The following is a 56,686-nucleotide window of genomic DNA, read 5'->3' as shown; positions in this document are numbered from 1 at the left end:
TCCGGCGGTGAGCTGTCCCGCGTGATGCTCGCCGTCGAGGTGGTCTTCGCGGGCGCCGACCCCGTGCCGACCTACCTCTTCGACGAGGTGGACGCGGGCGTCGGCGGCAAGGCCGCGGTCGAGATCGGCCGCCGGCTGGCCAAACTGGCCGAATCCGCCCAAGTTGTGGTGGTCACCCACCTCCCGCAGGTCGCCGCGTTCGCGGACCGGCACCTCGTGGTGGAGAAGACCAACGACGGCACCGTCACCCGCAGTGGTGTCAAGGTGCTGAACGACGAGGAGCGGGTGCGCGAACTCTCCCGGATGCTGGCCGGCCTGGAGGACTCGGAACTGGGCCGCGCCCACGCCGAGGAACTGCTGGCCGCAGCCCGGGCCCCCCGCCGCTCCTAGCGTCGGGAGGCGGCCCTCGGGCCTGTTCGGAACGCCCCGGGACGGCGACGCGCCCCGGGTCGCGCCGACTGTCCAAGAGGGCCGCCGACCTGGCATGGTGGCGGCTGGACACTGGCTTTCCAGTCCCGAGCGCCGCCGGCGAGCGATCCTCGCGAAGCGGTGCGCGAACCTGATCGAGTCGGATGCGAGACGACGTGGACCATTCCGCCGCCCGGGCCACCGCGGCCGCCCCCGAACCGGGGCAGCTGCACGTGGTTCTCGTCCTGGCCGCCAGCACCGGCGGCATCGGCGCGCACGTGCGCTCCCTGGCGCAGGGCCTGGTCGCGCACGGCGTGCTCGTCACGGTCTGCGCACCGGCCGGCACCGACGCGCTGTTCGGCTTCTCCCGCACCGGCGCGCGGTTCCACACCGTCGACATCACCCCCACCGCGGGCGCCCGCAGCGACGCCACCGCGATCGGCGAGCTGCGCCGCGCCTTCACCGGCGCCGACGTGGTGCACGCCCACGGACTGCGCGCCGGGCTGCTCTCCGACCTCGCGCTGCGCACCGCCGGCCGCTTCCCCGGCCTGCGCCCGCAGACCCCGCTGGTGGTCACCTCGCACCACGCGCTGCTCGCCACCGGCATGGAACGGCGGCTGCAGCGGCTGATGGAGCGCCGGGTCGCCCGCGCCGCCGACCTCGTCCTCGGCGCCTCCTCCGACCTGGTCGCCCGGGCCCGCGAGCTGGGCGCCACCGACGCCCGGCTGGGCCCGGTGGCCGCCCCGCCGATGCCCGAGGGCCGGCTCGGCCGAGCCGAGGCCCGCGCCGCGCTGCTTGGCGACGGCCCGGACCGTCCGTTGGTGCTCGGCGTCGGCCGGCTCGTCCCGCAGAAGGCCTTCGGACTGCTGCTGGACGCCACCCGCGACCTGGGCGCCCCGGCCCCCGGGCCGCTGGTGCTGCTCGCCGGGGACGGCCCGGAGGCGGGCCCGCTGCGCGAGCGGGTGGCCGCCGAGCAGCTGCCCGTGCGGCTGCTCGGCTACCGCACGGACGTGCCCGACCTGCTGGCCGCCGCCGACGTGGTGGTGGTCTCCAGCCGCTGGGAGGCCCGCTCGCTGGTGGTGCAGGAGGCGATGCGGGCCGGTGTGCCGGTGGTCGCCACCGCGGTCGGCGGCATCCCCGAACTGGTCGGCGACGCCGCCGTGCTGGTGCCCTCCGGCGACGCGGCCGCGCTCGGCCGGGCGCTGCGCGAGCTGCTCGCCGACCCGGCCCGCCGGGAGCGCCTGGCGGCGGCCGGCCGGCAGCAGGCCGAGACCTGGCCGGACGAGGCCGCCACCGTCGCCCAGGTGCTCAGCACCTACGACGAGTTGGTGCAGAGGTCCTAGACCGTCGCCCGCTCGGCCCGGTCGGCGGCCAGGCCGTCCGGCTGGGCCGACAGGTAGGCGGCGCCGCAGGCGGTCAGCCGCAGGGCGGTGTCGATCAGCGGGACGTGGCTGAAGGCCTGCGGGAAGTTGCCGACCTGGCGCTTGAGCCGCGGGTCCCACTCCTCGGCGAGCAGCCCGAGGTCGTTGCGCAGCGCCAGCAGCCGGTCGAACAGCTCGCGGGCCTCCTGCACCCGGCCGATCATCGCCAGGTCGTCGGCGAGCCAGAACGAGCAGGCCAGGAAGGCGCCTTCGTGGCCGGACAGGCCGTCGACGTTGTTGCCGCTCTCGTCGTGGGTGGGGTAGCGCAGCACGAAGCCGTCCTCGGTGGACAGTTCGCGCTGGATCGCCTCGATGGTGCCGATCACCCGCTTGTCGTCCGGCGGCAGGAAGCCGACCTGCGGGATGAGCAGCAGCGAGGCGTCCAGCTCCTTGCCGCCGTAGTACTGGGTGAAGGTGTTGCGCTCCGGGTCGTAGCCCCTCTCGCAGACGTCCCGGTGGATGGTGTCGCGCAGTTCGCGCCAGCGCTCCAGGTGGCCGCCGGCGGGCGCGTCCTCGGGGGTCTGCTCCAGCAGCTTGATGGTGCGGTCGACGGCGACCCAGGCCATCACCTTGGAGTGGACGAAGTGCCGGCGCGGGCCGCGGACCTCCCAGATGCCCTCGTCCGGGTTCTGCCAGTGGTCCTCCAGGTACTCGATCAGGCGCAGCTGGAGGTGGTGGGCGTGGTCGTTGCGGACCAGGCCGGTCATGTGGGCCAGGTGCAGGGCCTCCACCACCTCGCCGTAGACGTCGAGTTGGAGCTGCCCGGCGGCGCCGTTGCCGATCCGGACGGGCTGGGAGCCCTCGTAGCCGGGCAGCCAGTCCAGCGAGGACTCGGTGAGCTCGCGCTCGCCGGCGATGCCGTACATGATCTGCAGGTTCTCCGGGTCCCCGGCGACGGCCCGCAGCAGCCACTCGCGCCAGGCGCGGGCCTCCTCGCGGTAGCCGGTGCGCAGCAGCGAGGAGAGGGTGATCGCGGCGTCGCGCAGCCAGGTGTAGCGGTAGTCCCAGTTGCGCTCGCCGCCGATGTCCTCGGGCAGCGAGGTGGTGGGGGCGGCGACGATGCCGCCGGTGGGGGCGTAGGTGAGGCCCTTGAGGGTGATCAGCGAGCGGATCACGGCCTCGCGGTAGGGGCCCTGGTAGGTGCACTGGGCGGCCCACTCGTGCCAGAAGTCCGCGGTGGCGTCGAGCATCTCCTCGGCGTCCGGGACGGCCGGCGGGTCGAGGTGGGAGGCCTGCCAGGTGAGGGCGAAGGCGATCCGCTCGCCGGCGGTGACGGTGAAGTCGGCGTAGGTGGTGAGGTCGCGCCCGTAGGTCTCGGCCTCGCCGTCCAGCCAGACCGAGTCGGGCCCGGCGACGGCCACGGTGCGGTGGCCGCCGTCCGCCTGCTCGACCCGGTGCACCCAGGGCACCACCCGGCCGTAGGAGAAGCGCATCCGCAGCGCCGAGCGCATCCGGACGGTGCCGGCCACGCCCTCGACGATCCGGATCACCTGCGGGACGGCGTCCCGGCCGGCCAGCGGGCGCGGCGGCATGAAGTCGATCACCCGGACGGTGCCGCCCTGGGAGTCCCACTCCTGCTCCAGGATCAGCGAGTCGCCCCGGTAGCGGCGGCGGTCGGCGGGGACGGCGGGGGCGGCGGCGGTGGGCGGCGGGACGCGCAGCTCGACGGTGTCGGCGAGGCGGACCCGGCCGGCGGCCGCGGCGGGTGCGTCGGCGGCCGCGGTTGCGGCGGCCGGGACGTCGCTCAGGACGGCTTCGGCCGGGCCGATCCGCCAGAAGCCGTGTTCATCGGTGCCGAGGAGGCCGGCGAACACGGCCGGTGAGTCGAAGCGGGGAAGGCAGAGCCAGTCCACCGCCCCGTCCCTGCTGACCAGGGCAGCGGTCTGCATGTCCCCGATGAGTGCGTAGTCCTCGATACGGCCGGCCACGTGGATCTCCAGTTCGCAATGTGGTCAGGACGCATCGGCGATCCGGGGGAGCGAGCGGTCTGCGGGGCCGGAGATCCACCCCGGGACGTCCGGCCCGCCGGAGGGTGGTGGCGGGCCTTGCTGGAGTGTCCGCGCGGGGCTCGGTGGGCCCCTGAGGTGGGTGGGGAGGAGCTGGAATACGGGGAGGTCCGGTCGCGCATCGGGGACCGGGAGCGCCTGACCCTCCCACGCCCTCCGCGTGCTCGTGCTGTCGGCGATGCGTCCGTGCAGCTTACGACGGACGAAAGGGGCGAAGCACGCGGGCGCAGCCTCGTGTGGCCCCGCAATTCGGCGGAAATGCCGTGCATCGCGGGCCCGGCCGCCAGGATGGCCCGGAAGGATCACCTCCGGGTGGTCCCCTAGGAGGGGGCACCATGGCCCGTACGGAGTGCCATCCGGGGCCGCGGAGTGGCCCGGTCCGACCGGAGTGCGACCGGTGGGACGGGTGCGGCCGGTGGTGCGCCGGTGGTGCGCCCCGCGCGCGCCGGTGGTGCGGGCCGGGCGGGCCGGAAGGCGACCATGCCGAGGCACTGTTACCCTGGTATCCCGTGGACCGGTGGGATCAAACGCCCCGGACCAGCCGAACCGACGACCCCCCGAGCGCCGTGCACACCGCAACGGCCTCCCGTCGCCCGGCGACCCCGTGAGCCTCCCACCACGTCACCTTCGACACGCGACCCACGGGAGCCCCCTCTTGGCACAGCCCCATTCCGGCAAGGCAGCGAACGGCCGCGCCGTGACGACCAAGCACCTCTTCGTCACCGGGGGTGTCGCCTCTTCGCTCGGCAAGGGGCTGACCGCCTCCAGCCTCGGCGCGCTGCTCAAGGCCCGCGGCCTGCGCGTGACGATGCAGAAGCTCGACCCGTACCTCAACGTGGACCCGGGCACCATGAACCCGTTCCAGCACGGTGAGGTCTTCGTCACGGACGACGGCGCCGAGACCGACCTGGACATCGGTCACTACGAGCGCTTCCTCGACACCAACCTGCACGGCTCGGCGAACGTCACCACCGGCCAGGTGTACTCGACGGTCATCGCCAAGGAGCGCCGCGGCGAGTACCTGGGCGACACCGTCCAGGTCATCCCGCACATCACCAACGAGATCAAGTCCCGGATCCGCCGGATGGCGACCGAGGACGTCGACGTGGTGATCACCGAGGTCGGCGGCACCGTCGGCGACATCGAGTCGCTGCCGTTCCTGGAGGCCGTCCGCCAGGTCCGCCACGAGGTCGGCCGGGACAACGTCTTCTTCGTGCACGTCTCCCTGCTGCCGTACATCGGCCCCTCGGGCGAGCTGAAGACCAAGCCCACCCAGCACTCGGTGGCCGCCCTGCGCAACATCGGCATCCAGCCGGACGCCATCGTGCTGCGCGCCGACCGCGAGGTCCCGCAGGCGATCAAGCGCAAGATCTCGATGATGTGCGACGTGGACGAGGAGGCCGTGGTCGCGGCCATCGACGCCAAGTCGATCTACGACATCCCGAAGGTGCTGCACGGCGAGGGCCTGGACGCCTACGTGGTGCGCCGCCTCGACCTGCCGTTCCGTGACGTGGACTGGACCACCTGGGACGACCTGCTGCGCCGCGTCCACGAGCCGCAGCACATCGTCAAGGTCGCCCTGGTCGGCAAGTACATCGACCTGCCGGACGCCTACCTGTCGGTGACCGAGGCGCTGCGCGCCGGCGGCTTCGCCAACAACGCCCGGGTCGAGATCAAGTGGGTCACCTCGGACGACTGCGAGACCCCCGAGGGCGCCCAGGCGCAGCTCGGCGACGTCGACGCGATCTGCATCCCCGGCGGCTTCGGCGACCGCGGTGTCAACGGCAAGGTCGGCGCGATCACCTACGCCCGCGAGAACAAGGTCCCGCTGCTCGGCCTGTGCCTGGGCCTGCAGTGCGTGGTCATCGAGGCCGCCCGCAACCTGGCCGGCCTGCCCGAGGCGAACTCCACCGAGTTCGACGCCGCCGCCAAGCACCCGGTCGTCTCCACCATGGCCGAGCAGCTGGCCATCGTCGACGGCAAGGGCGACCTGGGCGGCACCATGCGCCTGGGCCTGTACCCGGCCAAGCTCGCCGAGGGCTCGATCGTCCGTGAGGTCTACGGCGGCGAGCAGTACGTCGAGGAGCGCCACCGCCACCGCTACGAGGTCAACAACGCCTACCGCGCGGACCTGGAGAAGACCGGCCTGCAGTTCTCCGGCCTCTCTCCCAAGGGCGACCTGGTCGAGTACGTCGAGTACCCGCGCGAGGTGCACCCCTACCTGGTGGCCACCCAGGCCCACCCGGAGCTGAAGTCCCGCCCGACCCGCCCGCACCCGCTGTTCGCGGGCCTGGTCAAGGCGGCCATCGAGATCAAGACCTCGGCCGCCGAGTAGCAGCCGCCCTTCTTCTCGGCCCCCGGTCGTTCACCGTACGGCGGCCCCGCGATTCCCGCGGGGCCGCCGTTCGGCGTTAGATTGTGTCGTACTGACGAAAAGGGGAGTGCGATGGACGAGCAGAGCGGCCAGGGGATCGCCGACGCGGCCGAGGAGTGGGAGGTCCGCGACAGCCGGACGCCGTTCCAGGGCAAGGTCACGGGTGTGCGCAGCGAGGAGGTCCTGATGCCGGACGGCAGCTGGGCCCGCCGCGACTACCAGACCCACCCGGGCTCGGTCTCGGTGCTCGCCCTCGACGAGGAGCAGCGGGTGCTGGTGCTGCGCCAGTACCGCCACCCCGTCCGCCAGCGGCTGTGGGAGCTGCCGGCCGGCCTGCTCGACGTGCCCGGCGAGAACCCGTGGCACGCCGCCCAGCGGGAGCTGTACGAGGAGGCGCACTGCAAGGCCGACAGCTGGCGGATCCTCGCCGACTACTACACCTCCCCGGGCGGCACCGACGAGGCGCTGCGGATGTTCCTGGCCACCGACCTGTCGGCCGCCGAGGGCGAGCGCTACCAGGCCGAGGGCGAGGAGCAGCAGATCGAGCTCGCCTGGGTGCCGGTGCCGGAGCTGATCCGGCTGATCCACGCCGGGCGGCTGCACAACCCCACGCTGATCACCGGCACCCTCGCGGTGCACGCCGCGCTCACCTCCCCGGCCGGTCTGGACGGGCTGCGCCCGGCCGACGCGCCGTGGCCGGCCCGGCCCTTCACCGCCTGATCCGGGGGCACTCCCTCCGGCCCGTTGATTCGCCCGGGTGATTCGCCGGTTCGTACGACCGGATGGCACCTCGGCTGATCGGCCGGTCGAACTACGCTTCGCAGACAGGGCGCCCGTTCCGGGCCGCCCGCGCCGAGCGCGGTGAGCGCCGGATGCCGAGCGCCGGAGGACAGCGGGAGTGGCACGGGTGGCGAGGAAGACCGCGACGATGGACCCCGGCTCCGACGCGCCCGCCGGGCTCGCCCCCGGACTGGAACGGCTGCCCGCCGGGCCGACGCTGTTCGTCGGGCGGCGCTCCGAGCTCGCCGCGCTGCGGGCCGCCGCCGCCCGTCCGGCCAGCGGGCGCTGCCCGGTGCTGGTGCTGGCCGGGCGGCCCGGCTCCGGCCGCACGGCGCTCGCCGTCCGCTTCGCCCGTACCACCGCCGCCGACTACCCGGACGGCGTGCTGTTCGCCCGGCTGTCCGCCCCGGACGGCTCCCGGGTGCCGCCCGCCCGGGCCGCGCGGCTGCTGCTGGAGCAGCTGGACCCGGAGGCGGCCGTGCCGCTGCCCGGCGCCGCCGAGGACGGGCGGGACGAGCCCGGCTGCGTCGCGCTGCGCGCGGCGCTGGCCGGGCGGCGGGTGCTGCTGCTGCTCGACGACGTCCGGGACGCCGGGCAGCTGTGGCCGCTGCTCGCCGAGGAGCCGGGCTGCCTGGTGCTCGCCACCACGGCCGGGCCGCTCACCGGGATCGAGGACATCGATCCGGTGATCCTCGGCGGGCTGGACCGGCGGGCCGCCGGCGAGCTGCTGGCCGACCTGGTCGGCGGCACCCGGATCTCCTGCGACCCGGTCGGCGGCGCCGACCTGGCCGAGGCCTGCGCGTCCCGCCCGGCCGCGCTGCGGCTGATGGCGGGCTGGCTGCGGGCCAGCCCGAAGAGCGCGGTGACGGAGGCGGCGCGGGAGCTGCACCGGGCGGTGGCGGAGGAGGCGGCGCCGCCGGTGAAGGGGGACGCCGGCCCGGCCGGGCCGACCGTCGAGTCCGCGCCGGCGGCCGAGGCCAGGACGGCGCCGAAGCCCGTCAAGCCCGTCAAGGCGGTGAAGGCGGAGAAGGCCGAGAAGCCGCCGACGCCGCAGGAGGCGCAGGAGGCGGCGGGTAAGGAGGGGAAGGGGCAGCAGGAGGCCGGGGCCGCCGGGCCGGCCGGCTGGGTGAAGCCCGCGCCGGAGCCGGCCGAGCCGGTGCCCGTCCCCGACACCGACCCGCTGATCGGCGCCTTCACCCTGCTCTACCGCACGCTGCCGCCCGCCCGGGCCCGGATGCTGCGCGCCCTGACGCTGGCCCCGGCGCAGACCGCCGACCCCCGGACCGCCTCCGCCCTGGTCGGCTGCCCGGCGCCGGAGGCGGCCGCGACACTGGCCGCGCTCGCCGAGCGGGAGCTGCTCGGCGAGGAGGCGCCCGCCGAGGACGGCACCCCGCGCTACCGGGTGCCCGGGCGGCTCTACCCGCGGCTGGTGCGGCTGCGCGAGCGGGAGGACCGGCCCGCCGAGACCGAGCTGGCCCGAGCCCGGCTGCTGGAGCGGCTGGTCCGGCTCACCGACACCGCCCGTGCCCTGCTCGACCCGGCCTCCGGCCCGGCCCCGGAGCCGCTGCCCGCCGCGCTGCGGCTGCACTCGGCCGCGCACGCCCGGCAGTGGCTGCTCGGCGAGCGGGAGCTGCTGCTGGGCGCGGTGGCCGACGCGATCGGCCAGGGCGATCTGGACGGCTCGGCCGGGCGGCTGGTCACCGCGCTGCTGCGGGCGCTGCCGCTGACCGGCGCCGCCGCCCCCGCGGACCTGTACCGGCTGCACGAGCTGGTGCTGACCGTCGCCGAGCGCAACGGCCGGCCGCGCCGGGCCTCGGCCGCGCTGCTCAACCTGGGCGACCTGCAGGTGGCGGCGGGCCGCTGGGAGCAGGCCGCCGGGCACTACCGGGCCGCGCTGGAGCACGCCCGTGCGGTCGGGGACGAACCGCTCTGCGCCCGGGCCCTGGAGGGTGCGGCCGGCTGCCACCGGGCGCTCGGCGACGCGGTGCGCGCCGCGGACTGGTACGGGCGGGCGCTCGGCCTGCGGCAGTCGCTCGGCGACCAGGCGGCGGAGGCCCGGCTGCTGGCCCGGGTGGCCGAGGCGCACACCGCCCAGCGCCGTTTCGAGGAGGCCGACCGGGAGTACCGGGCGGCGCTCGCGGTGCTGCGCCGGCTCGGCGACGAGCGCGGCCGGGAGGCGGTCGGGGCGGCCCTCGCAGACCTGCGGGAACGGGTCGGCAGCGGGTGGTGAGGGGTATTTCGGGAGTATCGTCGTAGTTGTCGGGTTGGCGCGTATTGAGTGGGTAAGCGGTAGGGGAAGCCTACGAACCTGCCAATGCATCCGGAAAATTTATTCACTTTGGAAGGCTGACAGGCCGACTGGGCTTCATTACACTCGAAGTCAGTCGCGCAGCGATCCCTGCCACGGGCATGCCCGGAGGCTTCCCCACGCGCGCGCCGCCCGCCGGTCTTCTCCGGTAGGTCCCCCATGGCAAGAGGACGTGTTCAGTCGTGAAGGTCGGCATCCCCCGCGAGGTCAAGAACCACGAGTACCGCGTGGCCATCACGCCCGCCGGCGTGCATGAGCTGGTCCGCAACGGACACGAGGTCTACATCGAGGACAACGCCGGTGTCGGCTCCTCGATCCCGAACGAGGAGTACGTGGCCGCCGGCGCCACCATCCTCCCCACCGCCGACGAGGTGTGGGCCACCGCCGACCTGCTGCTGAAGGTCAAGGAGCCCATCGCCTCCGAGTACCACCGGCTGCGCAAGGGTCAGACCCTCTTCACCTACCTGCACCTGGCGGCCGACCGGGCCGGCACCGACGCGCTGGTCGCCTCCGGCACCACCGCCATCGCCTACGAGACCGTGCAGCTGGCCAACGGCGCGCTGCCGCTGCTCGCCCCGATGTCCGAGGTCGCGGGCCGGCTGGCCCCGCAGGTCGGCTCGTACCACCTGATGCGCCCGGCCGGCGGCCGCGGCGTGCTGCCCGGCGGCGTGCCCGGCACCCACCCGGCCAAGGCCGTCGTCATCGGCGGTGGCGTCTCCGGCTGGCACGCGGCCACCATCGCCATCGGCATGGGCTACGACGTGACCCTGCTCGACCGCGACATCAACAAGCTGCGCGAGGCCGACCGCATCTTCGGCACGAAGATCAAGGCCATCATGTCCAACTCCTTCGAGCTGGAGAAGGCCGTCATCGAGGCCGACCTGGTCATCGGCGCCGTGCTGATCCCGGGCGCCAAGGCCCCGAAGCTGGTCACCAACGAGCTGGTCTCCCGGATGAAGCCGGGCTCCGTGCTCGTCGACATCGCCATCGACCAGGGCGGCTGCTTCGAGGACTCGCACCCGACCACGCACGCCGAGCCGACCTTCCAGGTCCACAACTCCGTGTTCTACTGCGTGGCGAACATGCCGGGCGCCGTCCCGAACACCTCCACCTACGCGCTGACCAACGCGACGCTGCCGTACGTCGTCGAGCTGGCCAACCGCGGGTGGAAGGAGGCGCTGCGCCGCGACGCCGCGCTCGCCAAGGGCCTGAACGTGCACGAGGGTCAGATCACCTTCCCGGCCGTCGCCGAGGCCTTCGGCCTGGAGTCGGTCACGCTGGAGAGCGTGCTCGCCTGAACCCCCTGACCGCACGGCGGTCGTTCGCCCCCGATCCGATCCCCTCGGGTCGGGGGCTTCGCCGTGCCCGCGAACGGCGGGTGGCCCGGGCGGGTCGCTCTGTCGTCAATTTCGGTCGGTCGTGTCACCCGACCGCACCCGCGTGCGGGAACCTCGGGCTCGATGACCCGCTGATCCCTTGACAGCAGCCCGGCCGAGAGTCGACACATACGGCCCTCTACCGTGGATTGTGTTGCTGCGAACGCCTGAAACGGCCTAGAGTCGCAAACCGTCGGCATGCTGCCACGCTGACGAATCGACATAGAGTCCTGGAATCCCAAGGAGGTAAGACGACTTGTGAATGAGTCGACAATTGCTCCCGGGGGTGGTCAGCCAGGACTGGCGGAACTCACCGCCGGCCAGCCGAGTGAGGAGCCCGGGGCCCGGCAGCCCTCCGTGGGCTCGGCCGAGGTCGGCTCGGTCGCACTCCGTACCTTCGAAGCTCGCCAGAACACAGCGCAGGTGACCACGGTGACCGATCACGACGCCGACCTGGCGGCCTACGGCCTGGCCTACGGCGAGTTCGCCTACGGCGCCTACGACGACCCGGACGCCGAGTACGAGCCGGACCCGGAGTACGCCGCCACACTGGCCCCGGACGCCGCGCGCCAGCGCCGCGAGCGGATCGGCCCCACCGGTCGTCCGCAGCCGTACTTCCCGATCCCCGCGCCGGTCGCCGAGCACGGCCCCGCCCAGATCATCGCCATGTGCAACCAGAAGGGCGGCGTCGGCAAGACCACGTCGACCATCAACCTGGGCGCGGCGCTGGCCGAGTACGGCCGCCGGGTGCTGCTCGTCGACTTCGACCCGCAGGGCGCGCTCTCGGTCGGACTGGGCGTCAACCCGATGGAGCTGGACGTCACCGTCTACAACCTGCTCATGGAGCGGGGCCTGACGGCCGACGAGGTGCTGCTCAAGACGGCCGTGCCCGGCATGGACCTGCTGCCCTCCAACATCGACCTCTCCGCCGCCGAGGTGCAGCTGGTCAGCGAGGTGGCCCGGGAGTCCGCGCTGGCGCGCGCCCTGAAGCCGCTGCTGCCCGACTACGACTACGTCATCATCGACTGCCAGCCCTCGCTGGGCCTGCTGACGGTCAATGCGCTGACGGCCGCTCACAGCGTGATCGTGCCGCTGGAGTGCGAGTTCTTCGCGCTGCGCGGTGTCGCGCTGCTGACCGAGACCATCGAGAAGGTGTGCGAACGGCTCAACCCCGAGCTGCGCCTGGACGGCATCCTCGCGACCATGTACGACTCGCGCACCGTGCACAGCCGCGAGGTGCTGGCGCGCGTCGTCGAGGCGTTCGGCGAGCACGTCTTCCACACCGTCATCGGGCGGACCGTGCGCTTCCCGGAGACCACCGTCGCCGGCGAGCCGATCACCACGTACGCCACCAACTCGGTGGGTGCCGCCGCCTACCGCCAGCTCGCCAGGGAGGTGCTCGACCGGTGCCGCCCCGCCGAGTGAGTCTCCCGGGTGCCGACGAGCTGTTCCGGACCACCGGCGGGATGGCGCTGTCGCCGTCCCTCGCGCCGCGTCCGGCCGTCGAGGCATCCAGACCGGAGACCGCGCGGACCGTCAACGGCGCCGAGGGCGCCGAGGGCGCCGGGGCCGTCCCGGGCGCCCAGGGGCCCCAGGACGACCGTCAGCAGCCCTCCGAGCAGCAGCAGGCCGCCGGGGTGCCGGCGCCCGCGCAGCGGCCCGCCACGGCGGCCGCAGGGGGCCAGGGTGCCCGCCAGCACCCCGGCGGGGCCGAGGAGCAGCCCGGCACCGCCGCCGGGCGCGCCCGCCCGCGCGCCCGCGCGCCGCGCCGCCCGAGCGGGCGCGAGCGGCACGACGAGAAGATCACCGTGTACGTGTCCGCCGAGGAACTGATGGACCTCGAACACGCCCGGCTGGTGCTGCGCGGCGAGCACGGCCTGGCCGTGGACCGCGGGCGGATCGTCCGGGAGGCCATCGCGGTCGTCCTGGCCGACCTGGAGCAGCGCGGCGAGGCCTCGATCCTGGTCCGGCGGCTGCGCGGGCGCTGACCCGCCGGGCGCGGCGGCGCGCCGACCGGGCGTGCGCCGGGCAACCGCCGGGCATCCGCCGGGCGGCGTGTCGGCGGCCCCGGGGCGGGGCCGGTGGCCGGTCCGGGTGAAGATGGACCGCCATGCCGAGCACCACCGAACCAGCCGCCAGCACCGCGAACGCGACCGAGGACCCGTCGCGGGGCGGCTTCCGGGTGCGGCTGGACAACTTCGAAGGCCCCTTCGACCTGCTGCTGAGCCTGATCGCCAAGCACAAGCTGGACGTCACCGAGGTGGCGCTGGCCACCGTGACGGACGACTTCATGGCGCACATCCGGGCGATGGGGCCGGACTGGGACCTCGACGCCGCCACCGAGTTCCTGGTCGTCGCCGCCACCCTGCTCGACCTCAAGGCCGCCCGGCTGCTGCCCGTCGCCGAGGTCGAGGACGAGGCGGACCTCGCCCTGTTGGAAGCCCGGGACCTGCTGTTCGCCCGGCTGCTGCAGTACCGGGCCTACAAGCGGGCCGCGGCGCTGTTCGGCGAGCGCTGGGCCGCCGAGCTGCTGCGCCGGCCGCGCTCCGCGGCCCTGGAGCCCCGGCACGCCGCGCTGCTGCCCGAGGTCGTCCTCACCATCGGGCCGCAGCGGCTGGCCGAACTCGCGGCCAAGGCGATGGAGCCCAGGCCGCGGCCGGTGGTGTACGTGGACCACATCCACACCCCGCCGGTCAGCGTCCGCGAGCAGGCCGGGCTGGTGGTGCGGCTGCTGACCGAGCTGGGCGAGGCTTCCTTCCAACAGCTGGTGGCGGACGCGCCGGACACCCTGGTGGTGGTCGCCCGCTTCCTGGCGCTGCTGGAGCTGTACCGGGAGAAGGCGCTCGACTTCGCGCAGCCGGAGGCGCTCGGCGAGCTGCGGGTGCGCTGGGTCGCCGAGCCGGGCCGGGGCCCGGTCGAGGTGACGGACGAGTTCGACGGCCCGGCGGGCGGGACCGGGAAGAGCCAGGAGGACGGACGCGGATGAGCGGTGCGAGCGACGGGGGCGGGCGGCCGGTGCGGCGCCCGCTCGGGCTGCCCGGGCAGCCGCGGGACGGCGAGTGGCTGGAGCCGGCCTTCGAGCTGCTGCCGGAGGCGCCCGCCGCGGACGCTCCGGAGGGCGGCGAGGCCCGGGTCGGGCACCAGAAGTCGGCCCCGCCGACCTCCGACGCACCGCGGGCCGCGGACCCGGAGCTGCGGGCCGCGCTGGAGGCGATCCTGATGGTCGTCGACGAGCCCGCCGGGGAGGAACGGCTGGCCGGCGTGCTGGAGTGCCCCCGGGCCGAGGTGGCGGCCGCGCTGCGCGACCTGTCCGCCGAGTACACCGCCCAGGGGCGGGGCTTCGACCTGCGGCTGGTCGCCGGCGGCTGGCGCTTCTACAGCCGGGAGGGCTGCGCGCCGGCCGTCGACCGCTACCTGCTGGACGGCCAGCAGGCCCGGCTCACCCAGGCCGCATTGGAGACCCTGGCGGTGGTCGCCTACCGGCAGCCGGTGTCCAGATCCCGGGTTTCCGCCGTCCGCGGTGTGAACTGTGACGGCGTGATGCGTACCCTGGTACAGCGAGGACTGGTGGAAGAGGCCGGATCCGAGCCCGAAACAGGTGCGATCCTGTATCGGACGACGAACTACTTCCTGGAACGGATGGGGCTCCGCGGCCTGGACGAGCTGCCGGAACTCGCACCCTTCCTGCCCGAGGTCGACGACGTGGAAGCGGAGTCCCTGGAGGGCACGATGATCGCGGAGGCGGTCGCCGCCGCTGCCGCGCAGGCCGCGGACGGCAGTGGCGAGGCCGATCGGGCTGCGCCCGATCGGTAGGGGGCGGTGAGGTCGGCCGAGACGACCGCACGGCCCAGACGGAAAACGACGTACGGACATTTTGATGCGCAGCAGTGGCAACGGCAGGAACGGCAGTGGCGGCGGCAGCGGCCGCGGCGGACAGGGCGGGGGCGGCCGGGGCGGCTCCTACGGCGGCAGTGGCGGCGGCCGCGGCGGCTCGGGCTCGCGCGGAGGTTCGTACGGCGGTGGCTCGGGCGGCGGCTCCTCGTACGGGGGCTCGCGCGGCGGGTCCTCCTCCTCCGGCGGCGGCTCGCGGGGCGGCTCCTCGTACGGCGGCGGCTCCGGCGGCGGCTCGCGGGGTGGCTCCTCGTACGGAGGCGGCTCCGGCTCGTACGGGCGGGACGACCGTCGTCGGGACGACCGGCGCGACGACCGCCGCTACCCGGACCGCCCGCTGCGGCCCGAGGAGCGCAAGTACGACCGCCCCGAGTACGGCGGCGGCCCGAACGCCACCCCCGCCCGCGGCGGCTTCAGCGGCCGGCGCCCCGGCCCGGCCCCGCGCCCGCGCCGCGAGGGCCAGGGCGCCCCGGGCGACCCGCGCCGCCAGCCGCAGCGCTCCCGCGAGCTGCAGGCCAAGATCGAGGACGCCGTCCTCGCCCGGCACGACAAGCCGGCCGTCAAGCTGCCGAAGACCTTCGGCGAGCCCGAGGGCGAGCGCCTGCAGAAGGTGCTGGCCCGGGCCGGCATGGGCAGCCGTCGCGCCTGCGAGGAGCTGATCGAGCAGGGCCGCGTCGAGGTCAACGGCAAGCTCGTCACCGAGCAGGGCAAGCGGGTCGACCCGGCCAACGACGAGATCAAGGTGGACGGCCTGACCGTCGCCACCCAGTCGTACCTGTTCTTCGCGCTGAACAAGCCGGCCGGCGTGGTCTCCACCATGGAGGACCCGGACGGCCGCCAGTGCCTCGGCGACTACGTGACCAACCGGGAGACCCGGCTGTTCCACGTCGGCCGCCTGGACACCGAGACCGAGGGCATCATCCTGCTCACCAACCACGGCGAGCTGGCCCACCGCCTCACCCACCCGCGGTACGGCGTCACCAAGACCTACCTGGCCGCCATCCAGGGCCCGATCCCGCGCGACCTGGGCAAGCAGCTGGCCCAGGGCATCGAGCTGGAGGACGGCTTCGCCCGCGCCGACAGCTTCAAGGTGGTCTCCAACGTCGGCAAGAACTACCTCGTCGAGGTGACCCTGCACGAGGGCCGCAAGCACATCGTCCGCCGGATGCTGGCCGAGGCCGGCTTCCCGGTCGAGAAGCTGGTCCGCACGCACTTCGGGCCGATCGCGCTCGGCGACCAGAAGTCGGGCTGGCTGCGCCGCCTGACCAACCCGGAGGTCGGCCAGCTGATGCGCGAGGTCGGCCTGTAGGCCCCGGTCCTCACGCGTTGTTCGTCGGAGGGTCCCCCGCCCGTGGTGGCGGGGGACCCTCCGCGTCGTGTGTGAGCCGGGACGCAACCGCTGGTCACGGCCTTGTCAGCGGGTGATCCGTGGCAGAGGATGGCCACCGGGCCGCCACCGGGCCGCGTGGCGGGGTTGCGCCAGCGCCGTCGTCGGTGGGGGCGATCAGGGGCGAACAGGGGGAGACGGCGTCGTGTCCGAAGCACCGCTCAGCGCACTGGGACTGGCCGAGCCGGACGGGCAGGTCTACGCGGCGCTGGTGGCCAGCCCGCAGTCCACCGCGGAGGAGCTGGCGGCCGGCTGCGGCCTGACGCTGCAGCAGAGCGTGCGCGCGCTGGACCGGCTGGCGCAGCAGGGCATGGCCACCCGCGCGCCGGTGGACCGGCAGCGCTACCTGCCCGTCGCCCCCGACGTCGCGATCGGCACCCTGATCGGCCACCGGGAGTCCGAGCTGCGGCAGGCCCGGGCCGAGATGCACCGGCTGATGGACGCCTTCCGGGAGGCCTCGCGGTACACCGACCCGGCGCACTCGGTGGAGGTGCTGACCGGCGGCGAGGCGATCGCCCAGCGGCTGGAGCACATGACCGAGACCAGCCAGTACCAGGTGCGCGGCTTCGACCGGCCGCCGTACATCCAGGACCCGGTGGCGCCGATGCCGCTGCAGCGGCGGCGGCTGCGCGAGGGGCTGAAGGTCCGGACGGTCTACGACCGGGAGGCGGTGGCCTGGCCCGGGCGGCTGGAGCGGAACATCCTGGTCGGCGTCGCGGACGGCGAGGAGGCGCGGGTGCGGCCGAGCCTGCCGATGAAGATGATCATGTCGGACGACCGGATGGCGATCATCCCGATCAGCGTCGGCGACAGCGTGCTGGACGCCGCGTACGTCATCCACCCCTCCGCGCTGCTGCAGGCGCTGGACACGCTGTTCGAGGCGGAGTGGGAGCGGGCCGTCCAGCTGCAGGCCGCGATCGGCACCGGGGAGGCCTCGCTGGAGCCCGAGGCCGACCACCGCAAGCTGCTCGGCCTGCTCGCGGCCGGCCTCACCGACGAGTCGATCGCCCGCTCGCTGGGCTGGAGCGCCCGCACCACCCAGCGGCGGCTGCAGAGCCTGATGCGCTCGCTCGGTGCCACCACCCGCTTCCAGGCCGGGATGGCGGCCCGGGAGCGGGGGTGGCTGTAGTCGGCGCGCCCGGCTCCGGGGCTCCCGGTCGGGGGCTCCGGCGCTGGGGGGTTCAGCTCTGGGGGGTTCAGCTCCGGGGTTTCGGCGCTGGGCTTCAGCTCCAGGGGCTGAGGGAGGCCCAGCGGCCGTCCGGGCCGCGCTCGACCTTCTGCAGGCCGACCACGGCGGAGCGGTTCAGCCGGCCGTAGACGTGCGGGAAGGTCACGCCGGGGGTGGCCCCGGGCGGCGGGGCGCCGTGCGGGGCCTCCCACTTGACCATCGGCTCCACCAGCGACTCCTCGATCAGCAGCACCATCAGCGGGTCGGGGGTGTCGGCGAAGAAGGCGTTGGCCACGGCGAGCGCGGTCTGCTCGTCCGGCGAGCAGTGGATGAACCCGTCGGTGAGCAGCGAGGCGGCGGCGTACGGGCGGCCGGGGTCGGCCAGCCAGTCGTCCAGGGGGGCGAGGTGGAGGATCATGTTCCTTTTGTACCCGGTTCGTTCTCGTTGTTCCTGAGCGGCCGTCACGGACCCCGCCGGGTGGTCCCCGGCGGGGCCGGTCAGAGCCCGGCCACCTTGGCGGCGGCGGAGACCTCGTACACCAGCGTGAGCGTGCGGTGGGCGCCCGGCCCGAGCGGGACGTCCCAGCGGACGATGCCCTCGGCGTCGAAGGCGTCCGGCGCGGGCACGCACTCCTCCTTGCGCAGCCGGACCTCGACCGCCGACACCTCGGACACCGGCACCCGCTCGCGGACCGCCACGACCCGCTCGTCGCGCTCCTCCGGGCCGGAGAAGCGGGACAGGTGCAGCCGGACGGTGCGGGTGGTGGTCTGCCGGCCGGACAGCGCGGTGGTGGCCCGGCGCTCCTCGGCCTCGCGGACCACCCGGTAGTCGTCCGAGCTGCCGAAGGACAGCTCCGCCTCGGCGCCGGGCGCGGTGAAGCGCAGCTCGCCGCGCCCGGTGAAGCCGCTGCCGCGGACCAGCTCGACCGGGCCGGCCAGCAGCGGGTGCCCGGCCGTGCTGCGGAACCGGACCACCTGGGTGACCAGCGGGGACAGCTCCGGCGCGCAGGCGTACTCGCTGCTCGCCGGGGCGGTGAAGCCGCCCAGCGGCACCCGGTGCGCCCGGCCGTCCGGGGGGACGGTGGCCGGGGCGGGTGCGGGCAGCACCCGCACCTCGCCGCCGTCGTCCACGCCCGGGACGGCGGTCGCCGGGCTCGGGGTCGCCGGGCCGAGCGTGTTGACCGCCTCCTCGCGCAGCTCCACCTCGACCTTGCGGCGCTCCTCGTCGGTGCGCTCGCGCAGCACCAGCACGTCCTCGACGAGGGCGGGCGGGTCGGTGGCCAGGGCCGAGCGGGCGGTGGAGAAGGTGAGGCGGACGTCCGTCCAGTCCTCGCCGGTGCGCTGCCAGACCACCGCCTCGGACTCCAGGTGGACGGTGGGGCCCCCGGCGCCGCCGCGGAGGGTGGCGCGGTAGGAGGGGCGCCACAGCGCGCAGGGCACCAGGTGGGCGACGGTCAGTTCGGCCGGGCCGGGGGCGTCCGCCTCGACCGTCAGCTCCAGGTGGGCGACCAGCTCGGCCGGCTCCTCCTCGGCCAGGTCGATGGCGGTCAGCGTCTGCGAGCGCTCCTGGTCCAGCCGGCGCAGCCGGGAGTGGGTGGCGCGCAGCTCCTCGCCGTAGCGCTCGCGCTCGGCGTCGACGCGCTCCAACTCCCTTGCCCAGCGGGTTCGTTCGATCTCGCCGACGCCGGCGCCCTCGCCGATCTCGCGCAGCAGGTCGGCGCAGAGCTGGGCCAGCAGGGCCAGCCGGGCGTCCAGCCGGGCGCGGGTCTGGTCGGCCTGCCGGTAGGCCGCCTCCAGCTCGTGCAGGCGGTGGCGCAGCGCCGAGTCCTCCGGGCCGGGCGGCAGCGGGGCGCGCGGCGTCCAGCTGCGCACCAGGCGGGCCTCCAGCACCCGGGTGCCGGGCGTCGCGGTCTCGGCCCGCAGGGTGTGGTCGACGGCCAGCGCCGTCACCGGGCCGAACCGCAACCGCTGGACGCCGGCGGCGAGTTCGACCGTGGTCGTGCGCTCGACCTGGCTGCGGTCCTCCAGACAGGTGACGGCGGTGACGGGGAGGGGGGTGGTGGCTCCGGTCATCTCTCAGTTCCTCCGGTTTCCGCCGGCGATGGCCTTTCCGGCCGGGATCTTGATCTGGTAGCCGCCGTCCAGCTCGACGCGGCCGCCCGGCGGCAGTTCCACCCGCCAGAGCCGGGTGCTGGGCGGGCACTCGCGGGTGGACACGGCCGCGGCGTGCCAGTCGGCCCGCTCCTCGATCCGGATCTCGGCGTCGGAGCTGACCGGTACGCGCTCGCGGACCTCCACGGTGACGGCGCGGCCGAGCCGGTTGGCGACCTGGACGTGCACCCGGTGGTCGAGCACGGTGCTGTTGCCCTTCAGCATGCCCGTGGCGGACTCGCGCAGCTCGGTGCGGCGCGCCACCTCGACGCCCTCGGCGACGCCGGCGCCCAGGACGCGCAGCTCGCCCGGGGCGAGCGTGGGCAGGGCGGCGGTCAGCAGGTACTCGTCGTCCACGGTGAGCTCCACCGGGCCCGCCAGTACGGCGCGGTCGGTGCGGTTGGCCAGCACCAGCGTCGCGTACACCTTCTCCTCGACGGCCGGGACGGTGACGTACTCCGGGGTGACCGCGAGCCGGATCTCGTCCACGGTGACGGTGTGCCAGGTGCCGTCGGACGGGATGTCGGCGGGGGCGGCCGCGTCGAAGCGGTGGTCGAAGGAGCCGGCCGACTCGCGGGGCGGGACGGCGTGCCGGGGGAGGGTGAGGTAGCGGACGTGCTCGCCGCCGCTGCCGCCCGGGGTCACCCGCGCCAACTCCTCGTGGGTGAGCCGGTCGGGCAGCGGGCTCAGGGTGCCGCGCTCGGCGTGCGGCGCGTCCGGGCCGGCCAGGACGAGGTCGGGGTAGTCGAGCAGCAGGGCGCCCGGGTCGAAGCCGGGCGGCGGGGGCGGGGCGGGGTGGTCGTCCCGGCGGTACGCCCGGCGGGCCTCCAGCGGGGCGCCGGGGGCGATGCCGGGCGGCGGGGCTCCGTAGGCCGGGGCGGGGGCGCCGGGGGAGGGCGGGGTGGTCGGGGTGATCGGCGCGCTCGGGGCCGGCGGGCCGGCGAACGCGGCCGGGGCGGCGGGCTCCGGGGGGAGGGCGTCGGCCTGCACCGCGGAGCCGTAACCGAACACCTGGGGCGCCGGGGGCGCGGACTGCGGCGGCAGCGGCGGCTCGTCGGCGGCCAGGGAGCCGCTGCGGGCCATCGGGCGGGCGCCGCCGAGGACGGCCGGGCGGGGGCCGGTGGGGCCGGCGCCCCGGTGCCCCCGGTGGCGGCGCCGCGGGCCGCGGGCCTCGGCGTCGTAGCCGGCGAAGAGGTCGGACAGGCCGGCCGGGGGCTCGCGCCAGCCGGAGGGCGGCGGGGCGGGCTGGCTGCGGCCGATCCGCAGCGAGTTGAGCCGGGGCAGGTCGGTGCGGCGGTCCAGGTCGGCGGTGGACAGGGCGAGCCGGACGCCGGTCCAGTCCTCGCCGGTCTGCTGGGCGAGGCAGGCGCGCAGGACCAGGCGGCCGGTGTCGTCGCCGGTGCGGTAGCTCAGCCGGTAGGCGGGTACCCAGCGGGCGGCCGGGACGCCGTACTCCAGTTCCAGTTCGAGTTCCCGGTCGGGGGCTGTGGTGGTGGCGGCGTCGGGTGCGGGTACGGGGGTGGTGCCGGTGAGGGTGATCAGCACGGTGGCGTCCGTGCCGACCGCTCGGGTGTGCTCGGCGGTGGAGGCGCGCTCCAGTCTGTCGGCAGCCAACTGGCGCTCGTGTTCGGCGAGTTCGCTCTCTCGGGTGAGCTCCTCGGCGCGCTGCTGGAGCCCGGACAGTCGCTCGTCGACGAACTCGGCCAGCTCCAGCCAGGCCTCGGCCGGAGTGCGGCGCAGCGGCTCGTCCGCCCGGCGCTGCGGAGGGACGGCGCGCAGGGCGGCGGTCTCGTCGATCGCGGTCAGGACCAGCCGGCGGCGCTCGGCGAGCGCGCTGCAGCGCTCGGCGGCCTCGTCGAACTCGCGCTGCAGGGCGGGGAGTTCGGCGGTGTCGTGGAGCTCGGGGAGGAAGTCCAGGCGGGCCTCGGCGACGGCCGCGCCGGCCGGGCCGGCGAGCACCCGGGCGCGCAGCGTCCGGCCGTCCAGGGAGTCGGGCAGGCCGGTCAGTCGCAGCCGCCCGTCCGGGGGGACGGGCACGACGGCCCGGCGGCGGCACACCGCGCCCTCGGCGTACACCACGACGGAGTCCAGGACGGACCGGTGCGCCGGTACCTCCGGCGGCGCGGCCTCGCCGATCCGCTGATCGTCCACCTGATCATCCATGCGCAACCCCTCTCGTTCGCCTGGCCGCCGGGCGGCGGTCGGTGTGCCGCGCCCCGCGGGCCGCCGCGCGCCGTCCCCGGGCGGCCAGTGTGCCCCGCTCCGGGGCGGGCGTCGCCGGATTTCCCGGGCGCGGCGTGTGCACTGTGTGGGACGGGGGTGGGGGCGCGGTGGTTGCCGGCGCGGGGGCGGGGGTGTGGCCGTGCGGGGGCGGGGCTGTGCGGTGGTGCGGCGGGTGGCGGTGTGGCGACGCGGCGGCCCGGCGGTGTCGGTGAGGGCGTGGACGTCGGGGCGGGACGGATGCGAGAGGATGGGGCCCGGAAGACCTCGGCCGGCCCCCGGCGCCCGCCGAGCACCCGTTGCGGCCTGATGAGGAGAGCGACCCGCCATGCGCACAGCAGTCGTCGTCGGCACCGGACTGATCGGCACCTCCGCCGCACTCGCACTGGCGGCGCGCGGGCTGACCGTCCACCTGGAGGACGCCGACCCGGACGCCGCGCGCACCGCGTCCTCGCTCGGCGCGGGCACCACCGAGCCGGCCGACGGCCCCGTCGACCTGGCGATCATCGCCGTCCCGCCGGCCCTGGTCGGCAAGGTGCTCGCCGACTGCCAGCGCCGCGACCTGGCCCGCTGGTACACCGACGTGGCCAGCGTGAAGGCCGGCCCGCGCAGCGAGGTCCTCGCGCTCGGCTGCGACACCACGCACTACATCGGCAGCCACCCGATGGCCGGCCGCGAGCGCTCCGGCCCGCTGGCCGCGCGCGCCGACCTGTTCGAGGGCCGCCCCTGGGTGCTCACCCCGACCACGGACACCGACACCGAGACGCTCAACGCCGCCCTGGAGCTCGTCGCGCTCTGCGGCGCGATGCCGATCGTGATGGACGCCGCCGAGCACGACCGGGCCGTCGCCCTGGTCTCGCACGCGCCGCAGCTGGTGTCCTCGCTGGTCGCCGCGCGGCTGGAGCACGCCGACGAGACGGCCATAAGGCTCTCCGGCCAGGGCGTCCGGGACGTCACCAGGATCGCCGCCTCCAACCCCGGGATGTGGGTCGACATCCTGTCCGCCAACGCGGGCGCCGTCGCCGACGTCCTGGAGGAGGTCGCCGCCGACCTCGGCGAGACCGTCACCGCGCTGCGCGCCCTGGACGCCGCCCCGGAGGGCGAGCGCCGGGCCGGCGCGGCCGGGATCGAGGCGGTCATGCGGCGCGGCAACAACGGCCAGTCCCGCATCCCCGGCAAGCACGGCTCGCCGCACACCCGGTACGAGACCGTCGCGGTCGTGCTCGGCGACCAGCCGGGCGAGCTGGGCCGGCTGTTCGGCGAGGTCGGCGCGGCCGGGGTCAACATCGAGGACGTCGCCATCGAGCACTCGACCGGCCAGCAGGTCGGGTTCGTGCAGCTGTCGGTGGCGCCCGGGGCGGTCGCGCCGCTGACGACGGCGCTGCGAGCGGGCGGGTGGAGCGTGCGGGACTGACGTCCGCCGGGGGGGGGGATGGCTGATCCGGTGGTCGGGCGGGTGCGGTTGGGGGCGGGATGATCATCGAGTTGCCGCTGGGCCCGGAGGCCCGGCACGGGTCCGCCGGAGAGCCGGTGGACCTCGGGAACGAGCGGTTCCTGCGGGCGGTGGCGGGCCCGGACGTCCGGATCCACCACCGCAGTGTGCGGGCGATGGTCGAGCCGCCGCGGCGGGAGCCGGAGTCCTCGGAGTCCTCGGAGTCCTCGGAGTCCCCGGGCTTCGGGGAGTCGGAGCCGGAGCCGGAGCCGCTCTGGAGCCTGCTGCTGCGCGCGGCGCACACCGCCTTCGCCGAGCACGTGCCGCTCAGCCTGTCACCGGACGTGCTCTGGTACGCGGTGGTGCACGAGGTCGCGGTGCACGTGCGGATGTACGCACCGCGCTACCGGGCGCTGTTCGGGGCCGGCCCGGGCGGGCAGGCCTTGATCACCGTCCGGGACGACGGCCTGGCCGGCCCGGACCCGGACTGGGCGGCCTCGATCCGGCTGGTGCGGGAGCCGCTGGCGGCGGCGGTCGGCGAGGAGGTCGCCGAGCTGTTCCGGCCCGGCTTCTCCACCACGACCCCGGCGGACGAGGCCTCGGCGCTGGTCGCGCTGATGGGCGCCGTCAGCCCGTACTACGCCTTCCGCTGGGAGACCCGCTGCGGGATCCCGCGCGTCCGACTGGAGGGCACCGCCGAGGACTGGGCACTGCTCGCCCGGCGGGTCGACGAGCTGGCCGGGCACTTCGACTGGCTCGCGCCGTGGTTCGCCGGGCTGCGGCCGGTGGTCGTCGAGATCGCGGCGACGGCGGCCGGCGGGCCGGTGGACGAGTGGTTCTGGCGCTCGCTGTACAAGTGGCGCTCGCTGTCCGGCGGGCCGCGGGTCACCGGCTGGCTCACCGCCTTCTTCGCCCACACCCAGACCCCGGACGGGCCGCGGCTGCGCAGTTCCTTCGACTGGCGGGCGGCGGCGGGCAGCGACTACCACCGGGACGCCTTCGAGGTGAACGACTTCCCCTCGCACCTCTCGGTGGTGCCCTTCGACTGGGACTGCCTCGGCACCGAGCGGCCGATGGCCTTCGTGGCCGGGGTGCTCGGTGTCGAGCGGGACGGTGACTTCCTGCGGCCCCGGCTGGGGCACGCGGTGCTGGAGACGGGGTCGACGGGGGACCGGTGAGGATCGTTGATGTACCGCTCGGCGAAGGTCGATGGCCGGGGCGAGGTTGGTGCGGGTGACCGGGCGGGATCGGGAGTCGGCGGCGGTCCATTAACCTTGAGGGAGACAATCCCCGGCCGTCCGCCCTCGCAGGCGTCCGGTTTCCGTGCTCAGAGAGAGGTTCGCGCCGTGGACACTGCCGACCGAGCGCACGCCCCGGTCGTCGTCGCCATCGACGGACCCTCCGGCTCCGGCAAGTCGACCGTCTCGCGGGCGGTCGCCGCCCGGCTGGGCCTGAGCTTCCTGGACACCGGCGCCATGTACCGGGCGATGACCTGGTGGATGCTCGCCAACGAGGTCGACGTCGAGGACGCCGAGGCGGTGGCCGTCGCGTGCGGCAAGCCGGTGATCGTGTCCGGCACGGACGCGGACGGCCCCACCATCACGGTGGACGGCCAGGACGTCTCCGGCCCGATCCGTGGCCCCGAGGTGACCGCGAAGGTCAGCGCCGTCGCCGCGGTGCCGGCCGTCCGGTCCCGGCTGGTGGAGCTGCAGCGCGGCTGCGCCGAGGTCGCCGAGCGCGGCATCGTCGCCGAGGGCCGGGACATGGGCACGGTGGTGTTCCCGGACGCCACCGTCAAGGTCTTCCTGACCGCCTCCGAGCGGGCCCGGGCCGAGCGCCGGGCCGCCGAGCTGCGCGCCAAGGGCGTCGACGAGGCGACCATCACCGCGATGGCCGCCGACCTCGCCCGCCGGGACGCCGCCGACTCCTCCCGGGAGACGGCCCCGCTGGCGCAGGCCGCGGACGCCGTGCTGGTGGACACCAGCGACCTCACGCTGGAGCAGGTGATCGACCGGATCGCCGCGCTGGTGGAGGAGCGGGCCGGGCTGTCGTCGGTCTGACCCGACCGTCCGGTCATCCGGGTACCTGGTCATCCGGGTATCGGGGTACCTGGTCATCCGACCATCCGGCCGTCTGACCATCCGGTCATCCGGCCATCGAATGAACCGCGGGCCGCCGAGGCGCCGCGGACGAAACCATCGCGCTGCCCCTGGTGGGGCGGGTACGCACGGCGCGCCCCTGGGAAGGGCCGGGCCGGGAAACGGAACAGACGAACATGACCGCAGAGCACTCCGCCACCGACCACGGTGGGCTGGACGCCGCAGACTACGCCGAGTTCATGGCCCTCGCCGCCGAGGAGGGCTTCGACGTCGACGGCTACGACGCCGTGGACGGCGAGGAGCACGTCCGGCTGCCCGTGCTGGCCGTCGTCGGCCGCCCGAACGTCGGCAAGTCGACCCTGGTGAACCGCATCATCGGCCGCCGCGAGGCCGTCGTCGAGGACAAGCCGGGCGTCACCCGCGACCGGGTCACCTACGAGGCCAGCTGGAACGGCCGCCGCTTCAAGGTGGTCGACACCGGTGGCTGGGAGATCGACGTCCTGGGCATCGACGCCATGGTCGCCGCCCAGGCCGAGCTGGGCATCGAGCAGGCCGACGCGGTGATGTTCGTCGTGGACGCCACGGTCGGCGCCACCGACACCGACGAGGCCCTGATCAAGCTCATCCGCCGGGCCGGCAAGCCGACCGTCCTGTGCGCCAACAAGGTCGACGGCCCGTCCACCGAGGCCGAGGCCGCCTACCTGTGGTCGCTGGGCCTCGGCGAGCCGTACCCCGTCTCCGCCCTGCACGGCCGCGGCTCCGGCGACCTGCTCGACGCCGTCATGGACGCGCTGCCCGAGGCCCCGCCGCAGACCTTCGGCGACGCCGCCCCCGGCGGCCCGCGCCGCATCGCGCTGATCGGCCGGCCGAACGTCGGCAAGTCCAGCCTGCTCAACAAGGTCGCCGGCGAGGAGCGCGTCGTCGTCAACGAGCTGGCCGGCACCACCCGTGACCCGGTCGACGAGATGATCGAACTCGGCGGCAAGACCTGGAAGTTCGTCGACACGGCCGGCATCCGCCGCCGCGTCCACCTGACTGCCGGGGCCGACTTCTACGCCTCGCTGCGCACCTCCGCCGCGCTGGATAAGGCCGAGGTCGCGGTCGTCCTGATCGACGCCAGCGAGACCCTGGCCGAGCAGGACACCCGGATCATCTCGATGGCCGTCGAGGCCGGGCGCGCCGTCGTCATCGCCTACAACAAGTGGGACCAGCTCGACGAGGAGCGCCGCTACTACCTGGAGCGCGAGATCGAGCGCGACCTCGTCCAGGTGCAGTGGGCCCCGCGCGTCAACGTCTCGGCCAAGACCGGCCGGCACATGGAGAAGCTCGTCCCGGCGATCGAGACCGCGCTGGAGGGCTGGGAGACCCGCATCCCGACCGCGCGCCTGAACGCCTTCCTCGGTGAGCTGGTGGCCGCTCACCCGCACCCGATCCGCGGTGGCAAGCAGCCGCGCATCCTGTTCGGCACCCAGGCGGGCACCCGTCCGCCGCGCTTCGTGCTGTTCGCCTCGGGCTTCCTGGAGGCCGGTTACCGGCGCTTCATCGAGCGCCGGCTGCGTGAGGAGTTCGGCTTCGTCGGGACGCCGATCTCGATCTCGGTGCGGGTCCGCGAGAAGCGCAAGAAGAAGTAGTAGTAGGTGAAGCGGTAGGTGTGGCCGAGGGGCCTCGTCGCGGTGGCGGCGGGGCCCTTCTGCTTGCCCGGTCGGGTCAGTGGTGGTCGACGGCGCGGCCCGGGGGGAGGGAGAGCATCTGGCGGTGGCGGCCGCCGGCGGGCTGGGCGGCGACCGGGCCGGTGACCGTGCCCAGGACGGGGGACGGCGGCGGGGGCGGGGCGGGCACCATGTGCGGCACCGGGTGCGGGGTCGGGTGCGGGGTCGCGTTCGGCGTCGCGTTCGGCGTCGGGTTGGGGAGGACGCCGAGGTAGCCGGTGGCGACCCAGCCCTGGCCGTTGGTGAACTGCGGCGACGGCGGTGCGGCCGGTGCGCCGTGGGCGCCTTGGCCCGGGCCGCCGTAGGTGTGGAAGGCCTGCTGCTGGTGCTGCTGGTGGAGCTGCTGGTGCTGGGGCGGCGGGTACGGGAACGCTCCGCCCGACAGCGGGTGGCCGTCGCGGATGGCGAAGGCGGTGAAGCCGAGGTCCTCCTCGCCGGTGCGGTCGCCGGGCAGGGCACGGAACAGCCGCCGGTACTCGGAGTACAGCTCGTCGTAGATCGGGGTGGTGGAGGCGGTCTGGGTCGTCACGTACGGGTGCTCCGCGTCGTACGACGGGCGCATGCCCGGGATTGAGAGGTGTCCGGTGGCGGACCGTCCGGGGGACGCGGCGACGTCGTAGCTGTACACGTAGGGGCCAACGAGTGAGGGGGCGGGGGGATGCGGGCGCGGCCACCGCGGGGCGGGGGCGGCCGCCTGGATCGATCGGCGGCGGCCGCCTCGCGGCGGGGTGGTGCCGGCTCGCGGTGCCCGGGCGGGCGGCTCCGTCCGGTGGACGGCTCCGCCGGGTACGGCTCAGGTCCCGGCGAGCGGCAGCGAGGCGGCGACGACCTGGCCCAGCGACACCGCGCGCTCCAGCGCCTGGCGCAGCAGGTCCTCGCGCGGCTGGCGGCCGACCATGCCGGCCGGGACGGCGTACATGGTCACCTCGGAGAGCTGGCTGGCGGCCATCCGCCACGCCTCGGTGACCTGGAGCGGCTGGTGCGCCTGCCACCAGCCGGTGCTGCCGCCGGCCGCGGCGGGCTGCAGGATCGCGTGCAGCTTGCCCATCGCGACCAGCACCGACCAGCCGGCCAGGTGGTCCGGGGTCTCGTTGAGGTCGCTGACGGGCTGGAAGCCGGCGTCCTGGAGCAGGTCGAGGAACTCGTCCTCGCCGGAGGTGCTGCCGGGGCGGCCGACCGGGCCGGTGGGCTCGACCACCAGCGAGGCGTGCCCGACCTTGTCGTGCAGGACGAGCCCGCAGGTGATGCCGAGGATGGCGGCCTGGCCGGGGGCGCTCGGCTGGGCGCCCGGGTCCGGGGCGGCACCGGCGGGGGAGCCGGGGGCGGTGTGGGCGGCGGGGACGGTGGGGGTGCCCGGCGAACCGAGGCCGGGCGCGCCGGTCTGGGCCTGGCTGATGCTGCGGACGGCGCCGGCCAGCTGCTCCTCGGACACCGGCACCACCTGGGAGGGGATGCAGCGGGCGTGGGCGAAGGCGAGCACCGCGGTCTCGTCGGCGACGAAGAGCACCGTGCTGGTGGCCTCGATGTCGGTGTCGCCAGGGGTGCGGCAGGAGGTGCACTCGTAGCTGGCGGGGGCGCGGTCGCCGGCGAGGAGGCGGTCGGCCTCGTCGTCGCCGATCTCGGACCGGACCTCGTCGCTGACGTCGAGCATGCGCGGCACTGGGTCTCCTCGGGGTGGGTGCGGATGGGTGGGTGCGGGTGAGTGCGGATGGGTGCGGGTGGGCTTCGGGGGCGGTTGAGGGGAGGTCGCCATGCCCAACGGGCCCCTGTGTCAGGCGTCACGGGTGCCGGTCGAGGTCGACGGGAATTGCCCGCGATCCGATCGCGCGGGGTGTTCTCGTGGTCGCAATCTGTCGATGTCGGTGGCGAGACTGCCGGAATGAAACCGTGAGGTGGGTCACGGTGTCCCGATGTTTGATCTAGGAATCGACGGTTAAATCGGACATTTCAGGCATGAATGGCAGGTTGTTACGGCCGGTAACCCCTTGCTGAGCTGGGCAGACAGCCGAGGTTTTGGAATCCCCGCCGACCGGCTCGTAGCTTCTTCAGCGGCGCAACGAGCGCCACCCGGGCTCACCCCCGACGCACAGCCCCCCGGCCCGCCGGGCGCGGCAGGTGCCCGCCGACGCGATCGCTCGAACAGGTCGCCGGCGAGTGGCTGGGTGGCCGGGGCGGCAGCGGCACGTCCGACACGTGCACGGCCGCCCCACGGACGCGGCAAGCGAACGCGGCCCTCTCCAGGGCTTGGTTCCGCCTGCCCGCCCGGGGCTGTCGAGAGGAACCTCATGACCTTCCGTAACGAGAACGCCGCTGCCACCACCTCCACCGTCACCAAGCGCAACCGCGTGCGGATGGCGGTCGTCGCGGGTGCCGCCGTCGCGGCCCTGCCGGTGGCCGGCCTCGTCACGGCCACCTCGGCCTCCGCCGCCTCCGTCTCCACCTGGGACGCCGTCGCCCAGTGCGAGAGCGGCGGCAACTGGTCGATCAACACCGGCAACGGCTTCTACGGTGGGCTGCAGTTCACCTCCAGCACCTGGGCCGCCTACGGTGGCACCGCGTACGCCGCGCAGGCCAACCAGGCCACCAAGGCGCAGCAGATCGCCGTCGCGGAGAAGGTCCTCGCCTCGCAGGGCCCAGGCGCCTGGCCCGTCTGCTCCGTCAAGGCCGGCCTGACCCAGGGCGGCGCCCCGGCCGCCGTCGACACCTCGGCCGGTTCGGCCGCCGGTTCGTCCGCTGCCAAGCCGGCGCAGACCCCGGCGCCGAAGACCGCCACCCCGAAGGCCGCCGCCGCGCCGAAGGCCGACATCGCGCCGAAGTCCGCCCCGAAGCAGGACGCCGCGCCGAAGCAGGACGCCGCCAAGGGCGCCCAGTCCTGGACCGGCTCGAACGACGCCAAGCCCGCTCAGCCGGCCCAGCCGGCCAAGGGCGACTACACCGTCAAGTCCGGTGACACCCTGAGCTCCATCGCTGCCGCGCAGGGCCTGGACTGGCACGACCTGTACAAGAACAACGCCAAGGTCGTCGGCGGCAACCCCGACCTGATCTTCCCGGGCCAGGTCCTGAGCATCTGAGCTTGAGCCTCTGGGCTTGAGCGTCTGGGCTTGAGCGTCTGGGCTTGAGCCTGCGTGCCTGATCAGCTGGGCTTGAGCCGGTGCGCTTGCGCAGCCGAGTGCGAGTTCGGGTGCCGGTGCGGGCTCGTCGCCGAGCGCGTGACCTCGAAGGCCGCTCCTCCGTGTGGGGGAGCGGCCTTCGGCGTGTCCGGTGTGTCGGGGTGGTGGTGCGGTGGCGGCGCGGCGGCGGTGCCTAGGGTCGGGCGCCATGCTGCATTCGCATGACGCACGATCCGATGATCGGCATGGTGGGTGGTTCGGTGATCGGCGCCCGGACGGGCGCCCGGACGGGCGGGCAGGTCGGGCGGCGCTGCGGCTGAGCGTCGCGGTGGCGGTGGTGGCGGCCGTGGTCTCGGGCGGCGCCGGAGGTCCCGGGGGCGGCCGGGCCGGTGCGGCGGTGCGCGTCGCGGACATGGTGTGGGACGAACTCGCCGACTGCGAGAGCGGCGGCGACTGGCGGGCCGACACCGGCAACGGATACTACGGCGGTCTGCAGATCTGGCCGCCCACCTGGGCCGACGCCGGTGGCCTGCGCTACGCCGACCGGCCGGACCACGCGAGCCGGCGGGAGCAGACCACCGTCGCCGAGGAGATCCTCCGGCGGGAGGGGTGGGAGGCCTGGTCGGGCTGTGCGCGGGAGCTGGGGCTGATCGGCGGGCCGAAGGGCGGCGCCGGGAGTTCGCACGAGCAGTGGTCGGCCGCCCGGGGCGAGGGCGGTGCAGGAGGATGGTGGGGTGATTCAGGGTGAGCTGTTCGGCGATCCGGCGGGTCCCGCGGGCGGGTCCGGTGAGCGGGGCGGGCGCTGCGAGCCCGCCCCCGGGGCCGTGCTGCTCCCCGGCTGGCTGGACCTCGACGCGCAGCTGCGCCTGGTCGCGGCCTGCCGGGAGTGGGCCCGCCCGCCGGCCGGCCTGCACGAGGTGCGGATGCCCACCGGCGGCGTGATGTCGGTCCGGATGGTGAGCCTCGGCCTGCACTGGTACCCGTACGGCTACCGGCGGCTCGCCGAGGACGGCGCACCGGTCAAGCCGTTCCCGCCGGAGCTCGGCCGGCTCGCCCGCCGGGCCGTCGCCGCGGCGTACGGGGACGGCCGGGGCACGGGGGCTGCCGGCGCACCGGTCGCCGGCGCGGCGGCGTACGAGCCGGACATCGCGATCGTCAACCACTACCCGCACGGCGCGAAGATGGGCCTCCACCAGGACCGCGACGAGCGGGTGGACGCGCCGGTGGTGTCGCTGTCGCTCGGCGACTCGTGCGTCTTCCGGCTAGGGAACACCGAGACCAGGACCAGGCCGTGGACCGATCTGGAGCTGCGCAGCGGGGACCTGCTGGTGTTCGGCGGCCCGGCCCGGTTCGCGTACCACGGGGTGGTCCGGACGCTGCCGGGGACGGCGGACCCGGCGCTGGGGCTGATCGGGCGGCTCAACATCACCGTGCGGCAGTCGGGCCTGGACCGGTAGGGCCCGCCTCGGTCACTCCCCGTACTGCCGCTCACACGTTCGTGTGAACTGGTCGCTTCGGCCCGATGAGCGGGAATGACCCGGGTCGCCGGAGAATTCGAGTGAGCGGAAGAATTCGATGCGGAGCGGGCACCGCCGGCCGGTGCGAACGCCCCGTCGCCCGGAGAGGGAGCGCGCATGGGTACCCCCGTCGACGACCTTGTCGACCTGCTCGACCTGGAGCAGATCGAACTGAACATCTTCCGCGGGCGCAGCCCCGAGGAGGCGCTGCAGCGGACGTTCGGCGGCCAGGTCGCCGGGCAGGCGCTGGTCGCGGCAGGGCGCACGGTGGACGGCGAGCGCCCCGTCCACTCGCTGCACGCCTACTTCCTGCGCCCCGGGGTGCCCGGAGTGCCGATCGTCTACCAGGTCGACCGGATCCGCGACGGCCGCTCGTTCACCACCCGGCGGGTGCTCGCGATCCAGGGCGGCCGGTCGATCTTCGCGCTCACCGCCGACTTCCACCTCCCCGAGGAGGGCGGCATCGAGCACCAGTACCCGGCGCCGACCGTCCCCGCCCCCGAGGACCTGCCCAGCGCACTGGAGGAAGTCGGCTCCAGACTCGGCGAACTGCCCCCGTTCATCAGCCGCCGCCAGCCCTTCGACATCCGGTACGTCGACCGGCTGCGCTGGACCAAGGAGGAGTTGGAGGGCGTCGAGGCCCGCAGTGGCGTCTGGCTGCGCACCAACGGCCCGCTGCCCGACGATCCGCTGATACACGTCTGCGCCCTCACCTACGCCAGCGACATGACCCTGCTGGACGCCGTGCGCGCGCCCGTGGAACCACTGTGGGGCACGCGGCACTTCGACATGGCCTCGTTGGACCACGCGATGTGGTTCCACCGGCCGTTCCGGACGGACGACTGGCTGCTGTACCAGCAGGAGTCCCCGATCGCCCACGGCTCGCGCGGCCTCGCACGCGGGCAGATCTACGACCGGGAGGGGCGGCTGGTGGTGTCCGTGGTCCAGGAGGGGCTGTTCCGGCCACTGGGTGGGTGAGTGAGCTGCTGCGGCACCGTGTCGCCGGGGTGTGTCGGCGTGTTGCCGGGCGTCACGGTTCCCGGTCGTTCCCCGGCGGGCGGGAATGGCCCGGGGCGGTCGGCGGTGTTGTCGTGGTCGTCGACGCCGCGGTGTTCGGCGCCGCGGTGTTCGGCGTCGGGACGGTCGGTGTCGGGGCGGTCGCGACGTTCGGGGCGATCGACCGAGATGATCGACCGAGGTGACGGCCCGAGCGGCGGGCCGTCCACGAACCTGAGCGGGAGGGTGAACCGATGACGGCGACAGCCGCGGAGGACTGGAAGCACTGGAGCGAGCAGCGGGCCGCATCGGTGAGTGCGCCGCACGGCCAGCTCGCACTCACCGGCACGCACTGGCTGGCCCCGGAGCCCGGTGAGGTCCCCGGCCTGCCCGGCCGCTGGTGGGCGGACGGCGAAGGCGTCCGGGTCCGGGCGGCAGCCGCAGACGGCATCACGGTCGGCGGTCGGCCCGTCGACGGCGAGGTGCTGCTGCGCCCGGACACCGACCCGGCCGCCGACACCGCGGCCCTCGGCGACCTGCTGCTCGTCCCGATCGAACGCGAGGGTGAAATCGCCCTGCGCGTCCTCGACCCGGCCGCACCCCGCCGGACCGCCTTCGCGGGCATCTCCAGCTACCCGTACGCGCCGGAATGGGCGGTCCCCGCCGTCTTCACCCCCTTCGAGGGCGAGCCGCAGGCCGTCGTCGTCCCCAACGCGGACGGACGGGAACGCCCGCTCGCCGTCTCCGGGCGGATCGAGTTCACCGTCGCCGGCGAGCACCGCACCCTCACCGTCAGCAGCGCCGGCGGCCGGCTCAGCGGGGTGATCTCCGACGCGACCAGCGGCGCCGACACCTACCGGTTCCGCTTCATCACGCTGCCCGCACCCGACGCGGACGGGAACACCGTGCTCGACCTCAACCGGGCCTACCTGCCGCCGTGCGCCTTCTCGGACCACTTCATCTGCCCGTTCCCGCCGCCGGGCAACCGGCTGGACTTCGCGGTCGAGGCGGGGGAGCGGCAGGTCCTCAGCCGGTAGCCGGTAGGCGGTAGGCGGTAGGCGGTAGCCAGTGCGGCGCTGCGCCGTTACCGCCCCGCTGCGCCGCCCCCGGTGTCGGGCGGCGCAGCGGCCGGGGCCAGCATGGACGACTGTGCCGACCAACCAGCCTCCCGACGCCGTCTCCCCGCCCACCCCGCCCACCCCGTCGTCCCCTTCTTCCCCTTCCTCTCCTTCCTCCCCTTCCTCTCCGCCCTGGTACCGGCGGGCCGCCCGAGGGGCGTTCGCCGACCTCAGCCCGCTGCGCGAGAACGCCGACTACCGCCGGGTGTGGTTCGGCCAGGCGGTGTCCTCCATAGGCCAGCAGATGACGGCCGTCGCCGTGTCCGTCCAGGTCTACGCCCTGACCGGCTCCTCCTTCGCCACCGGCCTGGTGGGCCTCTTCTCGCTCGTCCCGCTGGTCGCCTTCGGCCTCTACGGCGGAGCCATCGCCGACACCGTCGACCGGCGCCGGCTCGGCCTGATCGGCGCCGCCGGCCTCGCCGCCGTCTCCGCCGTCCTCGCCGTCCAGGCCACCGCCGACATCGGCCAGGTCGCCGTCCTCTACGCCGCCGTCGCCCTCCAGGCCGCGTTCTTCGCGATCAGCTCGCCCGCCCGCTCCGCGATGATCCCCAGGCTCGTCCCCAGCCACCAACTCCCGGCCGCCAACGCCCTGAACACCATCAGCATGAACCTCGGCCTCACCGTGGGCCCCATGCTCGGCGGCGTCCTCATCGGCGCCTACGGAAGCCAGGCCGCCTACCTCGTCGACACCGTCGCCTTCTCCGGCACCCTCTACGCGATGTGGCGCCTGCCCGCCCTCCGCCCGCTCGGCGACCGCAAGGGCCGGGCCTCCGTCCTCGACGGCCTGCGCTTCCTGCGCGAGCAGCCCAACCTGCGCACCAGCTTCCTCGCTGACCTCGCCGCGATGATCTTCGGCATGCCGCGCGCCCTCTTCCCGGCCATCGCGGTCACCTTCTACGGCGGCGAAGCCCGCACCGTCGGGCTGCTCGTCTCCGCCCCCGCGGTCGGCGCCCTGATCGGCGCCCTCTTCTCCGGCTGGGTCGGCCGCATCCACCGCCAGGGCGCCGCCGTCCTCGCCGCCGTCTGCGCCTGGGGCCTCGCCATCGCCGCCTTCGGCGCCCTCCACAACCTCTGGCTCGGCCTCCTCCTGCTCGCGGTCGCCGGCTGCGCCGACACCGTCAGCATGATCTTCCGCAACACGATGATGCAGGTCGCCGCCCCCGACGAGATGCGCGGCCGCCTTCAGGGCATCTTCATCGTCGTCGTCGCCGGCGGCCCCCGCCTCGGCGACTTCGAATCCGGCGCCGTCGCCTCCCTCACCAACCCCGCCACCTCCGTCATCACCGGCGGCCTCGCCTGCGTCGCCGCCGTCCTCCTCCTCGCCGCCCGCCGCCCCGCCTTCCTCACCTACGACGCCCGCCACCCGACCCCCTGACCCACCCCTCCTCCACCCCACCCCCTCACCCGAAACCTGGCAGCGAGCACCCCCCGACGTGCTGTATTGTTTTCCATGTCGCCGGGACAGCCCGGAGACAAGGTCGAGAAGCCCACAGCAGAGCCCCCCAGGCCCCGCTACCGGGCACCGAGACCACGGGACGTGGCGCAGCTTGGTAGCGCACTTGACTGGGGGTCAAGGGGTCGCAGGTTCAAATCCTGTCGTCCCGACTGGAGTTCAACTCCATAGTCGCAGGTCAGAAGCCCTGGCTCACTTCGGTGAGTCGGGGCTTCTGCTGTTGCGTTCGGACAGCGTGTCACATTTTGTCACAATCCCCTTCCGCTCCTCAGGCGAGCAACTGTCCGAGCTTGTCCGAACCGGCCTTGAGACTCTGCGGGTCGGGGTGCACGTACACCCGCTTGGTGAAGGACAAGTCCGTGTGCCCGGCCCAGGCGGAGACCACGGTGTCAGGTACCCCGTTGTTCGCCATCCAGGACAGGACAGCGTGGCGCGCGAGGTAGAGGCGCACCTGCCGTACTCCGGCCAGCTTCATGAGCCGGTAGGCCTCGCGCCGGAGCTTGTCCGTCTTGAGCGGGTTCCCCAGTTCGTCCACCACGACGTAGCCGCTGTCGTTGTAGGCCGGGCCGGCAGCGAGCTTCTCTTTGGCCTGCTGGGCGTGCATGCGCAGCAGCGCCCGGTAGACGGGTTCAGGCAGCGGAAGCACTCGGTCTCCAGCTTCTGACTTGGGTCCTTTCTCAACGACTTTGTTGCGCTGTCCCCGCTCCTGCGTCCGGTCATAGACGATGGTGCGGGTGTTCCCCGTGGCAATCGTCCCGCCATCCTCACCAAGCCGAACATCCTCAGCCCACCGGGCCCCACACACCTCGGCCGGCCGCTCGGCGATCAAGGAGAGCATCATGCCTCCGCAGAGATGGTCCTCCTGGATGGCCTTGATGAACGCGCGGACCTCCGTCTCGTCCCACGGCCGCTCGGTGGGGGTCACAGCCTTTGCCTGCTGCTTCACCTCACGGGAGATGGTCACGTACTGGGCGACGTTGCGGGTTACCCAGCCGCGGCGAACAGCCAAGGTGAGGGCTGAGCGAAATCGGCCGAGGGTGAGGCGGATTGAGCGAAGCCCCAATCCTGAGCCCACCTTCCCACCACGCTGACGACCTTTGGTTGCCATCCAGTCGACCAGGGCCTCAACATCCTCCTCGGTGAGCTGTTGGAGTCGCTTCTGCCCAAGGAACAGGCGCACGGGACGGATGGCGTTGTCGTAGTTGGTGGCGGTCGCTTCCTCGACGTCTCGGGTCGCGTTCGCGAGCCAGATATCCAGGAGCTCGTCAACGGTCATCGTGGACGGGGCGACGTAGCTGCCGGTTGCCCGTTGGTGGCGGATGCGGGCGTACTCGTCGCGTGCCTCCTTCTTCGTGTCGAACGTCCGGCGGATCTGCCGGCGCCGACCGGTCGCGTCAGGTGGCGCATCGATGACAAAACGGTAGCGAACCGTTCCGTCCTTAAGGACGACTTTATAAATGGGGTCAGCCACAGGAACACCTGCCGTGGTACGAGATCCCCCCTGGGAGAAACGAGAACCTGGCCAAGCGCTAGATGGCTTCCAGGTACGCAACAAGCGAGGCAGTCACCACGCGGTAGCGGGTGCCGAACTGGACGACCCGAAAGGGCGCGTGTCCCCGCTTGATCAAGGCATACAGGTGGGACTTGGAGATCCCCAGCGCCTCGGCCGCACGGGGCACGTCGATGGTCGCTGCCCAGGACCGGATCTCATCGAGTGTGGGTTGCATCAGCACCCTCAGGAGCTAGACGGAGCGCTCAACCGCCGCTGAGACGACGCGGGTACGGGAGCTTTTCTTGAGTAGAAATGCCCGAAATAAACAGATATGGAGCAAAAAACGGAGGGAAGAACGGGAAGCACACCCACTCCCCGCCCTCCCCTCTCCTGCACGTGGCACTCATCGCCCAACGAGTTGCCGGCGAATCAGTGCCCACCAGGACACCCGAGGTAGCACCGAAACCTTCTCGCCCCGGACACTGGTGCGGACCAGGAACAGCCCCGCATTCCCCTGCTCCCGGGCAAGCATGAGCTCGTCCGTCGCCTCGACCTGACTGCGGGCCGACACAACATAGACCTGCGTGATCGTGTACTGCATAACGGCGTTCCTCCTTTCTGCCGCCTTCCCGCGGCGCACGCAAAGCGCACACACGGTGCACTGGCGCGTCAGGGCCGAAGCCGCCGCAGCGGGACCGAAGGGAGCCTTGACGCGACTGTGGAAGCCGTGTGGCATCGTGCGAAAGACGCGGCGGAAGCGGCATACCCCAAGCAGCTAAACCCGGCAGGCCATCACCCGCCGGCTCTCGTGGAACCAACCCAGGCGCGAATGCCACCACTCGGTCATCCGTACGGATCCACTCTTCCCCGTCAGGGGCTCCTTGCTGGCACGGCGGAAGGAAGGTCTGGAAGGAAAGCCGCCGAGCCAGCCACTGTGTCCCCCCTTGGGGGTGGCCTCGGAGCCTGCATCACCCGAAGGGTCATGTGCGAAGCCATATGTGCAGGCGAAGAGGACGGGGGGAGTCAGCCGCGCCGTCGACCGCAGGGAGCTGGGATGCACCCCTGAGGGGCGGCTGACTCCCCCCGTCTTGGCACCCCTCGAACCCGCTGGCCAGCGGGCTGTTCCTTCCAGCTACTGATCGCCCACAGGGCGCTCAACTGCTTCCACTGGGTGTACCGGCTCATGTACCGGCCTGAGACGGTACGGCACCCGACCGGGTACAGAACCTGCTCGAACACGTCCCCTACTCGGTCACGACTGCTGCACAGCGTCATAGATCGATCCACTAGTTTGCGGATTGAGCCGGTTTGATAGTCCAAAGACACAACGACCCCTCCCCCTAGAACCCCCGGGGGTTACGATCATTGGTAGCCCTGGCCGCTTTTCTCCCCGTTGCCAAGCAACGAAAATAAAGTGTTGGCGTGTTGTTTAAAACGGGATCAGTGTCTCATGCTCTCTCGGGAGTGAACCGAGTGCCTTATAGCCAACGTGCGTCAGTAATCCAGCTGTGAAATCTCACTACCGCTGGAGCTCCAGTTATGAGTGAAACAAATAATGAGGACTTCCACCAGACCGGGTCCGGGCCCGGTACGGGCCTAGTCCCGGCCTGGTCCGGGCCGGGGGCCTATGGGCCGGGCCGGTTATAGAGTTCTTTCCTTCTCCCCTTCTCGAACAAGATATCGCGGCTGCCCTGCGCGTCAAGGGCTTCGCATGCCCGTACCCGGCCCTTGACCCGAGAGGGCCACCCGCAGAAGTCTTCCTGTAAGGGAAGAGGGGAAAGGGATTAGGTCGAATCGAATTAAATTCGAGTTTGCGAGGAAGCCTTGCGGTCGCGCAGGTACACATCGAGGGCTTCGCGTACCATGGCACTCATGCTGCCGGGTTGCCCGTTAGGACCACGTTGTTCTTCGGCAATCTGCCTTAAAGCGTCGTACTGATCTTCATAAATATCGAACTTGTGGCGCTGCCTGATTGCCCTGTGTTCGATAGGGGGCCGGGCCTCGGCCTGGGGGCCGGGCCTATCGGCCGGGTGGCTGTGTGCTTGTTCCGATGGAGGCATTGCAGGCCTCGTGTTTGGTTCGGGCCTACGAGAAAAGAAGACCGAGCCTTCAAGTTCATTAGTGATCGTGCTGGTATCAAGCTTCTTGGTCATAGGTTAAACAACTCGGCGATCAGTTTCGTGTAAGCAAACGCCGCCGGCGACTTAGGGCTAAACGAAAAGACGTCGCGCTTCTGAAAGTGAGCATCGCGCAAATCGGTGTTGCGAGGAATAACCGTATTAAGTACCGAGCTGGTATAGGTCTGGCGCAAAATCTGAAGGGACGTCTTGCTGTTGACGGTGGGATCGCTCATGGTGAACAGGAACCCTGCAAGCTCCAAGGAAGGATTGAAGAGCTCGCGCACCTCCTTGATGGTCTTACTGATCTGAACGATTGAGTCAAGCTCAAAGTATCCAGGGGCTACCACGACTAGTGCCTTATCCGCCGCGGTGAACGCGTTGATGGTTAACCAAGAAAGCGTCGGTGGGCAATCGATGAAAACGTAGTCGTAGCTGGCCTTGAGGGCATCGAGCTCGCGTTTGAGGCGTTCCTCGCGATGGTCAATCGCGGTCGTCAGTTCAACGTCGGTGGTCGACAGGAGGATGTGCGAGGGGACGATCGTCAGGTTCTCGACGTTTGTTTGGTGCACCGGCAGGGGGCTGCGATCAAGGATTGTCGCGATGACCGTCTGGTGCTTTTCGATCTTGGGATAGTCAGGCAGCAGAACCTTGCTGCTGTTGGCCTGGGAGTCAATGTCGATGAGGAGAACACGCTTACCCTTATAGGCAAGCCCTGCGGCAAGTGAGATGGCTGATGATGTTTTTCCGACGCCTCCTTTCTGTGAGGCAATTGCAATAACCATAAATTAAGTTAAACCCACCAAGGCCCTGGACAGGTTCGCTTCGGTGGCATTTCTTTGATCTAATGACAGAATAGCGAATTCCGCACCATTATGTCAATATGACAATAAAGTCTGGTGGGCTTTTATTTCATACGCAAAGCCCCGCCCGGGAGTGGGGTGCCCGGACGGGGTCTCGGTGGTGCTTGGTGTGGTTCTCAGCCGGCGGAGAAGAGGGCCGTGGCCTCCTGGATCTGAATGATGGCGTGGGCGAAGGCCTCGGGCTCTTTGCCCCAGGGATCGGTGATGCCGGTGCCAAGGATGCGGACCGGCCGGGCCGGTCCGACGAGGGTCTCCACGGCGTGGGCTGTCTCCTCGTCCACGGCCACCAGGTCATCGGCCCAGGAGAGCCCGTCCTCGTCCAACAGAACGCCTCGGTGGGCAGTGAGGTCGTAGCCGAAGGCTGCAGCGGCCTCGATCATGCGGGGATGCGCGGGCTTGCCGACGTGCCAGTCGCGGGTGCCGGCCGAACGGACGGCAAGCGTTCCGCCGGAGCGCTCAGCGATGATGAGCGCAGCGATGGGGGAGCGGCAGTGGTTGCCCTTGCAGATCACCAGGACCCGCCGTTGCCTGCTACTCATCGGCCTTCACCAGCTCGATCTCGAAGGTGATGACGCCCAGGGATTCCTTCTCGGGCGGGAAGATCGAGTGAATCGCCCGAAGCTGTTCCTCTTCCGTGGCGTGCGGGTTCACAGCCACCGGGTCCTCGGTGCCGAACATCTCCCGGAAGCTGCGGTACGTGCCGATCCGGGTAACCCGGGTGAGGCACTCCTCCTGCCGGCAGGTGAAGAGGAGCAGATCGCCGACCCGGACACGCTTGAGGGAGTCGTACTGGACACGCACCTCGACGGTCTTCTCGCCGCGGGCGATCATGTCGAAGTACTGCTTGAAGATGCGCAGGGGCCGGGGACGTCCCTGCGGCCTGGACTGGCGCCGGGCAGGCTGGCGGGTGGTCATGAGCGTTTCCAATGCGGTTGTGGTGTACGAGCGGTAGAAGTGCCTGGGGTCTGAGAGCAGGACCTCGCCGAGGCCAGTGAGCGCGTCCACGTAGTCCGAGTGGGTTCCGGGCCAGGACAGCGGATCAAGGAGCCATCCGGAGGGGGTCTCGGCGGTGTCGGCCGTGGCCGTCTCGCGAAGCAGGGACTTGGAGAGCTTCCCGCCGTCGCTGCCGAGCACCTGGGGCGTGAAGATGCGGACCGGTGCCGAATCCGGCAGACCGATCGCAGCGTGGGCGCCGTCCACGAGGGTGCAGCCGAAGGCCCAGTCGCCACCCTTGACCATGACGTGAAGGGTGCGCTCGCTTGCGCGGTAGGTGCGTTCCTTGACGACGTTGCGGTACAGCGTTGCCAGGTCGATGTAGCCTCCGCCCAGGGGCGTCAGGTCGGCTTCGTACCTGCCGTGCTCGTGGCAGAACGCCTCAAACAGCGCTCCCGAGTCGTCCAGGTCGAGCAGTCGGGTGGTGCCGGCGTACTTCTCCGCGAAGCCGCAGTCCGGACAGGGGAGCCGGATGTGCGCGGTGCCCGTCGCGGGCGAGAGCCAGTAGCGGATTTCGTCCAGGTGCTCCAGGGTGCGCAGGAACTCGGCCCGAAACTCCGGGCTGTCCTGCTGCTGGGTGTAGGTGGTGAGGGTGTAGGGCACCCCGGTGCGCCGAGTTAGGGCATTGAACAGCGGGGTGTAGTGCTCGGCGACCAGCGCGTTGATCTGGTCCTGCCCGAGCTGGTGGTAGTACGTCTGCTGGTACGTACGGCCCGCAGCCTTGAGGGTGTGGCCCGGGGAGTTGTCCAGGGCGCAGAAGTCGACCGACGTCTCGATGCCGAACGCGTTGCCGGCCTGTTCGGCGAGGAGGAAGGCGAGGCTCTGGACGAGGTGGGTGCCAAGGTGGGGACGACCGTTGACCTGGGTACCCACGCTGAAGCGAATCTGCTCGACGTCGGAGGCCCACAAGCGGGGCCTGAGCACGTCGATGGTTTCGTGAACTGCGTTGGCGAGCACGGTGTTTGGCGAGATGAGCGGTGGTGTACTCAACTGATCCTCCCCTGGGTGGATGAATCGGGTCGGTACGCAAGATCGGCATACACGGTCTTGCCGAAGGAATCGGGGGTAACGCCCCAGCGGCCCGCGGTGAGCATGTGGACCAAGGCCAGGCCCCTGTGGCACTCGTCGTCCTCTCCTGCGGCAAGCAGGACCGGGAGGATTCGTGACCCGTCGCGAACGGCGAGGCGGACGGACGTTTGCAAGCGGTGGACTCGGACAACCATGAAGGCCTGGCAGCCGGTCTTCACGGCGTTGCCGACGAGCTCGCTGATGATGAGCGTCGCGGGGTCCACCAGCTCGGGCAGTTCCCACGCGGTGAGCTTCTGGCGGATAAGCCGGCGGGCCACACCGGCGGCCTCGGGACGGTAGGGGAGTACTACAGCGCCAAGCGCGCGATAGCCGCTCGTTCGGCGAGCAAGCAGGATGGCACGGCGTCGGGCGTAGGCAAGAGGGTCCGGTCCGGCCACGGTGAGAAGGTGCGCTTGCTCCTGTTGCGCCGTGCTGCGGTGCATGCCGCCCCCTGCCCGTGTGTGCGATTAAGCAACGAGCCTTGACCGTAGGAGTGGGCAACCTCCGGGCTCCACGAGCTTGCAGATACTTGCGGGAGGTTCACTCCAAGGCGTTGATGGCCTGGGTGATGAGGAGACGTGCCGGGGCGCCGTAGACCGCTTGTTGTGCAAGCAGGGCAAACGTCTGCTCGTACATGCGGATCTCATGGGGCTGCGTAATGGTCAGATGCGCTGAGACCAGCTCGACGCTTGCTTGCACGTCGTCGAAGATGAAGAAGCCTTCGACAGGCCGCAGTTGGGAGCGGTCAGCATCCTGGGGAATGATTCCCAGGCTCACCGAGGGCAGGGCGCCGGCCCAGAGGAGGTGCCCGAGCTGGCCCACCATGGTGGGCACACTTCCTAGGCGGTAGCGAAGCGTGCTCTCCTCAAGGAGGACGGCGAAGCGGTGGTTGCCCTCTTGGAGCACGGTCTGCTTCTCCAGGCGTACCTGGACGGCTTCCTCGACATCATCGAGCAGGTTGCGCCTGGCACGAGCGGACTCAAGAAGTGCACGGATGTAGTCGGCGGTCTGCAAGGGCCCGGGGATGAGCCAGGAGGAGTAGATCCGGAAGCGCTCCGTGCGCTCCCACAGGGGAAGCACCGACTCTTGGACGCGCTTGAGCCCGGAGCGTTCGAGGCGACGCCATTCGACGTACATTCCCTCGATGCCCCGGGCAACAGCGATCAGGTCCTCGGCCTGGTCCGGCACACCACAGTGGGTCGCCCAGGCTCGAAGATCCGCATCAGTCGGTGTTGCGGTGCCGTGTTCAAGGCGCGAGCACTTGGATTCGTGCCAGCCGGCAAGGTGAGCCAGCGCCCGGCCGGTCAGTCCGGCATCCTTACGGATCTCACGCAGGCGCTGGCCCAGAGACTGCTTGGCCTTCTCGACGCTGGATGAAGGGGAGGTGGGTGCCACGAGCCAGATCAGTTCAGCTTGTACTGGTCGTGGGGCGTGGCACGCTCCCAAACGGCCTCAAACGCCGTGGCGCAGAGGGAGGTTACCGCCGGGTCGTCGATGACTTCCCGGTCCGTGACATCACCGTCTCCTGAGAAGTGGATGACGAGCAGGGTCTTGCCGTCCAGGAGCCAAAAGTCGTTGCCGGGCAACGCCAGGTCGGTGGCGAGCCGACGAGGAAGCCACCGGACCTCCTCACCGGCCGCGACGTTGGTGAAGGTGATGTCGTGCTCGAAGCGGATGTAGTCGCTCACCGGCTCGGAGACGATCCGGGCCCGGCGGACAGCGACTCCGCGGTCAACGGTCTGGCGGATCAGCTCCAGCCACGGGCGCCACCACGACGCGCGGTCCGCGGGGTCGTCACGGTGGCCGGCCTGCCATGCGATGAACATGGGGTCGTCCCGCATGTACCCGTCGCGCATCTCAAGATGCAGCGCTGACTCCTGGCACTGGGCGAGGAGTTCCTTAAGCGTGGGCGTCTGGCCCACCATTCACCTCCGGGAAGAACTGCATCATCCGCTTGGGGAACTCGACGACGTCCTCGTGCCCCGGCAGGTTGAGCTGCGAGCGGCGCTCCTGGTCCGGGACCTTCCAGCCCTGGATCAGGTAGTTGTCCGTCTCGTCGTCGTAGTACAGGGTCGGGGAGTCACCGTCGGGGCTGTTGGGGTCCTTGCCAAGCATGTGCAACGCCATGATGGGCCCTCCTGCATGGGGTGGACGATCAGTGTGTCCGATCTTGCAGCATGCAGTGGCCCGACCACTATGAGTTTGCGGAAGTTTGCGCGAGGAAGGTGGCGCAGGCCGGCAGGCTGATCCCCGGGAAGGTTTGGCCGGTGTCCTGGAGCGGTTGGGGAGCGGGGAGGCCGTACGCTCGTCGGCACATCGGGGCAGCTGCCGCCTGCCCCTTGAAGCCCTGATGAGGCCTCTTCGCTTCGGGGGTCCCAGCCGATCGAGGTGGGTAAAGCTTCCAGGCCACTCTCAATGGTCTTCCAAGGCAAGCCAATCCTTATCTGCTATCCCATCAGAAAATCGGTGATGGAATCGCTTGGCGTCCGGCGTGACCCGGGTCACACTCGACAGTCCACGACCCAACCAGCTCGGAGGAGAACCCTCGGGCAGAGGGAAAGGGGAAGGCCATGCCAGTCACACCAGGCGCCTATGGCGGTGGATCCAGCGGCGGTGATCCGTCAGTCTTCGGCTCCGGCCGTTACTCGTCCAGCTACAACTGCTGGGAGCGGCCGGTCGAAGTGGAACCGGACGAGCCGGCGGACAACGTCTACCCGGCAGAACCCATCGAGACGCGTGCTGAGACCGTCCAGGTCGACAACGCTGCGGAGGTAGCACGCGACAACATGGCTGAGAACTACCGCAGGAGGCACGAGGCAGCAAAGACCCTGGGTGACCTTCTAATATGGGTAGAAAAGGGGAATTTCTAACACTGTGGAGAGTGGCCAAGGAGGTCGCCAGCCCTATTGCTGGCGGCCTCCTTTTGCTATAATGCAAGCATTCATGGGCAAAACAATTAGGGTTCTTATCCCGTGTGAAATTCAAATCGTAAGCATTCCCGGCCGAAATCCGCTCAGTAACTCAGAGCAGCTACTTCCTTACAGCTTCCCTCGGGAAGTCCTGGAAAAGCTGCGGGCTGAGGCGCAGCTTCAGGGTAAGACGCTCGACCAGGCACTCTTCAGCCGCTACCAGAAGCATGCAGAAGAGATGAAGGTCATTCAAAATGCGATGGAAAAAATGCGCAAGTGGTGGCCAGAGCATCAGGGGATCACATTCGAGCTGAAGCTAGCCGGCGACATCATCTGGCAGCACGTCAACTAGCCATGGGATTGCACCAAGTCAGGGCTATAAGACGCCATCAAGGGAGCTTAATGCGGTGACGGTCCTCGACGGCCTTTAGCCTCGCAGAGCCCTCCCCAAATGGCGCTATAGGGCTAATCGGCTTCCGCGTGTCGCACCGTAGCCTCGAAACTCGGTCGAAGAATTTTTATTCTGCGACATGAGACGGGCACCAATAAGAGCACTACAGGGCTAGCCGGGCGGGGGCTGCTTGCAAAGCGGATACATTGCGCCCTTTGATTTATCCAATCGCGAGCCGTCAGGGTTGACTACATCCGTCGGAATAATCTCCTGGGCCAAATCTGCCGTTTGAGGATTAGTAAGGAATCCCTCGGGCCAGCACGTGTACGCGTTCGCCTTGACTTGATGAAACTTGCCCTTTTTGGGATTCTCGATAAGCGCATGACTCAGATTTGCTCCGCGCAGATCAACGCCAGAAAGTTCGGCGTCTTTAAAATCTGCAGTAGAAAGGTCTGCGACCTGTAGATTGACGTCTGAAAGCTTGGCATTATTGAAATATGAGCCCTTGAGCACGACGCCGCTCAGATGCACATCTGTAAGATCCTTACCGCCAAACTGGGCACCGGTAAGATCTTTCCCGCTGAGCGTGATTCCCTTCAGTGGATGATTTGCCGGGTCAAACCCAATAAGCTTGGGGGCGGAGGCCAAGGTGTCTCGCCATGAAGTCTCCGCCTGCGCATCTTGGATGGACTGCTGAAGAATCAGGAGAATAATGGATACGGTTGCGCCCGTCAGGAGGCCAGTGCCCAGGGATGAAAATAGCGAGCCCTTGGCTTTATCGCTCCGACTTCGAATCTCCTTTCTGGATAGGAGATATGATTGCCAAGTAAAACCTAGTCCCGCAAGGAAAAGAAGTGCAACGAGCGGGGGTTCCCACCAATTAAGGCCGTGTTCCATGCCAAGTTAATATCACCCGGGAAGGTGTGGTGTTGGTAGGCTCTTCATTATTCAACCCGAACAGAGCAGGGACATGCAAGGAGAAGAAACGTATCTGCACGTTCTCTCTTCCTCCCTTTGTTGAGAGGATGCCGCGGCTGCCCTGCGCGTCAAGGGCTACGCAAGCCGCCTCCGGCCCCTTGACCCGAGAGGGCCACCCGCAGATGTCTTCCTGTAAGGGAGGGAAGGGAAATGAGATCAGGCGGTGCGGCGGTCCAGGGTTGCCAATGCGGTGTTGACCTCATCGGGTTCAAAGGCTGAAGGGTCGAACCGGACAGCAGATTTGAGCCCGAGCCACCGAAGGTCGCTTTCATGTTCCGGATGTGTGGGGTCAGCGAGAACCTCGATGAGATGGTGGTACTCCTCGATGCCACCGCAATCCTCAGGAGGACATGCCCCTTGACCAGCGAGGCAGCGGGGATACGCTACATCCGGCTCGGAGGCCGTGATGGCTTCAACGACAATAGTGTGTTCCCAGTCGTCGCCGGGGTCATACGTGTATTGGAGCCGGTCACCGCTATTCGGGGCTACCTGAGAAAGCCGGGTCTGCTCAGCACTGAGGACTCCTTCGTCAAATTCAGGGTCTTGCGCGTCCGCGCCGGCATACTTGCCTCCGGCGGGCGTAGTGAACTCCCATAGGTGACTGTTCTTCCAGTCGAACGCTGCCTGGATGCTGTCATGTAACGCCTGGAGGGTGATGTCCGACCGTACTTCCAGGCGGCGCCAGATAAGCGGCTGTGAGCCGCGAATACTGACCTTGAGTTGATGGATCGTGGAGGCTGATGGCTTCATGCTGAGGTCTCCTTCTCGCTCAAAGGTGTGTAGCGGCCGGAAAAGTGAGAGGGGGTGTGCTTCATAAGGAGCGCAGTGAGCTGGGAGTCGATCTGCTTTGGCTGCCAGTGGGGTGGGATGCCTATCACTCCCGCGTCTGCCTTAGTGCCAGCAAGCTTGATGAAGTGTTTGGTATTACGGGTAAGGATGATTCTCCCGAGGGTGACGGCGAGGTCGTAGACATGGTCGTCTGAGGAGCTGTCTTTGTGGAGATCCTCGGCCACGTGCTTGACGTCGAAGTGTTCGTTGACTCGGGGAAACGATGAACGAGTCGGCATCTGCTCGTCAAGAAGGAGCTTGTGCTTATGAAATCTCTTAACCATGGAGTATTGAATTCAGGGAACCAAGCCCTGCGGAATGCGCCTCCTCGATAGCCCCCTTGAGTGTTTCCCGGTCCACCCACGAGTACATGGTGTAGATCTCATCCAGGGAGTAGCCGTCCTCAAGGCGATAGAGCAGGACGTCAACCGGCACGCGAGTCCCTTTAACAATCGGTGTCCCATCTAATATCTGTGGATCTGTGGTTATGTATTTCATATCTTTCTTATAGCAAATACCACCCTTCGAAATCAATACCCAAATCGCTTTCCGCGAGGTCTCGACACGGGAAGGGGAAATACGGTCTTGGGTTCGACGAACTCGCGGACCTGTCGACGGCGGTGTCGGCGGGAGATCGGTGGTCGGGCGGGTTGTGGTGCTCGCCGGCCTGCACGGGGTTGGTCTGGTGCCGACCGGAAGAAGCGGCGGAGGTAGTCCTGCTCAACCGAGGCGACAAGCGAGGGCTCTACGGCAAGGTGGGGAAGGGTAGGGGTTCGTACCTTCTGCACACGATCATTGGGCAGACGAATGTAGGCCTCGCCGGTGTGGAGTTGCTGGACCCACTGGACCTGGCGCTCCCACTGCTCCTGGAGCGGGTAGTACGTCGGATGCGTCCGCTCCTCAGCCTGGTCGTCGGCCACCAGGTGCTTGACGGCATCGGGGTTCACAGTGCCGAACATGCGGGCGGAGTATTCGGCGTCCGGTCTGCCGGCCTTGAGGATGACCTCCAGTCCCACGTTTTGCAGCGCACCCTTGAGGCGGTCTGAGGCCTGGCTCCAGTTCTGGTGCGCCATGACGCAGAACAGCTGGTACTTCCTGGTCTCCGAGAGCATGCGCGTCAGAGCCTCTTCGGACTGGGCCATGAACTGGGAGAACTCGTCCAGGATCAGGTGGTGTGGTCGCCGAGGTGTGGTCGCACCCACGCTGGCCCGGCTCAGGGCAGCGGCCTCCATGCCCACGGTGATGAGACAGCCAAAGAGCCGGCGGACGTCGGGGGACGGGAACGCCAGGTTGATGATGACGCTGGTCCCTGAGTCGATGATCCGGCGGAAGTCCAGGGCGTTGTCTGCGTGTCCCAGCGCGTAGCGCAGGGCTGGTGAGAGCGTGAGCAGGTCTGCCCGGTTGAGGGTCGACTCCTTCATCAGGGGTGCCTCGCGTCCCCACTGGTCCATGCGCAGACGAAAGAAGCGGATCACCTGGGGGTCGCTGACCCGAGCGAGCACCGTCGTCCGAAGAACCGGGTCGACCAGGAGGTCTGACAGCTTGGTCAAGGGAAGGCCGGCCTGGCGCAGAGCGATCACCGAGTGCTTGAGGATGTTCTCGAACGTCGGTGCACCGTGGGCGAGTTCGGGCCACGCACGGCGGGCCGCTTCCGCCACATGCTCGGCCATGGCGTGATCGTCATAGGGCTGGGCGAGGAAGTTGAAGGGCAGGTACCGGCCCTCGGTCGCAGCTCTGGGGATGTCCAGGTACACCAAGGCTCGGCGTTGCTCGGTTGTCGCCAAGGACCCGTTCGCCACCAGGTGCGTGAGGACCAGGCGGGCAAGGTCACCGTGCGGGTCAACCAGGGTGGCGGGCATGCCGGCTTCGTGGAGCGCAAGGAACAGGGAGGCTAGGAAGTAGCTCTTGCCTGAGCCGGTCTTGCCGAGGACGTGGGTGTGGACGTGGGCTTCGTCGGCTCGGAGTGAGAGGGTTCGGGGGAGCACGCGCCACTGGCGGTAGGTGCCAAGAGGAATCCGTGGCGCACGCCGGCGGCGGATCATTCGGTGTCGTGGTCCGCCTCCTTCTCCTCGACCAGGGCGGCTGACCCGATCGGTGGGACGACCAGCCGCGGCGCACCGTCCGGCCCGGCAGGAGGGGGAGCGTCGAGAAAGCTGTCGGCGTACGCGGCGCCGGCCTGGAACCAACGGAGACCGAAGAACAGCTCGAACGGGTCGGTCTCGACCGGCGAGGCCTCGGTGAAGAGAAAGATCTCCGCGAGGTCCGCATGGCCGATCGCCTCAAGCTCCCGGGCAGTCCAGGACGAGAGCTGCTCACGCCTGGCCTCGGTGGGTACCACCGTCGCAATGGTGAGGTTGTCCGCGTCGAAGCGTCCTCGGTACGGACCCATGGCCCACGCAGTGAGGGCGGCGACCTTGCGGCGCCAGTACTTCTGCTCCTCCGTGCCGCGGTCCAACTCCAGGGCGACGTAGATGGACTCGTCGCCGACGAGGAGCTCGAACCAGGCATCCGGGATCACTGCCACGCGGCGTGCATCGGGATAGCCGGCGGGTTGCACCCGTACCGCTTCCCGCTTGAGCTGGCGCTCGGTGAGAAGCCGAGGAATCGAGACGGCCGGACACTGCTGCGACAGGAGCTCAGCGGCCACGAGGACATCGACGGCCGCAAGGGTGTGCTCCATGAACGGGTTGTCCCAAGCCTTCTGCTGCTCCTCGGACGGGCGGTAGTAGCTGCTGCCCAAGGCGAGGCCACGGGTGGTGAGGTGCTTGCGGCCCTTATCGGCCAGGGTGAAGACGTGCGGTGCTGACCCGAAGCGTGGCGTTGGTAGCTCACGGAGGCGAAGGAGGTAGCCTGCCTCGGCGAGCCGGCGGAGACGGCGCTGCGCGTAGCGGTTCTCATCGTGCGAGCGGGGATACAGGAGTCGCCCGACCTGTGCCGCGGTCATGTACTGGAACCGGTTCACCGCACGAAGGATCGCCTCGTCCACCTCGGTGAGGCGGATCGCGGAGAGCCGGGAAGAACCATGTGGCTGGATGATCGGGTACTCCATCTTCCGACTTTGCCAGACCGGCGTGAGATTTCGTACAGACAAGCGGTATGTGTCGTGTAAGAGAACGGGCTACTCCCTGGGTTTGGGAGGAGAGCGGCGACCGATCCGCGGCGGCTGACGCTGTAGCCGTTGTCCAGTTGGCTCCTCAGCCTGCTTCTGTGGCCCTGGATCTTGTTCGTTAGGAGAAGCCGAGGACTTTGCCGCTGGCTCGACGAGCTCTTGCCAGTTGTAGCAAAGCTCCTTGCGGGTCCGATCGATGAGTAGTTGTTGGCGAAAAGCTGAGTCGTAGGGAGAGACTGGCTCTTTGGTTGGGAGGGTCTCCATCTCGAAGACGTGCGCGCTGGCCCTCATAAAGGTTTCCCGCTTGGGAAGCGCGGACAGTACCGTGGAGACCTTACGATCCGAGGCAACGGACAGCGGCTGCAGAATTGGGTCCGCGATAAGTGCGGCAAGCACGGAGGCTAGCTCATTGCTCAATTCGATATGGCGGCGTCCCAGGATCCGAGCCCTCGCATCGCGGTCTGTCCACGGTTCGAAGCGTTCAAGACTGAGAAAGGCTTCGATGAATTGAGACACCTTCTGTGTAGGTGCTCGCCCGTGGAGCATCGCGTCATAGAGAAGCTCGTTTAGGTACGCAACAGCTGGTCTCGCCCTTCGGTCAATGTACGTATCCCACCCAAGATCCTCTTGTTTTCGGCTTAGGTCGAGCAGTGGACGAACCCGGCGGTGTCCGAATCGGTGCACGGCCTCGTCAGAGTGGCCTTCGAGAAACTCGGCAGCCTTCCGGCTGGGTGGGCGTCTCTGCAACTGCTGCTGAAGGCCAGCGAACGTGACAGCCAGCTCGGCTGCGTCGGCTGGGGTCGTTCGAAAGGCTATGAGGTTGGCAGCCGTAGTGATGCCTTCGCGCTTCAGTTCCTCCTTATCAAGTTGAGCCATGTACTGATGGGCCAGAATCAACTTGGCGCCGTACTTGCGGCCCTCGACGAAGAGCTCCACAAAATCGCTAGTCGCAAAGTTGTGGAACTCATCAACGATCAGGGTGAATGCGTCTCTGGGATCGTCAGGCGTAGCAGCGAAGATGAGCTCATGAAGCAGGTCGGTAAGGACAACTCCAGTAAGTTTAGCCGCTCGGCCATGCGTAATATCCGCAACGGGAAGCTTTATGAAGAGGCTCTTGCGCTGCTCAATGAGCGGAGGCAGCTCTAGATGTAGGCGTGGAACACATAGGAGACGCTCCAAGGTTGGATCTGAGAGCAACTCATCGAGACGAACGAGAAAGGGCTGGATCCTGTTGGTCCGCTCCCGTGAAGGCAATGAGGGGAGTTCCTTGGTCCAGTACGAAAACGTGCGAGGATGGCGGATATTGCGAAGTACCTTCTCGGGTGGTTGTGTGATGAGCCAATCCGGTACATCAGCAATTGTGCACTCCGGATTGCACGCGAGTGTTTGGGCCACATGGAGGAGCGCATTCTCGACATGCACCCCCTGAGTAATCTCCGGCCAGAGTCGCTCGAAGACTCTCCTCACGCGGTTTACGGTTGTGCTGCGCTGCTTGTCATTCTCCGGCTGCAAGCAGCGAAAGATGTTGAGGCTAAAGGGGAAGTCGTGCGCGTCGCGCAAGTCAAGGAGACAGGTGTCATCAAGGTGAGCTGACGGCATCCGGGCGATGATGTCGTCGATAAGTTGGTCGTGTGGGTCCAGAACGATCAGGCTGTCGCCGATCTCAAGGCGCTGGAGTGCGAGGTTGAGCAACAGCGAGGACTTGCCGGTTCCCTGGACACCAACCACGTATGTGCCAGAGCACAGATCATCGGCGGTCACCGTTACGGGCTCGCCCGTCAGCTTGTCCCGGCCAAAGGTGACTGATGCGGAGGCTGCCCGGGTGGCGCGCTCGTCCAGCTTCGCTTCCTGCTCGTAGTACTCGGCCTGGGCGATCATGCTTTCCTCGCGCTGATCAAGCCACCACTCATGATCAGCCGCGGAGGTATCCCAGTCAGGGACGGGCTCCTCCGATGGGTCGTCATCGTCAGGTTGGCGCATCAGGCACACACCTCCCTTCTCCAGGGTAGGCACAGCCGGCGGATGCGGCGTCCTGCTAGGAGGTGGACGGGTCTTCGTCGTACCCGAGCTCGGGCTGCTGTGGGCGAATCATCGCGTTGGGGTCAAGAGAAAAAGGGACGACTTCGTGGTCGTAGCCTTTGTACGCAGCAGCGATTTCCGCAGCAAGCTTTTCTTCATCGATCGCCTGCCCGTGAAACCCATCCTCCATGACCATGATCATGGCGCGAGTCAGGTGACTTGCGGCACGCACTCGCTCAATGGCTGAGGGCGTCATTCCCGGCAGGTCATTCTCAACTCGCAACGTCCTCTCCTCCTCGGCCAACAGGCGCCGAGCGGTGCTGAGCTGATAGAGAAAGTTGAGGACTTCCCTGTCTTGGAGATCTTCTGCTGGGATACCGAGCCGCTGGGCTTCTTCCTCGCAGCGGGCGTACCCCTGCTCGCGGTCCTCCGGGAGTACCTCTGGCGCAGACCACGTAATAGTGGTGGGCAGCTCATCGGGATCAACGCGGTAATTCCACCAGCGAATATTACTCATCATGCTGCCATCTGGAGGTAGGAGGAGCTGATCTGATGTTTGGGAATCGCGCCACGGGCCTTCCTGGGGCGGAAGTGGGGGTTTACCCCAGCGTTCTTCATTCGCCCAAAGCTCACTTGTTGGTCGGAGCTCATATCCGTAGTCCTCCAAGTAGGATAGATCATAGGGGCGAAGATCCTTGTGGGCGAGCATACCGAGCTTTATTCCCTCACCAAGCATGCCAAGACTGGCCTCTGTGAGCGCCCTGCAAAAATTGTAGCGATTCCCCAAGGGGTGCTGTTGGACCTCCTCAATGCGATCCCAGCGTCCACGTGCGCCATTACTAAAGTTCCACTGTAGGTCTTCAGTGTCATGGAGTACCGTGACGAAGCCTTGCACAAGTGGCTCAGTCGCGAGGGCCTCAAGCGATATCTCCGCCGTATGTGCGGTGAGCCTCAGTTGATAGTCCCGACGTTGCTGCTGTCGATCAATCGACAGACGTTCGGCTTGTCCTGCGTCTACTCTGGCAAGTTCGTTACCTTCTCCCCCTTCTGGCATATACCACTGTGTATGTCAGATTGGCGGGTTCTCCGTCAAGAGGGAAAATCCCTATCGGCCGTTTCCTGAGGCTGGCGGGGGCAAGGTCTCCGCATAGGTCAGGTGGACGAAGGCATAGGAAGGAAAGTCGTCCTGAGAGCGGAAGCCCGCGATGAAGGGCGGGATCGCCTCGTTGAGGCCAGCGAGGAAGCCGAGGACGCGCAGGGCAGCACTCCGCTTGATACTCTCCTCGGTGGCGTAGCACTGGTAGGACGTGACCTTGGTGGTGGTGCCATCCTCGTTTCGCCTGCGGTGCTCGGCAGTATGCAGTGAGATGTCTGCGGCGAGGACGTCGAACATCTGCCGATACTCCGCCTGGCTGCGTTCGTGGTGGTTTTCAGGGATCAATTGGTCGTCGGGTTCATGTTCGCGCATATGGGTTATACGGTGCGCAGAAGATCGGGCGTCACATGAGTGAAATGTTTTTGGAACGACGGCTCAGCGCTTGGTTATCGCAACTGAGTAGATCTCCTGCGCCGTCTTTGCTGTGCCGTCCCGGCCCTGGTACTCGCGCTCGTGGAGGTAGCCCACAACGTCGACCTCCTTCCCCTTCACCAGCTCGCCGGCCTCCACCCGCTTCTTCAGGGCTGCTGCACGGTCGCCGAAGGCGAGGACATCCCGCCAGGTCGTGGTGCCATCGTCGTTGTGCAGGGCCAGCGGGAACTTCGCAACAAGCTTGCCGCCGGCAGTCTCACGGATGGTGGGGTTTCTCCCCAACCGGCCGGTGACCTTGACGCGCTCTGGCTCTTCCTCGTTGTCCGCCTGCGGAGCCGCGGTATCGACCTGCGGGGCCTGGTCGGCCTGCCGGACTCGGCGGGCTGTTGCCAGGGGGTCTTCCTCAGCACGAGGTGTCGTGAGCACCGGAGCTTCCCCACCACGTGGATGGGCAAGCATCTCGACTGCCTGCACCGATGGCTGATCGACCGGGCGCGCCGGCTTCTTCTCTGGTGGTGTGGCGAACTGGGTCCGGGCGGGCTTCTGCGCGGCCGGCGCCATCACAGCGTCCTCGGCGGTGGTGACGCTGGGCGGGCCTGGAGGCGTGGTGTCCTCGCGGTCAACCTCTGCGGCGTAGTAGCGGATGGCCTCTTCGGGTTCCTGGGGATCAAAGGGGAGCGGCGTCTCTTCAACCATGAGACCGAGCGTCACGATGCCGTTGGGGTGCAAGGTCACTGAGGTGCGGTCGTGTGCTGAACGGGAGCGAAGGTAGACGATCCCCTCCTCCTCAACGACCGGGGTTGAGGCATCGAACAGCTCAACACGGGCGGTCTTGGTGGCGATGCGGGTAACGCCAGCATCAGGAAAGGTCTCCAGACTGAGGGGCGTCTCCTCGTCGTTGACCTGGAAGTGCCAGCCCTTGCCAAACGCCGGGTCGGCAACAGGCAGGGACTCTGCCCCTAAGGTCTTGGCGATTGCTGCCTGGTCAAATGTTTGTGGTTCCCGTTCTGCCATATGAGGACGGATTATACGGTGCAGGGGCGGCAAAAGCTGTAAGACAGGTTACAACGTTAATGGGAATTTGGCCTGCGGAACAGTCGCTGGAAGAGCGTCACTCTCCGAGGCAAAGGCGCCGGTTCGGCAGGCTTCGGGGAGTTCTTTTGCTCCGATGGTCCTTCGGATTCCCCTTTGCGAGGCACGTGAATTGCCAATAGGGCATTTAAGAGCCCCGCTCGGTGCTGCTCGAAAAAAGCTTCGGGGTCTTTGGCTATTGAGCGGTATTTCTGATACTCCTCCTCGCTTAGCCAGTCAGGTTTCCTAAATAATGGTCGATCCTCTCGTTCTGTCATATGTTCCAAAGTGCTTCCTCTGTCAAAATATCAAATGGTCAACCTAGGTGTCAATGCCCTTTGCAATCACCCACATGGCGCCTAGTAATTTTTAGGCATCCCCTGTAGGATCGTTTCTTATGCGCAAGTTTTGGGATTGGGTTGATCGAATCTGGGTGAAAATTCCTGGTTTGAAGAAACTCAAGGACCCTTGGGAGCGGTTCACGGCAGTCGCCGCCTTCCTCTTTGTTGCTGCGGCATGCCTCGATTACTTCGCAGCCGAGGATGTATCGACGGCTATTCGAGGTGGCATGAAAGCTGCGGCCGCGCTATTCGGCGGTATTGCAATTTGGCTGCCTGTGCGCGAAGTGCGATCGGAAGCAGAACGCCATCGGCAATCCGAGCGAGTGTCTGAAGATCGCAATAGAGAGCTTGAGTCGCAAATTGAAGAGCGCGCCCTCTTGCTACTTCGTTCCATGCTTGAAGACTCCTTCATTCCGCTGTGCAATCATCTTCACTTTCTTGGTGGCCTGAGCCCCGAGCAGCGATCCGGATATGAAAACGGCCTAAAGCACAGGATTGCGACAACCGCCCACTCGCTCGCAGGAAAAGACCACTATCGCACATCGTTCTACGAGTACTCGAATGCTGGAAAGCACGCATTGCTGAGATGTGATGAGGTCTCTTATGGGCGGACACCCTCACCAAAGCCAATCAAGGGGAATTCGAGCTTTGGTAGCACTGTGATGCGAAGCCTGGAAAGCGGCGGATGTCATGTGTTGCAGTCAGGTGACACGTCTCTTGACTTTGCTAAAATGGTCATGCATCCAGTGGCGGCGGGAGCGCGAATCTTTGGGATAATCGCCATCGATACGCGTGAGCCAGCGGCGCCGCTAACAGTAGAACACCATGGTCTTGTGCTATCTGTCCTTGCCGAGTGGCTAAGCACGGGCATCTTGCTCTGTCGTGAAACATCCGCGGGTTAAGGGCTACGCTTACCTCGTGGCGCGGGCGCTGCCCAAGACTCGACCCCTTGCCTGGGCCCGCGCCTCACCGCCGGAAGGTGACTGACCCGCTCCGGTCACAGGTCGGTGCCGCGGCGGCGCAGCTGTTGTAGATCGGCCGCGTTGAGGGCATCGAGCTCACGACGTGCATCCTCGGACCCGGCGGCAGCACCCCTGGCAAGCCAGTGCTGGGCATCCCCGAGGTGGCCCTCCTCCTTGTAGGACCGCCCAAGGCAGCGGCACGCCATACCTGCGAGTAGGTCCGTCGAGTTGGCGACGACTTCCCAGAGCTTGCGGGCATCATCCTCCTCGCCCCGGATGCTGAGCAGACTGCCCAGATTGATGATGGCCCCAGAATCACCCGCGCGTGCCGCCACCGTGTACCAGTGCTCGGCTTCGTCATCCCGGTCCTGGTCATCAAGGATCTCGGCAAGGTTCAGGACAGCCGGCAGGTACCCGGCTTCGGCTGCCTTGCGGTAGTACCCCTCTGCTTTGGCAACGTGGCCCTCCTCCTCAAGCTGATGTGCTCGTTCGAAGTAAGCTTCGATCTTTGCCTGTCGCATGGCCCGACCTCCCAACGACGAGGACTCTCTTCCAGCCCAGACGCCGCGGGGCCGGGTGTCAAGCGGTGGCTCCCCTGCCCTTCACCCCGAAGCCCCCTGTGGGGGCGCGAAGATCCACTAAGCGGGCGCTTCGCGCCTTACTGGAAGAAGATGCATCGGCTGGACACCGTTCGCCCTGGGGCTCGTGGTGACCTCACGGGCATGCCGTAGAGGAAGGTCTGTCCCCTATATATGGGGCCGCATGCAGTGCCCGTGACACGGAACCGTGTCACATCCGTGTCACAGACCCTCCGAGATGCTCCGGAGCACACCTCGCTGACCTGGGCGTTTGTGGACTGGGTGGATGGTACGGATGCCACGCCCCTTGATTTCGGCCGCTGGGGGTCAAGGGGTCGCAGGTTCAAATCCTGTCGTCCCGACTTGCTCTTCGCAGGTCAGAGGCCGTTTCCACCGGATGGTGGGAGCGGCCTTTTTCGTTGGGCGTGTAAGCGATCTCGTGTAAGTGCCTTGTGGTTATCGGATGCTGAGCCGGTCCTCGAAGAAGAGTGAGAACTGGTTCAGCGCCTCCTTCC

53 protein-coding genes, 1 tRNA gene and 2 pseudogenes (1 of these 56 cut by a window edge) are annotated in these 56,686 nt (G+C 69.5%); 27 read left to right on the top strand and 29 right to left on the bottom strand.

Annotated features, from left to right (window positions below):
- A protein-coding gene (gene recN, locus ACPC54_RS37135) for a DNA repair protein RecN (protein WP_498971294.1) crosses the window boundary here: on the top strand, positions 1–390 show its 3' portion. 1,344 nt of this gene lie to the left of the window's left edge; only the last 390 of its 1,734 coding nucleotides appear in the window; its start codon lies beyond the left edge, outside the window; it ends in the stop codon at positions 388–390.
- Positions 391–584: 194 nt separating this feature from the next.
- On the top strand, positions 585–1,751 hold the full coding sequence (locus tag ACPC54_RS37130) for a glycosyltransferase family 4 protein (protein WP_498971270.1): 1,167 nt from the start codon (positions 585–587) through the stop codon (positions 1,749–1,751).
- Here the strand turns inward: ACPC54_RS37130 and ACPC54_RS37125 are convergent.
- Together ACPC54_RS37125 and ACPC54_RS37120 are read right to left on the bottom strand one after the other, a co-directional pair.
- Positions 1,748–3,448, bottom strand: a pseudogene (locus ACPC54_RS37125) (glycoside hydrolase family 15 protein); the annotation flags it as partial. The gene ACPC54_RS37130 and the pseudogene ACPC54_RS37125 sit on opposite strands and share 4 nt — an antisense overlap.
- 111 nt (positions 3,449–3,559) lie before the next feature.
- A pseudogene (locus tag ACPC54_RS37120) lies at positions 3,560–3,757 on the bottom strand (trehalase-like domain-containing protein); the annotation flags it as partial.
- Between the two features lie 733 nt (positions 3,758–4,490).
- On the opposite strand from ACPC54_RS37120, the gene pyrG reads away from it, so the two are divergent.
- From pyrG to ACPC54_RS37070, 10 genes are all read left to right on the top strand, one after another.
- On the top strand, positions 4,491–6,170 hold the full coding sequence (pyrG, locus tag ACPC54_RS37115) for a CTP synthase (protein WP_498971268.1): 1,680 nt from the start codon (positions 4,491–4,493) through the stop codon (positions 6,168–6,170).
- A 111-nt stretch (positions 6,171–6,281) separates the two neighbouring features.
- Positions 6,282–6,929 (top strand): NUDIX domain-containing protein, encoded by a 648-nt coding sequence (locus tag ACPC54_RS37110; protein ID WP_498971266.1) that lies wholly within the window; start codon positions 6,282–6,284, stop codon positions 6,927–6,929.
- A gap of 187 nt (positions 6,930–7,116) precedes the next feature.
- Positions 7,117–9,219 (top strand): tetratricopeptide repeat protein, encoded by a 2,103-nt coding sequence (locus tag ACPC54_RS37105; RefSeq protein WP_498971264.1) that lies wholly within the window; start codon positions 7,117–7,119, stop codon positions 9,217–9,219.
- A gap of 260 nt (positions 9,220–9,479) precedes the next feature.
- Positions 9,480–10,595, top strand: a complete 1,116-nt coding sequence (gene ald, locus ACPC54_RS37100; protein WP_498971262.1) for an alanine dehydrogenase — start codon at positions 9,480–9,482, stop codon at positions 10,593–10,595.
- Between the two features lie 435 nt (positions 10,596–11,030).
- On the top strand, positions 11,031–12,098 hold the full coding sequence (locus ACPC54_RS37095; RefSeq protein ID WP_498971261.1) for a ParA family protein: 1,068 nt from the start codon (positions 11,031–11,033) through the stop codon (positions 12,096–12,098).
- A complete protein-coding gene (locus ACPC54_RS37090; RefSeq protein WP_498971259.1) occupies positions 12,095–12,661 on the top strand; it encodes a hypothetical protein in 567 nt (188 codons plus the stop codon). The genes ACPC54_RS37095 and ACPC54_RS37090 overlap by 4 nt, the downstream gene beginning before the upstream one ends.
- Before the next feature lie 122 nt (positions 12,662–12,783).
- Positions 12,784–13,659, top strand: a complete 876-nt coding sequence (locus ACPC54_RS37085) for a segregation and condensation protein A (protein ID WP_498971257.1) — start codon at positions 12,784–12,786, stop codon at positions 13,657–13,659.
- Entirely contained in the window at positions 13,656–14,486 is an 831-nt protein-coding gene (gene scpB / locus ACPC54_RS37080) for an SMC-Scp complex subunit ScpB (RefSeq protein ID WP_498971255.1), read from the top strand. The genes ACPC54_RS37085 and scpB overlap by 4 nt, the downstream gene beginning before the upstream one ends.
- 64 nt (positions 14,487–14,550) lie before the next feature.
- Entirely contained in the window at positions 14,551–15,873 is a 1,323-nt protein-coding gene (locus ACPC54_RS37075; protein ID WP_498971254.1) for a pseudouridine synthase, read from the top strand.
- A 223-nt stretch (positions 15,874–16,096) separates the two neighbouring features.
- Positions 16,097–17,080 (top strand): helix-turn-helix domain-containing protein, encoded by a 984-nt coding sequence (locus ACPC54_RS37070; RefSeq protein ID WP_498971252.1) that lies wholly within the window; start codon positions 16,097–16,099, stop codon positions 17,078–17,080.
- Between the two features lie 94 nt (positions 17,081–17,174).
- Here the strand turns inward: ACPC54_RS37070 and ACPC54_RS37065 are convergent, their stop codons facing one another.
- The 3 genes from ACPC54_RS37065 to ACPC54_RS37055 all read right to left on the bottom strand — a co-directional run bounded on the left by ACPC54_RS37065 (position 17,175) and on the right by ACPC54_RS37055 (position 21,433).
- On the bottom strand, positions 17,175–17,537 hold the full coding sequence (locus tag ACPC54_RS37065) for a DUF952 domain-containing protein (protein WP_498971250.1): 363 nt from the start codon (positions 17,535–17,537) through the stop codon (positions 17,175–17,177).
- An 80-nt stretch (positions 17,538–17,617) separates the two neighbouring features.
- Positions 17,618–19,192, bottom strand: a complete 1,575-nt coding sequence (locus tag ACPC54_RS37060) for a mucoidy inhibitor MuiA family protein (RefSeq protein ID WP_498971248.1) — start codon at positions 19,190–19,192, stop codon at positions 17,618–17,620.
- 3 nt (positions 19,193–19,195) lie between these two features.
- On the bottom strand, positions 19,196–21,433 hold the full coding sequence (locus tag ACPC54_RS37055) for a DUF4139 domain-containing protein (protein ID WP_498971246.1): 2,238 nt from the start codon (positions 21,431–21,433) through the stop codon (positions 19,196–19,198).
- A gap of 385 nt (positions 21,434–21,818) precedes the next feature.
- Between ACPC54_RS37055 and ACPC54_RS37050 the strand changes: the two genes are divergently transcribed.
- The 4 genes from ACPC54_RS37050 to der all read left to right on the top strand — a co-directional run bounded on the left by ACPC54_RS37050 (position 21,819) and on the right by der (position 26,652).
- Positions 21,819–22,904 (top strand): prephenate dehydrogenase, encoded by a 1,086-nt coding sequence (locus tag ACPC54_RS37050; protein WP_498971244.1) that lies wholly within the window; start codon positions 21,819–21,821, stop codon positions 22,902–22,904.
- 59 nt (positions 22,905–22,963) lie between these two features.
- Positions 22,964–24,100: a DUF4419 domain-containing protein gene (locus ACPC54_RS37045; RefSeq protein ID WP_498971242.1), complete on the top strand. Its 1,137-nt coding sequence runs from the start codon at positions 22,964–22,966 to the stop codon at positions 24,098–24,100.
- A 168-nt stretch (positions 24,101–24,268) separates the two neighbouring features.
- Positions 24,269–24,982, top strand: coding sequence for a (d)CMP kinase (gene cmk, locus ACPC54_RS37040; RefSeq protein ID WP_498971240.1), 714 nt, complete (start codon positions 24,269–24,271; stop codon positions 24,980–24,982).
- Positions 24,983–25,197: 215 nt separating this feature from the next.
- Positions 25,198–26,652, top strand: coding sequence for a ribosome biogenesis GTPase Der (der, locus tag ACPC54_RS37035; RefSeq protein ID WP_498971238.1), 1,455 nt, complete (start codon positions 25,198–25,200; stop codon positions 26,650–26,652).
- Between the two features lie 76 nt (positions 26,653–26,728).
- Here the strand turns inward: der and ACPC54_RS37030 are convergent, their stop codons facing one another.
- Both ACPC54_RS37030 and ACPC54_RS37025 read right to left on the bottom strand, forming a co-directional pair.
- The gene (locus ACPC54_RS37030) at positions 26,729–27,292 is read right to left on the bottom strand and encodes a hypothetical protein (protein ID WP_498971235.1); all 564 of its coding nucleotides are present in this window, start codon (positions 27,290–27,292) and stop codon (positions 26,729–26,731) included.
- A gap of 231 nt (positions 27,293–27,523) precedes the next feature.
- A complete protein-coding gene (locus ACPC54_RS37025) occupies positions 27,524–28,390 on the bottom strand; it encodes a DUF8842 C-terminal domain-containing protein (RefSeq protein WP_498971233.1) in 867 nt (288 codons plus the stop codon).
- Positions 28,391–29,015: 625 nt separating this feature from the next.
- Here ACPC54_RS37025 and ACPC54_RS37020 point away from each other — a divergent pair.
- The 8 genes from ACPC54_RS37020 (at position 29,016) to ACPC54_RS36985 (ending at position 35,076) form a co-directional block, all read left to right on the top strand.
- Entirely contained in the window at positions 29,016–29,801 is a 786-nt protein-coding gene (locus tag ACPC54_RS37020; protein WP_498971231.1) for a transglycosylase family protein, read from the top strand.
- Positions 29,802–30,237: 436 nt separating this feature from the next.
- Positions 30,238–30,588, top strand: coding sequence for a transglycosylase family protein (locus ACPC54_RS37015; protein ID WP_498971229.1), 351 nt, complete (start codon positions 30,238–30,240; stop codon positions 30,586–30,588).
- A 1-nt stretch (position 30,589) separates the two neighbouring features.
- The gene (locus tag ACPC54_RS37010; RefSeq protein WP_498971292.1) at positions 30,590–31,297 is read left to right on the top strand and encodes an alpha-ketoglutarate-dependent dioxygenase AlkB; all 708 of its coding nucleotides are present in this window, start codon (positions 30,590–30,592) and stop codon (positions 31,295–31,297) included.
- 177 nt (positions 31,298–31,474) lie between these two features.
- Entirely contained in the window at positions 31,475–32,335 is an 861-nt protein-coding gene (locus ACPC54_RS37005; RefSeq protein WP_498971227.1) for an acyl-CoA thioesterase, read from the top strand.
- A complete protein-coding gene (locus ACPC54_RS37000) occupies positions 32,332–32,559 on the top strand; it encodes a hypothetical protein (protein ID WP_498971226.1) in 228 nt (75 codons plus the stop codon). Before ACPC54_RS37005 ends, ACPC54_RS37000 begins: the two co-directional genes overlap by 4 nt.
- Positions 32,560–32,607: 48 nt before the next feature.
- Positions 32,608–33,390: a DUF1684 domain-containing protein gene (locus ACPC54_RS36995; RefSeq protein ID WP_498971224.1), complete on the top strand. Its 783-nt coding sequence runs from the start codon at positions 32,608–32,610 to the stop codon at positions 33,388–33,390.
- A 112-nt stretch (positions 33,391–33,502) separates the two neighbouring features.
- The gene (locus tag ACPC54_RS36990) at positions 33,503–34,846 is read left to right on the top strand and encodes an MFS transporter (RefSeq protein WP_498971222.1); all 1,344 of its coding nucleotides are present in this window, start codon (positions 33,503–33,505) and stop codon (positions 34,844–34,846) included.
- A 156-nt stretch (positions 34,847–35,002) separates the two neighbouring features.
- A tRNA-Pro gene (locus ACPC54_RS36985) sits at positions 35,003–35,076 on the top strand.
- A 116-nt stretch (positions 35,077–35,192) separates the two neighbouring features.
- On the opposite strand, the gene ACPC54_RS36980 is transcribed toward ACPC54_RS36985, so the two are convergent.
- From ACPC54_RS36980 to ACPC54_RS36930, 11 genes are all read right to left on the bottom strand, one after another.
- Positions 35,193–36,395 (bottom strand): site-specific integrase, encoded by a 1,203-nt coding sequence (locus ACPC54_RS36980; RefSeq protein WP_498971220.1) that lies wholly within the window; start codon positions 36,393–36,395, stop codon positions 35,193–35,195.
- A gap of 58 nt (positions 36,396–36,453) precedes the next feature.
- Positions 36,454–36,651, bottom strand: coding sequence for a helix-turn-helix transcriptional regulator (locus ACPC54_RS36975; protein WP_498971290.1), 198 nt, complete (start codon positions 36,649–36,651; stop codon positions 36,454–36,456).
- Between the two features lie 168 nt (positions 36,652–36,819).
- Positions 36,820–37,017, bottom strand: coding sequence for a hypothetical protein (locus tag ACPC54_RS36970; protein WP_498971218.1), 198 nt, complete (start codon positions 37,015–37,017; stop codon positions 36,820–36,822).
- Positions 37,018–38,215: 1,198 nt separating this feature from the next.
- Complete coding sequence (locus ACPC54_RS36965) at positions 38,216–38,569, bottom strand: hypothetical protein (protein ID WP_498971216.1); 354 nt, start codon at positions 38,567–38,569, stop codon at positions 38,216–38,218.
- Positions 38,566–39,318 carry a ParA family protein gene (locus ACPC54_RS36960; protein WP_498971214.1) on the bottom strand — a complete coding sequence of 251 codons (753 nt, stop codon included), beginning with the start codon at positions 39,316–39,318 and terminating at the stop codon, positions 38,566–38,568. Before ACPC54_RS36960 ends, ACPC54_RS36965 begins: the two co-directional genes overlap by 4 nt.
- 194 nt (positions 39,319–39,512) lie before the next feature.
- A complete protein-coding gene (locus tag ACPC54_RS36955) occupies positions 39,513–39,908 on the bottom strand; it encodes an arsenate reductase/protein-tyrosine-phosphatase family protein (RefSeq protein WP_498971212.1) in 396 nt (131 codons plus the stop codon).
- A gap of 19 nt (positions 39,909–39,927) precedes the next feature.
- Positions 39,928–41,346: an ASCH domain-containing protein gene (locus ACPC54_RS36950; RefSeq protein ID WP_498971210.1), complete on the bottom strand. Its 1,419-nt coding sequence runs from the start codon at positions 41,344–41,346 to the stop codon at positions 39,928–39,930.
- 29 nt (positions 41,347–41,375) lie between these two features.
- Positions 41,376–41,900, bottom strand: a complete 525-nt coding sequence (locus ACPC54_RS36945; protein WP_498971208.1) for an ATP-binding protein — start codon at positions 41,898–41,900, stop codon at positions 41,376–41,378.
- A gap of 97 nt (positions 41,901–41,997) precedes the next feature.
- Complete coding sequence (locus ACPC54_RS36940; protein ID WP_498971206.1) at positions 41,998–42,852, bottom strand: helix-turn-helix domain-containing protein; 855 nt, start codon at positions 42,850–42,852, stop codon at positions 41,998–42,000.
- An 8-nt stretch (positions 42,853–42,860) separates the two neighbouring features.
- Positions 42,861–43,382 (bottom strand): DUF6879 family protein, encoded by a 522-nt coding sequence (locus ACPC54_RS36935; protein WP_498971204.1) that lies wholly within the window; start codon positions 43,380–43,382, stop codon positions 42,861–42,863.
- Positions 43,357–43,584, bottom strand: a complete 228-nt coding sequence (locus ACPC54_RS36930) for a hypothetical protein (protein ID WP_498971202.1) — start codon at positions 43,582–43,584, stop codon at positions 43,357–43,359. Before ACPC54_RS36930 ends, ACPC54_RS36935 begins: the two co-directional genes overlap by 26 nt.
- Positions 43,585–44,027: 443 nt before the next feature.
- On the opposite strand from ACPC54_RS36930, the gene ACPC54_RS36925 reads away from it, so the two are divergent.
- Together ACPC54_RS36925 and ACPC54_RS36920 are read left to right on the top strand one after the other, a co-directional pair.
- Positions 44,028–44,327, top strand: a complete 300-nt coding sequence (locus tag ACPC54_RS36925) for a hypothetical protein (protein WP_498971200.1) — start codon at positions 44,028–44,030, stop codon at positions 44,325–44,327.
- 73 nt (positions 44,328–44,400) lie between these two features.
- Positions 44,401–44,718 (top strand): hypothetical protein, encoded by a 318-nt coding sequence (locus ACPC54_RS36920; protein ID WP_498971198.1) that lies wholly within the window; start codon positions 44,401–44,403, stop codon positions 44,716–44,718.
- Between the two features lie 210 nt (positions 44,719–44,928).
- Here the strand turns inward: ACPC54_RS36920 and ACPC54_RS36915 are convergent, their stop codons facing one another.
- From ACPC54_RS36915 to ACPC54_RS36870, 10 genes are all read right to left on the bottom strand, one after another.
- Positions 44,929–45,654 (bottom strand): pentapeptide repeat-containing protein, encoded by a 726-nt coding sequence (locus tag ACPC54_RS36915; RefSeq protein WP_498971196.1) that lies wholly within the window; start codon positions 45,652–45,654, stop codon positions 44,929–44,931.
- A 237-nt stretch (positions 45,655–45,891) separates the two neighbouring features.
- Positions 45,892–46,485 (bottom strand): plasmid pRiA4b ORF-3 family protein, encoded by a 594-nt coding sequence (locus ACPC54_RS36910; protein ID WP_498971194.1) that lies wholly within the window; start codon positions 46,483–46,485, stop codon positions 45,892–45,894.
- Positions 46,482–46,847, bottom strand: a complete 366-nt coding sequence (locus ACPC54_RS36905) for a DUF5615 family PIN-like protein (protein ID WP_498971192.1) — start codon at positions 46,845–46,847, stop codon at positions 46,482–46,484. Before ACPC54_RS36905 ends, ACPC54_RS36910 begins: the two co-directional genes overlap by 4 nt.
- The gene (locus tag ACPC54_RS36900) at positions 46,840–47,061 is read right to left on the bottom strand and encodes a DUF433 domain-containing protein (RefSeq protein WP_498971190.1); all 222 of its coding nucleotides are present in this window, start codon (positions 47,059–47,061) and stop codon (positions 46,840–46,842) included. The genes ACPC54_RS36905 and ACPC54_RS36900 overlap by 8 nt, the downstream gene beginning before the upstream one ends.
- A 32-nt stretch (positions 47,062–47,093) precedes the next feature.
- A complete protein-coding gene (locus ACPC54_RS36895; protein ID WP_498971188.1) occupies positions 47,094–48,605 on the bottom strand; it encodes a type IV secretory system conjugative DNA transfer family protein in 1,512 nt (503 codons plus the stop codon).
- Complete coding sequence (locus ACPC54_RS36890) at positions 48,602–49,612, bottom strand: replication-relaxation family protein (RefSeq protein ID WP_498971186.1); 1,011 nt, start codon at positions 49,610–49,612, stop codon at positions 48,602–48,604. Before ACPC54_RS36890 ends, ACPC54_RS36895 begins: the two co-directional genes overlap by 4 nt.
- 69 nt (positions 49,613–49,681) lie before the next feature.
- Entirely contained in the window at positions 49,682–51,652 is a 1,971-nt protein-coding gene (locus ACPC54_RS36885; RefSeq protein ID WP_498971184.1) for a type IV secretory system conjugative DNA transfer family protein, read from the bottom strand.
- Between the two features lie 55 nt (positions 51,653–51,707).
- Entirely contained in the window at positions 51,708–52,745 is a 1,038-nt protein-coding gene (locus ACPC54_RS36880; RefSeq protein WP_498971182.1) for a hypothetical protein, read from the bottom strand.
- Between the two features lie 51 nt (positions 52,746–52,796).
- Positions 52,797–53,159, bottom strand: coding sequence for a hypothetical protein (locus ACPC54_RS36875; protein WP_498971180.1), 363 nt, complete (start codon positions 53,157–53,159; stop codon positions 52,797–52,799).
- Between the two features lie 63 nt (positions 53,160–53,222).
- Positions 53,223–54,233, bottom strand: coding sequence for a single-stranded DNA-binding protein (locus ACPC54_RS36870; RefSeq protein WP_498971178.1), 1,011 nt, complete (start codon positions 54,231–54,233; stop codon positions 53,223–53,225).
- Between the two features lie 454 nt (positions 54,234–54,687).
- On the opposite strand from ACPC54_RS36870, the gene ACPC54_RS36865 reads away from it, so the two are divergent.
- Positions 54,688–55,533 carry a hypothetical protein gene (locus ACPC54_RS36865; protein WP_498971176.1) on the top strand — a complete coding sequence of 282 codons (846 nt, stop codon included), beginning with the start codon at positions 54,688–54,690 and terminating at the stop codon, positions 55,531–55,533.
- A gap of 95 nt (positions 55,534–55,628) precedes the next feature.
- On the opposite strand, the gene ACPC54_RS36860 is transcribed toward ACPC54_RS36865, so the two are convergent.
- A complete protein-coding gene (locus ACPC54_RS36860) occupies positions 55,629–56,114 on the bottom strand; it encodes a hypothetical protein (protein ID WP_498971174.1) in 486 nt (161 codons plus the stop codon).
- Positions 56,115–56,686: the final 572 nt, after the last annotated feature.

Source organism: Kitasatospora sp. NPDC094028, from assembly GCF_049543595.1.
In the GTDB taxonomy this organism is placed as follows: domain Bacteria; phylum Actinomycetota; class Actinomycetes; order Streptomycetales; family Streptomycetaceae; genus Kitasatospora.
The sequence above is the reverse complement of the archived record's forward strand: the minus strand, read 5'-3'. Positions and strand labels throughout refer to the sequence as shown.

Bases quoted from the DNA above. Each gene is read 5' to 3' on its own strand.
- ACPC54_RS36960 (WP_498971214.1), bottom strand. From the start codon at position 39,318: ATGGTTATTGCAATTGCCTCACAGAAAGGAGGCGTCGGAAAAACATCA.
- ACPC54_RS36965 (WP_498971216.1), bottom strand. From the start codon at position 38,569: ATGACCAAGAAGCTTGATACCAGCACGATCACTAATGAACTTGAAGGC.
- ACPC54_RS37065 (WP_498971250.1), bottom strand. From the start codon at position 17,537: ATGATCCTCCACCTCGCCCCCCTGGACGACTGGCTGGCCGACCCCGGC.
- ACPC54_RS36975 (WP_498971290.1), bottom strand. From the start codon at position 36,651: ATGCAACCCACACTCGATGAGATCCGGTCCTGGGCAGCGACCATCGAC.
- ACPC54_RS36905 (WP_498971192.1), bottom strand. From the start codon at position 46,847: ATGGTTAAGAGATTTCATAAGCACAAGCTCCTTCTTGACGAGCAGATG.
- ACPC54_RS37060 (WP_498971248.1), bottom strand. From the start codon at position 19,192: ATGACCGGAGCCACCACCCCCCTCCCCGTCACCGCCGTCACCTGTCTG.
- ACPC54_RS36935 (WP_498971204.1), bottom strand. From the start codon at position 43,382: ATGGTGGGCCAGACGCCCACGCTTAAGGAACTCCTCGCCCAGTGCCAG.
- ACPC54_RS37030 (WP_498971235.1), bottom strand. From the start codon at position 27,292: ATGCGCCCGTCGTACGACGCGGAGCACCCGTACGTGACGACCCAGACC.
- ACPC54_RS36900 (WP_498971190.1), bottom strand. From the start codon at position 47,061: ATGAAATACATAACCACAGATCCACAGATATTAGATGGGACACCGATT.
- scpB (WP_498971255.1), top strand. From the start codon at position 13,656: ATGAGCGGTGCGAGCGACGGGGGCGGGCGGCCGGTGCGGCGCCCGCTC.
- ACPC54_RS36945 (WP_498971208.1), bottom strand. From the start codon at position 41,900: ATGCACCGCAGCACGGCGCAACAGGAGCAAGCGCACCTTCTCACCGTG.
- ACPC54_RS36995 (WP_498971224.1), top strand. From the start codon at position 32,608: ATGACGGCGACAGCCGCGGAGGACTGGAAGCACTGGAGCGAGCAGCGG.
- ACPC54_RS37050 (WP_498971244.1), top strand. From the start codon at position 21,819: ATGCGCACAGCAGTCGTCGTCGGCACCGGACTGATCGGCACCTCCGCC.
- ACPC54_RS36930 (WP_498971202.1), bottom strand. From the start codon at position 43,584: ATGGCGTTGCACATGCTTGGCAAGGACCCCAACAGCCCCGACGGTGAC.
- ACPC54_RS36895 (WP_498971188.1), bottom strand. From the start codon at position 48,605: ATGATCCGCCGCCGGCGTGCGCCACGGATTCCTCTTGGCACCTACCGC.
- ACPC54_RS36880 (WP_498971182.1), bottom strand. From the start codon at position 52,745: ATGCCAGAAGGGGGAGAAGGTAACGAACTTGCCAGAGTAGACGCAGGA.
- ACPC54_RS36885 (WP_498971184.1), bottom strand. From the start codon at position 51,652: ATGCGCCAACCTGACGATGACGACCCATCGGAGGAGCCCGTCCCTGAC.
- ACPC54_RS36920 (WP_498971198.1), top strand. From the start codon at position 44,401: ATGGGCAAAACAATTAGGGTTCTTATCCCGTGTGAAATTCAAATCGTA.
- ACPC54_RS37005 (WP_498971227.1), top strand. From the start codon at position 31,475: ATGGGTACCCCCGTCGACGACCTTGTCGACCTGCTCGACCTGGAGCAG.
- ACPC54_RS36890 (WP_498971186.1), bottom strand. From the start codon at position 49,612: ATGGAGTACCCGATCATCCAGCCACATGGTTCTTCCCGGCTCTCCGCG.
- ACPC54_RS36870 (WP_498971178.1), bottom strand. From the start codon at position 54,233: ATGGCAGAACGGGAACCACAAACATTTGACCAGGCAGCAATCGCCAAG.
- ACPC54_RS36915 (WP_498971196.1), bottom strand. From the start codon at position 45,654: ATGGAACACGGCCTTAATTGGTGGGAACCCCCGCTCGTTGCACTTCTT.
- ACPC54_RS37110 (WP_498971266.1), top strand. From the start codon at position 6,282: ATGGACGAGCAGAGCGGCCAGGGGATCGCCGACGCGGCCGAGGAGTGG.
- ACPC54_RS36970 (WP_498971218.1), bottom strand. From the start codon at position 37,017: ATGCAGTACACGATCACGCAGGTCTATGTTGTGTCGGCCCGCAGTCAG.
- ACPC54_RS37020 (WP_498971231.1), top strand. From the start codon at position 29,016: ATGACCTTCCGTAACGAGAACGCCGCTGCCACCACCTCCACCGTCACC.
- ACPC54_RS37045 (WP_498971242.1), top strand. From the start codon at position 22,964: ATGATCATCGAGTTGCCGCTGGGCCCGGAGGCCCGGCACGGGTCCGCC.
- ACPC54_RS36875 (WP_498971180.1), bottom strand. From the start codon at position 53,159: ATGCGCGAACATGAACCCGACGACCAATTGATCCCTGAAAACCACCAC.
- ACPC54_RS36910 (WP_498971194.1), bottom strand. From the start codon at position 46,485: ATGAAGCCATCAGCCTCCACGATCCATCAACTCAAGGTCAGTATTCGC.
- der (WP_498971238.1), top strand. From the start codon at position 25,198: ATGACCGCAGAGCACTCCGCCACCGACCACGGTGGGCTGGACGCCGCA.
- ACPC54_RS36865 (WP_498971176.1), top strand. From the start codon at position 54,688: ATGCGCAAGTTTTGGGATTGGGTTGATCGAATCTGGGTGAAAATTCCT.
- ACPC54_RS37075 (WP_498971254.1), top strand. From the start codon at position 14,551: ATGCGCAGCAGTGGCAACGGCAGGAACGGCAGTGGCGGCGGCAGCGGC.
- ACPC54_RS36925 (WP_498971200.1), top strand. From the start codon at position 44,028: ATGCCAGTCACACCAGGCGCCTATGGCGGTGGATCCAGCGGCGGTGAT.
- ACPC54_RS37085 (WP_498971257.1), top strand. From the start codon at position 12,784: ATGCCGAGCACCACCGAACCAGCCGCCAGCACCGCGAACGCGACCGAG.
- ACPC54_RS36860 (WP_498971174.1), bottom strand. From the start codon at position 56,114: ATGCGACAGGCAAAGATCGAAGCTTACTTCGAACGAGCACATCAGCTT.
- ACPC54_RS37055 (WP_498971246.1), bottom strand. From the start codon at position 21,433: ATGGATGATCAGGTGGACGATCAGCGGATCGGCGAGGCCGCGCCGCCG.